Source organism: Kutzneria sp. NPDC052558 (assembly GCF_044547355.1).
Classification (GTDB): domain Bacteria; phylum Actinomycetota; class Actinomycetes; order Mycobacteriales; family Pseudonocardiaceae; genus Kutzneria.
This window is the reverse complement of the sequence record NZ_JBIUAG010000021.1, coordinates 1-57,671: the sequence shown is the minus strand read 5'-3', so window position 1 is coordinate 57,671 and position 57,671 is coordinate 1. Positions and strand designations below refer to the sequence as shown.

Below are 57,671 nucleotides of genomic sequence, written 5' to 3'. Positions count from 1 at the left end.
GCGGCCGAGCGCGAGGGGGAACGGCCGGGGCGGCTGGGCACCGAGCGGGCGCTCACCATGACCTGCCGGCTGCTGGCCCGGCACGGCTTCGAGCCGCTGCGGGACACCTCGACCACGGTCCGGCTGCGCGACTGCCCGTTCCACCCGCTGGCGGCGAAGTCCCGCGACTTGGTGTGCGGCATCAACCGGGCGTTCCTGGCGGGCGTGATCGACGGCCTTGAGGCCAGGACGGTGGAGGCGGTGCTCGCGCCGGGCGGCGAGGGGGCCTGCTGCGTCGAACTCCGGCCCCGTCACGAGGACCGATCGGGCGAGGGCTGACTTTTCTCCCACTCCAACCTATAACCGATAGGGGGACTTGCCGCAAGGCCCCCGGGCACCCGCACAATCAACTCCCGTAAGCCCACGAACTACGGGGGTATTTCCCATGCGTGTGTTGCTGTCGACCATCGGGTCGCGCGGTGACGTCCAACCGGTGGTGGCGCTGGCTTCGCGGCTGCGGGAAATCGGGCACGAGGCGCGGCTGTGCGCGCCGCCGGATTTCCGGGAATGGATCGAGGGGCTGGGCGTCGACTTCGTGCCGCTTGGCCCCGAGGTGCGGCCCGGGACCAGGCCGGACTCCGAGTTCCGCCGGCTCGGCGCCACCCCGGAAGGCCGCCAGCAGCTGATGGACGGCACGGTCGCCACCCAGTTCGAGACGCTGCTGCCGGCCGCCGACGGCTGCGACGTGGTGCTGGGCTGGTCGGCCCTGCAACTGGCCGCGCCGTCCGTGGCGGAAAAACTCGGCATTCGCCACGTCTACGCGGTATTCAGCCCCAATCAGCTCCCTTCCGGGCAGCACGCGCCGATCCCGCTGCCCGGGGTGGAACCGCGGCCGGGCGTCGACAATCACACGCTGTGGCAGCAGGAATCGCAGCGCTGGAACGAGCAGTGGCGGCCGGCGGTCAATTCCAACCGGGAATCGATCGGGCTGCCTCCGATCGAGGACGTGCTCAGCCACATGAACTCGCCGCGGCCGTGGCTGGCGGCGGACCCGGTGATCGGGCCGTGGCCGGAGCCGGGCGACGACGGCGTGGTGCAGACCGGCGCGTGGCTGACGCGGGACATCCGGCCGCTGCCGCCCGAACTGGCCCGGTTCCTGGACGCCGGCGAGCCGCCGGTGTTCTTCGGCTTCGGCAGCACCGGCACCGCGCCGGCCGAGGTCGCCGAGGTCATGCTGGCCTCGGCCCGCGCCCACGGCCGGCGGGCGGTGATCTCCAGCGGCTGGTCGGACCTGGAGCTGCCGGCCGGCGCCGAGGACGTGATCGTCATCGGCGAGGCCAACTTCCAGGCGCTGTTCCCGCGGGTGGCGGCGGCCGTGCACCACGGCGGCTCCGGCACCACCACGGTGACCTCGATCTCCGGCACGCCGCACGTGATCGTGCCGCACCGCTACGACCAGTTCTACTGGGCCCAGCGGATCGAGGAGCTCGGCATCGGCGCCGAGCACCGGAGCACCTCGCCGACCGTGGAGTCGCTGACCGCGGCGCTGGACCGCGTGCTGCGGCCCGAGGTGGCGGCCAGGGCGAAGGCGGTCGCCGCCGAAATGGCGCCCAACGGCGTGGAGATCGCCGCCGATCTGTTGGTCAACGGCGGCGCAGCTCCCGCTTGAGGATCTTGCCGGCCGCCGACAGCGGGAGCGCCTCGACGAACTCCACGGTGTGCGGGGCCTTGCGGGCGGCGACGAGCTGCCTGGCGCGATCGCGCAGCTCGTCGGCGGTCGGCCGGACACCGGCGACCGGCACCACCATGGCGTGTACACATTCGCCCAGGTCCCGGTCCGGCACGCCGACCACCGCGCACAACGCCACCGACGGGTGCGTGGCCAGGGCGGCCTCCACCTCGGCCGGGCACACCTTCTCGCCGCCGGACACGATCACGTCGGCGAGCCGGTCGATCGCATACAGGTAGCCGTCCTCGTCCATGAATCCGACATCACCGGTATGCAGCCAGCCGCCGCGTAGCGCCCGGGCCGTGTCCTCGGGGCGGTTCCAGTAGCCGAGCATCACGTTGTCGCCGCGGACCACGATCTCGCCGGTCTCGCCGCGTGGCGCCTCGACATCATGCTCGTCCACGACGAGCACCTCGACGTGCGGCGCGGCGCGGCCGGCGGATCCGCGCCGCCAGGGCACCAGGTGCGCGTCGGGGCCGAGCAGGGTGGCGGTCGACGCCAGCTCGGCCGTGCCGTAGAACTGCGTGAACTCGGTCCCGGGCAAGCGTTTCACCGCCCGGTCCAGCAGGGTGTCCGAGATCGGCGCCGCCCCGTAGGACAGGCGGTAGAGGCTCGACAGGTCGTAGTAGGCCGCCGCGGGCGAGTCCACGAGCAGTTGCAGCATCGCCGGCAGGACCAGTGTGTCCGTCACCCGGTGCCGCTCGATCGCCTCGGCCATGCCGGCCGGCGTGAACGCGGGCAGGAACACGTGCGTGCCGCCGAGGACGGTCCGGGACAGCCAGCCGCCGATGGCGGCGAGGTGGTGCATCGGCGCGGCGTGCAGAGACCGACCGCCGGGCATGGTGTTGGTCGCGGCCAGGACGCCCAGCCAGGACACCATGATGTTGTCGTGGCTGAGCATCACGCCCTTGGGCTCGGCGGTCGTGCCGTCGGTGTAGAAGATGCCGGCCAGCGCGTCGCCGCCGCGCCGGGCATCCGGCGCCGGCTCATGGTCGGCGATCAGACTGTCGACAGTGTTCACGCCCTCGATGACGGTTCGCAGCCGCGGGGCCTTCGGAGCCAACGCCTCGTCCACGTACAGCACCTGGGTCTGCGAGTCCCGCAGCGCGAACGCGATCTCGGCCGCCGACCACCGCGGGTCGATCGGCGCCAGCACCGCGTCCGCCCACGGCACTGCGAGCAGAAACTCGTGGTATATATCGGAATTCTGCGCCAGTAGCCCCACCCGGTCGCCGGGCCGCACCCCCAGCCCGATCAGCGCCGCCGCCAGCCGGGCCACCCGGTCGAGGCTCTCGGCCCAGGTCCGCACCCGCTCGCCGGAGATCGTCGCCGCCAGGTTCGGGGTCTGCTGCACGGCGTTGCGCGCGCACTGGGTGAGCTGCATGGCGTCGGGGCCTCCTCCCGGATGGACCCCCCATTCGTAGCCGATGGGGCGGATCCGGGGCGACGCCGACGTCCAAGGGTGCTACGTCTGAGTCACCTTTGACCTACAGCGGCAGCACCTCGACGTCCGATCCGGTCCACTGTGGAGGGACGACGGCCAGCACGTCGGCCATGGCCGCGCCCCACAGGTTGCCGGCGCGGTCGCGGCCGACCGGGACGAGGGCGTCGCCGGTGCGGACGGCCGGCACCAGACGGGTTTCTCGGGCGACGATGGTGGCGCGCAGGCGGCCGGTGAGCGGGGCGCGGGGGGAACGGCCGGCGAGGCGGTGCAGCAGCGGGGCCAGCAGGGTGTGGCCGGCGGCGAGAGCGGCGAAGGGGTTGCCGGGCAGACCGACGACGTGGCGGCCGTCGGGCAGCGCGGCCAGCAGTTGGGGATGTCCGGGCCGGCAGGCGACGCCATCGACGAGGATGTCGGCCTTGTGGCTGCCGAGGACCGGTCGCAGGTGGTCGGCGGGGCCGACCGAGGTGGAGCCGCACACCGCCACCACGTCGACGTCGTCGCGGGCCAGCGCCTCGGACAGGGCCCCGGCGCGGTCGTCGATGAACTGCGTGTCGACCAGTTCGCCGCCCGCGCCGGTGATCAGGCCGGGCAGTAGCGGGCCGATGGCGTCTCGGACCTGGCCCGGGATCGGCAGGCCGGCGCGCAGCAGTTCGTCGCCGCTCACGACCACGCGGACGCGGGGACGGCGGTGCACGCCGAGGGCGTCGTAGCCGACGCTGGCCGCGAGGCCGAGGACCGCCGGCGTGACGACCGTGCCCGCCGGCAGCACCCGTCGGCCTCGCGGCACGTCTTCGCCCCGGCGGCGGATGTGGGTCTTGGCGGCCAGCGTGCCGGAGAGCTCGGTCCCGTCTGCCGACGACATCTCGACCGGCAGAACTGCTTCCGTGCCAACGGGAACCGGTGCGCCGGTGGCGATCTCGTAGGCCTGGCCCGGCTCGATCGCCGCCACCGCGCCCGGCCCGGCCAGCCGCCGGCCGACGATCGTCCACGGGCCGTCGCCCCGGATCGCGTAGCCGTCCATCGCCGCCGTGTCGCACAGCGGCAGCGGCACCAGCGCCGGCAGGTGCTCCGCGATGGCGAGGCCCAGCGCCTCCCGCAGGGGGACCGTGATCGCTTCCAGCGGCTCGGCCGCGTCCCGCGCGACCTGCCTGGCTTCCGCCCAGCTCAGGGTCATGCTATACAACCTATCACATACTGTATACAATCAAGATGGTCGAAATGTGGTGAAGACCTCAGTGCGAACCCGGGACGGGCGGTTGACGAGCCGCCCCGATGAGTGAATCGCCGCGACCCACCAACCGACGACCTCGCACGTGAGTGGCTTGCTTCGCCGCTGAGGCCACGTGAGTGGCTCAGACGGCCCTCGAAGCCAAATGAGCCACTCACGTGGGGCGTGGCGGTGGGTGGGGGTGGCACGTGAGTGGCTCGGGTGGGCTCTGGAGCCAAGCAAGCCACTCACGTGCGGCGGTCGGTGGATGGGCGGGTGGAGACGGAATCGGACCAGATCGATCGGTCGGCGGGGATGGGCCGGGCGGTGCGATCGACGACTGCGGGCAGGTGAGACCGATGGTTGCCGAGGTGAGCGACTTCTACGGCCGGCGGTACCGGGTCGGCGAGAGCGACCGGGAGCTGCTGGGCCATTCCCGGAACTGGGTGCTGGCGGCGGCGTGCGTGGCGATGATGGTCGCGGGCGCCGGACAGTACGGGTTCGGGCTGATCATGGGCGGCGGGCAGTACTGGCTGCTGGCGATCTGGGTGGCCACGCAAGCGATTGCGGTGTTTCCGCTGGCGCTGCTGCGGGAGCGGCTGAACGTCCGGCCGACGGCGGCGATGGTGGCGGGCGCGGTGCTGACCGCCATCGGAGATCTCTTCGCCGGCCCCTGGTCGGCGGTGCTGGGCGGGCTGGGCGCGGCGATCGTCTACGGCACGAGCCTGGCCGTGGTGGCGAAGTGGTTCCCGGAGCGGCGAACCCAGCTTGGCCTGGTGAGCGGGTCGTTCGCGGCCGGCGCGGTGCTGTTCGCGACGCCGTTGCCGATCATCGCGGTGGTGGTGATCACCGCCTGCGGCTTGCTCCTCAAGGAGCCGCCGAAGAACTGGTGGCCGCAGCGCCCGGACCCGAGGACCTGGGCGCTGGACAAGAACGTGAACCTCAGCCTGCGGCACAGCCGCCCGGCGATCCGCCGGTACACACCGGGCGAACTGCTGCGCTGCCCGACGTACGCGGTGATGTACGTGCTGGGGGCCTGCGCGGCGGCGGCGTGGCTGTTCGACATCGCCTTCATGGCGGCCTTCGTGGCCAGCAACGGCTGGGGGTACGCCTTCGCGGCGGTGGCGGTCTGCCTGCTGACGTTGTCCAGCGGCGTGGCGCGCTGGGCCACGGGCTGGGCGGGGGAGCGCTTCGGCGTCGGCCGCGTGGTTCGCGCGGCGCTGGGGCTTGGCGCTTTCGGCCAGCTCCTGGTGATCGTCGCCGGGCAGCAGCAGACGCCGGTGCTGTTGGCATTGGCGGCGTTGCTGGTCGGCGTGGGCGCGGGCTGCTGCTACGCCCTGCTCCCGGCCCTGGTCGAGGTCCACTTCGGCGACCAGGCCGGCCTGCTCAACTTCGGCCTGGTCTACAGCGCGAAGGCCGTCGGGGGGATCGTCGGCATCGGCCTGGCGGCGTCCATCGTCGGTGGGTACGGCTACGCGGCCGGTTTCCTGCTGGCGGCCGGGCTCGGGATCGTGGCGGCGATCGCCAGCGGCCTGCTGCGCCAGCCGGGCGTGCCGCGACTGCTGGCACCGGCCTGATGGGTCGGGTCACGGCGCGGCGGCGAGTGGTCCGGATCGTGGACGGCCGGGTGACCGCCCGGCCGGACACGCTCGCCGCCGAGGAGCCCCTGGAGATCCGCGTCGGCGGCCAGCCGCTGTCGGTCACGATGCGCACCCCCGGCCACGATTTCGACCTGGCGGCCGGGTTCCTGGTGTCGGAGGGCGTGGTCGGCCGGGCCGGTGAGGTGAGCGCGATCCGGTACTGCGCCGGGGCCACTGTGGACGGTGGCAACACCTACAACGTGCTGGACGTCAGCCTGGCCCAAGGGGTTGCGCCGCCCGACCCGTCGGTGGAGCGCAACTTCTACACCACCTCGTCGTGCGGTTTGTGCGGCAAGGCGAGTCTGGAGGCCGTGCGGTCGACCAGCCGGTGGACCGTCGACGAGGACGATCTTCGGGTCGGCATCGACGCGATCACCACGATGCCGGACACGCTGCGCACCGCGCAGTCGGTGTTCGACCGCACGGGCGGCCTGCACGCGGCCGGGCTGTTCACCCGGGACGGCCGGCTGCTGTGCCTGCGCGAGGACGTCGGCCGGCACAACGCGGTGGACAAGGTGATCGGCTGGGCGCTGCGGGACGACCGGCTGCCGCTGGCCGGCACCGTGCTCATGGTCAGCGGCCGAGCATCCTTCGAGTTGGCGCAGAAGGCGGTCATGGCCGGCATTCCGGTGCTGGCGGCGGTGTCCGCGCCCTCGTCGCTGGCGGTGGAGCTGGCCGCCGAGACGGGACTGACCCTGATCGGTTTCCTGCGCGGCGCGTCCATGAACGTCTACGCCGGCGCCGAGCGGCTGGGTCTCTAGCTACGCTGGGCGGATGTTCAAGCCGGCTCAGCTGGAGAGCTTCCTGGCCGTCGCGCAGACGCTCAGCTTCACCCAGGCCGCCGACGAGCTCGGCGTCCGCCAGTCGACGATCAGCCAGCACGTGCGGCAGGTGGAGGCGATCGTCGGCAAGCAGATGTTCCTGCGGGACACCCACACCGTGGAGCTGACGCCGGAGGGCGAGGCCATGGTCGGCTTCGCCCGCACCATCGTGGACACCGGCCGGGAGGCGATCGGCTTCTTCGCCGGGCCGCAGCTGCACGGGCGGCTGCGGTTCGGCGCGTCGGAGGATTTCGTCGCCACCTACCTGACCGACGTGCTGCGGGACTTCCGGCGGCGGCACCCGGCCGTCGAGCTGGAACTGACCGTGGGACTGAGCGGCGAACTGCACCGGAAGTTGGAAGCTCGCCAACTGGATCTTGTTTTCGGCAAACGGCAACTGGGCGCGGTGCACGGCCAGCTGGTGTGGCGGGACCGGCTGGTCTGGGTCGGGGCCGAGCACACGAGGCTGGATCCGGCCGCGCCGGTGCCGCTGATCCTGTACCCGGAGCCGAGCGTCAGCCGCGCCCAGGCGTTGGAAACCCTTCAGTGGCACGGCCGGCAGTTCCGCATCGCCTGCACCAGCACCAGCCTGAGCGGGCTGCGGGCCGCCGTGCTGGCCGGGTTGGGCGTGACCGCTCACACCCGCGGCCTGATTCCCGGTGATCTGGTGGAACTCGGTCCGCAGCACGGGCTTCCGGCGCTGGGCGAGATCGAGTTCGTGCTGTCCCCGCCGCCCCGGCTGCGCACCGAACCCGCGAGGGCGCTGGGGGCCGCGATCGTCGCGGACGCCAACAGACTGCGCCGCACACGCTAGAATGGCCGCCCACGGTCGCATCGAGGGGAGTGCCCTCCACATGGGTAGGCGGTTCGGCGGAACCACCACAGTCGACCAGGTCCTGCGTGAACTTTGGCGTCGTGACTTCCTGCACCCGGACGTGCGCGTTGTGTGCCAACGGCTCTCTCGGGACCGCGGCCGCCCGCTGCACCTGATCCCGCTGCCGCTGCGCACCTCGATCAGCGGCGCCTGGCTGGGCATGCCGGACGCGGATTACATTGTCTACCAGTCGGTCGGGTCCAGTCCGCTGCACCAGATCCACGTGATCTGGCACGAGATCGGGCACATGCTATTGCCGCACCACGCCCGGACCTGCGACGTCGACCCGGCGACCCGGGACGTGCTGATGAAGGTGCTCAACGCGCTCGTGCCCAACCTCAGTCCGGCTGTGTTGAGCCGGATCCTGGGTCGTGGCGGATTCACCGACCAGCAGGAGATCGAGGCCGAGCTGTTCGCCGGCGCCGCGGTGCGCGCCCTCGGCGAGCCGGCCCCGGACTCGGGGCACCGCAACCTGACCGAGACCGAGGCGCAGATCGTCGACGCCCTGGTCCAAGAACTGCGCGTCTGACCGTGCTGACCTTCGCCCTCGTGGCGACGGTGGTCGTGGCCGCCGTCGCGCTGACCACGCGGCTGCGCATGCTGGTCCGCGTCACCGTGGACCGGCGGCCCGGTCACGTGCTGGCACTGGGCTTCGCCGCGTGGCTGCTGGCCGTGCCGTTGGAGATCGAGTCCATCGCGGTGGCCGTCGACCAGTGGGCGGGCTGGGCGTTGTCGTGGCCGCTGCTGCGGGTGATCGCCTGCGCCGGCGGCTTCTTCACCCAGACGTTCTACCGGCTGGCCACCACCGACCGCGCCGATCCGGCCGAGCGGGCCCGGATCACCCGGCTGGTGCGAGGTTCGGCGCTGTTCGGCGTGACGGCGCTGGCGGTCGGGGTGATCCTGTTCGCGACCATGCCGCAGGACGTGCTCTTCGCCAGCGGGCCCACCGGTCGGATGATCACACCGGGCCCGGTGCATCCGGTGGCGGCGCTGGCCAACCTGATCATCCTCTGCTATTTCGCATACACCATCGGGAGCATCACCTTCGCGTCGTGGCGCTGGGCGGCCAAGGCCGACCTGCCGTGGCTGCGGCGTGGCCTGCGCGTGCATACAGTCGGCTGTGTTTTCGGGATCGCATACTGTGTGCACGTCGCTGCCTACCAGTTGACCGAGGTGGCCGGCATCTTTCCGCCATGGAAGGAGCTGGAGGGCGACGGCGCGCTGGTCGCGATGTGCCTGTTGCCGGCGTTCGTCGGCGTGACCGCGCCGATGTGGGGGCCGCGGCTGGACGGGCTGGTCCGCGCGGTCCGGCACTACCGGCACCGGCGGGCGCTGTATCCGTTGTGGCTGCGGCTGAGCGGCTCCATCGTGCGGCTCGACCCGCCGCGGACCGAGTGGCACGACCGGCTGCGGCTGCGGCCGGGGCAGCAGCACGCGCTGGTCTACCGGCGGGTCATCGAGCTGTGGGACGGGCTGCTGGCCGAGCATCCGGCGATGGTGGGCGGCGGCGGGCTGGACGGCCCCGACCTGGCCCGGGACATCCACTGGTGGCTGGAGATCGCCCGCGCGGCCGAAGTTCGCCCGATCGACGACGTGTTGGCCGAGTATCAAGGACATCTGTGAGCGAGCTTGCGAGGGCACCTTTCAGCACAGTGGCGTTTGTGGTCGCAGAGTCGCCGAGCGTCAGCGAGGTGGCACTGTGAGCGATGAGCTTGCTGCCGCCGGCATTCGCGACCCTCGGCTGCGGGCGGGTTACCTGCGCTGCAAGCGATTGCTGGCCGAGCACGACAAGTCGTACTACCTGGCCGCGCTGCTGCTGCCGCCGGCGCGGCGGCCGTTCGTGCACGCCATCTACGGCTTCGCCCGGCACGCCGACGAGATGGTCGACGGGGGCGACACCGCGGGTTTCGAGCCGTGGCGGGACCGGATCCTGGCCGAGCTGAGGGCCGGCGACACCGACGACGAGTTCGGCCGGGCGCTGTTGCACACCGTGCGGACGTGGGACATTCCGTTGCGGTACATCGAGGATTTCCTGGCCGCCATGACCTCGGACCTGACCGTGACCTCGTACGAGACGTACGCCGATCTCGAGGTCTACATGCACGGCGCCGCCGGCACCATGGCGTTGCAGCTCGCCCCGGTGCTCGGCGCGCGTTCCGAGGAGGCGGTCGAGGCCATGCGGCTGATGGGCATCGCCTTCCAGCTCACCAACATCCTCCGCGACGTCGGTGACGACCTCCAGCGCGGCCGCGTCTACCTGCCCGGCGAGGACCTGCGGCGGTTCGGCGTGACCGAGATCGTTGCGGGGCAACGGTTCCGGGAGCTGATCAAGTACGAGATCGCCCGCACCCGGTCGCTCTACCGGCAGGCCCGGGCCGGCGTGCCGCTGCTGGACCCGGCCGGCCGGTCCACCGCGTTGGCCGGCATGCGGCTGTACGGCGGAATCCTCGACGCCATCGAGCGGTCCGGCTACGACGTGATCGCTCAGCGGGTCAGCGTGGGCGCCGGCCGGCAGCTGGCCATCGCCGTGCCGGCCTACCTGCGGTCACTACTCGCGCGATCCGCCTGACTCCTGGCCGGATTCGCGATCGGTGCGGCGCAGCTCCATCACCTGTTCCAGCAGCACTTTCGCCGCCTCGGCCAACTGGCCGCTGTCCTGCTCCAGCAGCATCGCCCGCAGCGCGAAGGCCAGCACACCCTTGTCCCGCCACTCCGCCAGCTGCATCAGGTCCCGGTGGATGCCGGCGACCTTCTCCGCCGCCTGCGGCGTGGTCGGGGTGAGGAAGTACACCGGGTCCAGGTCGAAGAACGCGGCCAGGCCCTGCACCACGTTCACCGTCGGATTGTCCCGCTCCCCGTTGCGCAGCAGGCCGAGGTAGGACCCGGTGACCTTCACGCCCAGTTCGCCCAACGCGGCGGCAACTTCGGTGTTGCGATACTCCGGTCCGTCGGGACCCTTCGGCCGCACGGCGTCGAACGCGGCGTTGAGCTTGTCCTGAAAGCTCAGCATCGGCGCCCCCCACTCCGCTCAACTGATGTCCACGCACCGGCGTCGACTGTCCCAAGAGTAGTTGACACACCTGGCGGTTTCCATAGACTGGTTTCACCGCGGTCAACTGGTGTTGGCACTGGGGACCGCACCAAGGGGGGTTTGGTTGAGTCGAATGGACGACGCGCCCGACGAGGGGCGGGCATGGTGTCCAGGGGAGAGGTCCGACTCGACCATCAGTGCGGTTCCCGCCCGGCCTCGGGGGAGGACCAGGCGGGAACCGCGCTGCCGCCGCCGTTCAGTCTGACGCGGGCGCCGCATTCCGTTGCGCGGCAAGGAACCGGTGCGGCTCGTCCACGGTGATGTGCAGGTGCCGGACGCCGTCGAGGCGGGGGGCGTCGACCGGGTCGATGTGCACCGCGATGTTGGCGTCGCCATAGGCGTAGAGGGCGGTGTCGCCGTCGATCTTGAGGCCGGAGCGCAGCACGTTGGGCTTGGTGGTGGCGGTGACGGAAGTGATGGCGGACAACGGAATCGTGAGCTCGCTGAAGGCGCTGTCCCGCAGCACCAGGGCGTCCGGGCCGAGCAGGTGCGGACGGGTGGTCAGGGAGGCGAGCAGGCCGAGCAGCCAGAGCAGGGCGTAGACGTGCAGGGCGAGCATGAGCCACGGCCAGAAGGTGCCGGGCAGCACGGCCGACAGCACGAACTCGACGACCAGACCCTCCACAATGGACATTGCTAGCAGGACGTAGACCAGTGGCCGGAAGGCGCGGCCGTAGCCGAAGGCGGACGGGTCGGCCGGCCGGCGGCGCAGCCAGGCGACCAGGCAGCCGATCATGGCGTGGCCTGCTTCCAGTAGGAGAACATCAGCCGCAGGCAGCGGGCCTGGGCCGGGGACATGTCGGCGCTGATGGCGGCCAGGAGGGCATCCGGGTCGGCGTGCACGTCCCGGACCTCGGGCGGCAGCATGGCGACCACGGCCGGCCCGAAGTCCCGGGCCCGTTCGGCCAGTTCGGTGACGGCGGGATCGTTGGGGGAGACGTCGACCAGCCGCTCGAAGTCGGCCTGCGCGGCCGCCATCCGCTGCTGGAGATCGGAGTCGGCGAGCACCGAGTGGTAGAGGTCGAGGCTGCCGGTGAGGGACTCCATCACCTCGGCAGCGAGGATTTCCCTTTCCCGGCCGGGAAAGTCGGTGAGGGAGTCGATCACGGCGTGCAGGGCCGGGGAGCGCAGGTCGCCTTCGGCGGCCAGCAGGTCGGCGATGGCGGTGCGCTGGGCGGCGATGCGCTCCTGCTGGGCGGCCAGGTCGCCGTCGATCTCGCGGAGTATCTCCACCAGGTCCCGGTTGCGGTCGTCCGAGAGCGCGTCGGCGACCTCCTCCAGGGCCAGCCCCAGCTCGGCCAGCCGGCGGGCCCGCAGCAGCAGGACCAGATCCCGCAGTTCGTAGCTGCGGTACCCGTTCTCCCGTCGGCGCGGCTCCGGCAGCAGGCCGATCCGGTGGTAGTGCCGCACCGTCCGGGTCGACACCCCGGCCAGTCCCGCGAGTTCCCCGATTCGCATGGGACCAGTAAAAACCTTGACGTCACGACAAGGTCAAGCCGTTCACCCGACGAGCAGCCCGACCCCCAGGCTGACCACGCCCGCGCCCAGGGCCAGCGCGCCCAGCCACACCAGCCAGATCAGCCGGTTCGGCTTGGTCACCTCGCCGCGGCCCATGGAGGAGAAGAAGAACCCCGCCGAGATCAGCGCCGCCGCCGCGGGCGCCCCGAGCCTCGCCACCCAGCCCCACAGCCCGTCCAACCCCGCCGCGTCCGCCAGCACCAGCGTCACCAGTCCCAGCGTGACCAGCACCCCGGCGTGCGCGTGCCCCGCCCGGGCGAACGCCTTCTGGAAGTCGGTCATCGGCACCGTGCCGCGGACGATCTGGGTCATGAACCACCCGCCGAACTCGATCCCGACGATCGTCAGCAGCACGATCGCCGCGATGTAGCGCGACGCCGCCGTGAGCTCCAAGGTGTGCATGCTCGCCTCCCCGTTTGAGAACGCCGTTATAAAACACCGTTTCGAACGGCGTGTCAAGGAAGCGAGGGGGGCGGGGGACGCACCTGAGTGGCTCATTTCGCCCCTGGAGCCACATGAGCCACTCAGGTGTGGTTGTGGGGCGGGGTGGGCCGCCGATGGTCAGAGCAGGTCCCGGGCCAGCCGTGCGGTTTCGGAGGGGGTGCGGCCGACGGCGATGCCGGCGGCCTCCAGGGCGGCCTTCTTCGCCTCGGCGGTGCCGGCGGAGCCGGAGACGATGGCGCCGGCGTGGCCCATGGTCTTGCCCTCGGGCGCGGTGAAGCCGGCGACGTAGCCGACGACGGGCTTGGTGACGTGGTCCTTGACATACGCGGCGGCGCGTTCCTCGGCGTCGCCGCCGATCTCGCCGATCATGACGATGAGCTCGGTCTCGGGATCGTTCTGGAACGCCTCGAGCGCGTCGATGTGGGTGGTGCCGACGATGGGGTCGCCGCCGATGCCGACGGCGGTGGAGCAGCCGAAGTCCCGGAGCTCGTGCATGAGCTGGTAGGTCAGCGTGCCGGACTTGGAGACCACGCCGACCCGGCCGGGCTTGGTGATGTCGGCGGGGATGATGCCGGCGTTGCACTTGCCGGGGCTGATCACGCCGGGGCAGTTGGGGCCGATGATCCGGGTGGCGCTGCCGACCGAGTGGGCCCAGAACGCGGCGGTGTCGTGCACGGGGATGCCCTCGGTGATCACGACGGCCAGCCCGATGCCGGCGTCGACGGCCTCGATCACGGCGTCGCGGGCGAAGACCGGCGGCACGAAGAGCACCGACACGTCGGCCCCGGTCTGGAACATCGCCTCGGCCACGGTGCCGAACACCGGCAGCGTGGCGCCGTCGAAGTCCACACGCTGCCCGGCCTTGCGGGCGTTCACGCCGCCGACGACGGTGGCGCCGGCCCGAAGCATGCGAGCGGTGTGCTTGCCGCCCTCGGAGCCGGTCATGCCCTGCACCACGACCCGGCTGTTCTCGTCGATGAAGATCGCCATGTCACGCTCCCCGCGCCGCGAGCCGCGCGGCGGTGCCGGCGGCGTCGTCCATCGTCTCCACCATGGTCACCAGCGGATGCCCGGCCTCGGTGAGCATCCGCCGCCCCTGCTTGACGTTGTTGCCGTCCAGCCGCACCACGAGCGGCTTGGTCGCCCGGGAACCCAGCATGGCCAACGCCTTCAGGATGCCGTCGGCCACCGCGTCGCACGCGGTGATGCCGCCGAACACGTTCACGAACACCGACTTCACGCCGGGATCGCCGAGCACGATCTCCAGGCCGTCGGCCATCACCTGGGCCGACGCGCCGCCGCCGATGTCCAGGAAGTTGGCCGGCCCGGCCCCGCCGGCCTGGGCCACGACGTCCAAAGTGGACATCACCAGCCCGGCGCCGTTGCCGATCACGCCGACATCGCCGGCCAGCTTGACGTAGTTGAGCCCCTTGGCCCGGGCGGCCTGCTCCAGCGGGTCGTCGGCGGTGGCCCCGAGCGGCCGGCCGCAGTGGCGGAAGGCGGCGCTGTCGTCCAGGGCCACCTTGCCGTCCAGCGCCACGATCTCGCCGGATTTGGTGCGCGCCAACGGGTTCACCTCGACCAGCGTGCAGTCCTCGCGGACGAACACGTCCCACAGCTTGACGATGACCTCGGCCGATGCGGACGGCAGCCCGGCCGCCTCGGCGATCTCGCCGGCCAGCGCCAGGTCCATGTCGCGGACCGGCCGCCGGGTCAGGGCCGCCGGCCGGGTCGCGGCCACCTCCTCGATGTCCATGCCGCCCTCGGCCGAGGCCATCGCGAGAAAGGTCCGGTTCGCGCGGTCGAGCAGGAACGAGAAGTAGTACTCGTCGGCGATGGCGGAGGCGGCGGTCACCAGCACCGCGTGCACGGTGTGCCCCTTGATATCCATGCCCAGAATGGCCTCGGCGGCGGCTCGGGCCTCGGCCGGCGTGCCGGCCGGCTTGACGCCGCCGACCTTGCCCCGGCCGCCGACCTTGACCTGTGCCTTCACCACGACCGGGCCGCCGATCGCCATCGCCGCCGCGAACGCGCCCGCGGGTGTGGTGGCGACCTCGCCGGGCGGCACGGGGACGCCGTGGCGGGCGAACAGGTCCCTGGCCTCGTGTTCGAACAGATCCAACGTGCGGCCCTCCTGTGAACCCTGCGCGGGCAGAGGCTCCTCGTCGGTGGGGGTGGATTTCCGTGGACCGGAATCGCCGCGGCTGTGCCCAGCGGAATGGGCGCTGTCGCCGGGCGTCGAGATCGCGAAATGTTCTCGCCTTGCTCTGGACACCGGGCCGGAACAGGCGTAAGCATATGCCTACTCCATATCGTATGCAATCTACAGTGCAGCGGAGCCGGCGAGGAGTTGACCAGCATGGTGGGAACAGAACCTGTGGCAGGGACCCGGCAGTCGAGCGGTCCGGCGGCGAACGGATCCGCGCCCGCGCCGGCGATGATCTCCGGCGGCCATCTGGTCGCCAAGGCGCTCAAGGCCGAGGGCATCGACACCATCTTCACCCTGTGCGGCGGGCACATCATCGACATCTACGACGGCTGCGTCGACGAGGGCATCGAGGTCATCGACGTGCGGCACGAGCAGGTCGCCGCGCACGCCGCCGACGGCTACGCCCGCGTCACCGGCAGGCCCGGCTGCGCGGTGGTCACCGCCGGCCCGGGCACGACCGACGCGGTCACCGGCGTGGCCAACGCCTTCCGCGCGGAGAGCCCGATGCTGCTGATCGGCGGCCAGGGCGCGCTGACCCAGCACAAGATGGGGTCACTGCAGGACCTGCCGCACGTCGACATGATGAACCCGATCACCAAGTTCGCGGCCACCGTGCCGGACACCGCCCGCGTCGCCGACATGGTGTCGATGGCGTTGCGGGAGGCGTTCAACGGCGCGCCCGGCCCGTCCTTCCTGGAGATCCCCCGGGACGTCCTGGACAACAAGGTGCCGGTGGACAAGGCGCGGGTGCCGCAGGCCGGCCATTACCGGGCCTCCACCCGGCAGGCCGGCGACCCCGAGGCCGTGGAGAAGCTGGCGGATCTGTTGGCGCACGCCAAAAAACCGGCGATCCTGCTGGGCAGCCAGGTCTGGACGACCCGCGCCACCGACGCGGCCGTGGAACTGGTGCGCACGCTGAACATTCCGGCCTACATGAACGGCGCCGGCCGCGGCACGCTGCCGCCCGGCGACCCGCACCACCTCCAGCTGTCCCGCCGCTACGCCTTCGACAACGCCGACGTGATCGTCATCGTCGGCACCCCCTTCGACTTCCGGATGGGGTACGGGCGAAGGCTCTCCGCCAAGGCCACGGTGGTGCAGATCGACCTGGACTACCGCACCGTCGGCAAGAACCGCGACATCGATCTGGGCATCGTCGGCGACGCCGGCCTGATCCTGGCCTCGGTCACCGCCGCCGCGTCCGGCCGCGTCGACAACGGGGCAACCGGCCGCAAGCCGTGGCTGGAGGAGCTGCACAAGGTCGAGGACCAGGCGCGGCAGAAGCGGTTGCCGCAGCTGCATTCCGACGCCAGCCCGATCCACCCGTACCGGCTGGTGCACGAGATCAACGAGTTCCTCACCGAGGACTCCATCTACATCGGCGACGGCGGCGACATCGTCACCTTCTCCGGCCAGGTGGTGCAGCCCAAGTCGCCCGGGCACTGGATGGACCCGGGCCCGCTGGGCACGCTCGGCGTCGGCATTCCCTTTGTCCTGGCCGCGAAGCACGCCCGCCCGGACAAGGAGGTCGTCGCCCTGTTCGGCGACGGCGCGTTCTCGCTGACCGGCTGGGACTTCGAGACCCTGGTCCGCTACAACCTGCCCTTCGTGGGCATCGTCGGCAACAACTCCTCCATGAACCAGATCCGCTACGGCCAGGCCCAGAAGTACGGCCTGGCAAGGGAACGCGTCGGCAACACGCTCGGCGACGTGCACTACGACCAGTTCGCCAAGATGCTCGGCGGCCACGGCGAGCAGGTGCGCGACCCGGCCGACATCGGCCCGGCGCTGCGGCGCGCCCGCGAGTCCGGCCTGCCGTCGCTGATCAACGTCTGGGTCGACCCGGACGCGTACGCCCCCGGAACCATGAACCAGACCATGTACAAGTAGCGGGAGGTCGTGATGGGCAAGGCACTGGAGGGCGTGCGCGTCCTCGACATGACCCACGTGCAGTCCGGTCCGTCGTCCACCCAGCTGCTGGCCTGGCTGGGCGCGGACGTGATCAAGCTGGAGACCCCCGGCCGCGGCGACATCACCCGCGGGCAGCTGCGGGACATCCCGGACGTGGACAGCCTCTACTTCACCATGCTCAACGGCAACAAGCGCAGCATCACGCTGAACATGAAGAGCGACGAGGGCCGGGAGATCTTCACCAAGCTGGTGTCCGATGTGGACGTCCTGGTGGAGAACTTCGGGCCCGGCGTGATCGACCGGTTCGGCTTCACCTGGGAGCGCCTCAGCGAGCTCAACCCGCGGCTGGTCTACGCCTCCATCAAGGGTTTCGGCCCCGGCCGCTACGCCGACTTCAAGGCCTACGAGGTGATCGCGCAGGCGATGGGCGGCTCGATGAGCACCACCGGCTTCGAGCAGGGCCCGCCCACCGCGACCGGCGCGCAGATCGGCGACTCCGGCACCGGCATCCACCTGGTGGCCGCGATCCTGGCCGCGCTGTACCAGCGCACCAACTCCGGCCGGGGGCAGCGGGTGCAGGTGGCCATGCAGGACGCGGTGCTCAACCTGTGCCGGGTCAAGCTGCGCGACCAGCAGCGGCTGGCCCACGGGCCGCTGGGGGAGTACCCGAACGAGACCTTCGGCGACGAGGTTCCCCGCTCCGGCAACGCTTCCGGCGGCGGGCAGCCGGGATGGGCGGTGCGCTGCGCGCCCGGCGGCCCCAACGACTACATCTACGTGATCATCCAGCCGCCGGGCTGGCGGCCGATCACCGAGCTGATCGGCAAGCCGGAGCTGGCCGACGACCCGCAGTGGGCGACGCCGGAGGCACGGCTGTCCAAGTTGGACAAGGTGTTCGCCATGGTCGAGGACTGGACCAGCGGACTGTCCAAATGGGACGTCATGGAGCAGCTCAACGCGGCCAACGTGCCGTGCGGTCCGATCCTGTCCACCCGGGAGCTGATCGAGGACGAGACCCTGGCCGAACTCGGCTCGGTGGTCCCGGTGCAGCATCCCGAGCGCGGCGAGTACAAGACCGTGGGCTGCCCGCTCAAGCTCTCCGACTCGCACGTGGAGATCACCCGCTCGCCGCTGCTGGGCGAGCACAACGCCGAGGTGCTCGGCGAACTGGGCTACGGCCCCGACCAGCTGGAGCGGCTGCGCGCCGCCGGCGTGATCTAGGGGAGCGGCATGAGCGACTACGACCGCGAGGCGGTGCAGCGGGTGCTGGCGCGGGTCGCGGCGGACGGCCGCGACTCGCTGACCGCGCCCGAGGGCAAGATCGTCTGCGACGCCTACGGCATCGGCACTCCCGGCGAGGGGCTGGCCACCTCGTCCGAGCAGGCCGTGGAGATCGCCGAGGGCCTGGGTTTCCCGGTGGTGCTGAAGATCGTGTCGCCGGACATCCTGCACAAGACCGAGGCCGGCGGCGTGCTGGTGGGATTGAAGGACGCCGGTCAGGTGGCCCACGGGCACCGCACCATCCTGGCCAACGCCAAGATCTACAACCCCGACGCCGCGATCGTCGGCATCCAGGTGCAGCAGATGCTGGCCGCCGGCCAGGAGGTCATCGTCGGGGCCACCACCGACCGGACCTTCGGCAAGATCGTCGCCTTCGGGCTGGGCGGCGTGCTGGTCGAGGTGCTCAAGGACGTCACTTTCCGGTTGGCCCCAACGGATCGCCAGCAGGCGCTGTCCATGGTCGACGGCATCGCCGCCGCCGAGATCCTGCGCGGCGTGCGCGGGGCCGAGCCGGCCGACCGGGACGCCATCGCCGACCTGATCATCCGGGTGTCCGACCTGGTGACCGACTTCCCGCAACTGTCCGAAGTGGACCTCAACCCGGTGCTGGCCACGCCGACCGGGGCGACCGCGGTGGACGTGCGGATACTGGTCGACCCGGACGCCGCCGCCGAGCCGGCCCGGTTCTCCCAGCAGGAGATCCTGGCCGCGATGAACCGCATCATGCGGCCGGCCGCGGTCGCGGTGATCGGGGCGTCGGCCGAGGACGGCAAGATCGGCAACTCGGTGATGAAGAACCTGGTCAACGGCGGCTACCGGGGCGAGATCTACCCGATCAACCCCAAGGCCGCGGAAATACTGGAGCGCAAGGCCTTCGCCACCATCGCCGACGTGCCCGGCGAGGTGGACGTGGCCGTGTTCGCCATCCCGGCCACGTTCGTGCCGCAGGCCCTGCGCGAGGTGGGCGAGAAGGGCGTGGCCGGCGCGATCCTGATCCCGTCCGGCTTCGGCGAGACCGGCAACCACGAGCTCCAGGACGAGATCGTGAGGATCGCTCGGGAGCACGATGTGCGCATCCTCGGGCCCAACATCTACGGCTACTACTACACACCCGAGCACCTGTCCGCGACCTTCTGCACGCCCTACGACGTCCAGGGCGGGGTGGCGCTGTCCTCGCAGAGCGGCGGCATCGGCATGGCCATCCTCGGGTTCAGCCGCTCGGCCCGGATGGGCGTGTCGGCCATCGTCGGCGTCGGCAACAAGGCCGACATCGACGAGGACGACCTGCTGACCTTCTTCGAGCACGACGACAACACCAAGCTGATCGCCATGCACCTGGAGGACCTCAAGGACGGCCGGTCCTTCGCCGAGACGGCCAAGCGGGTGTCCCGGACCAAGCCGGTGGTGGTGCTCAAGGCCGGCCGCACCGCCCAGGGCGCCAAGGCGGCCAGCTCCCACACCGGGGCGCTGGCCGGAGACGACAAGGTGTACGACGACATCCTGCGGCAGAGCGGCGTGGTGCGGGCCCCGGGCCTCAACGACATGCTGGAGTACGCCCGCGGCGTGCCGCTGCTGCCCACCCCCAGGGGCGAGAACGTCGTGATCATCACCGGCGCCGGCGGCTCGGGCGTGTTGCTGTCGGACGCCTGCGTGGACAACGGCCTCACGCTGATGTCCATTCCGGACGATCTGGACAAGGCGTTCCGGGAGCACATCCCGCCGTTCGGCGCGGCCGGCAACCCGGTCGACATCACCGGCGGCGAACCCCCGTCCACCTACCGCGACACCATCGCCCTCGGCCTGGCCGACGAGCGGGTGCACGCGCTGATCCTGGGCTACTGGCACACCATCGTCACGCCGCCCATGGTCTTCGCCGAGCTCGTCGTCGACGTGGTCGAGCAGTACCGGGAACACGGCATCCACAAGCCGGTCGTGGCGTCGCTGTCGGGCGACGTCGAGGTCGAGCAGGCGGCCGAGTTCCTGTACCGGCACGGCATCGTGGCCTACCCGTACACCACGGAGAAGCCGGTCGCCGTGCTCGGGGCCAAGTACCGCTGGGCCAGGGAGGCGGGACTCATGCAGGGCTGACAGATGACCGAACAGGAGGCATGATGCCGATCCGGACTTAGCCACCGCACGCAGCACGATCAGACGCCATCGGAGGACAACAGGGGATCTGGGGACTCGCAAAGACGCGAAAGAGGCTCTGATGACCACTAGTTCCACCACGAGTTACCGGGAGTTGACGGACGACAACGGCAGGGTCTACCGGATCGGCGAGAGCCCCCAGGACCTCATGGGGCGCTCCCGGGCCTGGATGGTCTGGTTACCCTGGATCGCGATGATCGCGGTGAGCGTCTACGAGTACGGCTGGGGCGCCGTGGTCAAGACGTTGCAGCAGAAGAACGGTTGGACGCTGACCGAGGTGTTCTGGTTGGCGACGGTGTGGGCGGTCTTCCAGGCCGCCATCGCGTTCCCCGCGGGACGGTTGCGGGAGCGCAATGTGGTGTCGGCCCGTTCGGCAATGTTGTTGGGCGCGGTGTTGTCGGGCGTCGGCTATTTCACCATCGCATACAGTGGCAGCCTGGGTCTGGCGTTCGCCGGCTACTCGGTCTGCGGCGGCATCGGCGCGGGCCTGGTGTACGCCACCTGCATCAACATGGTCGGCAAGTGGTACCCCGAGAAACGGGGCGCCCGCACCGGTTTTGTCAACGGCGGGTTCGCCTACGGCGCGGTGCCGTTCATCTACGTCTTCAGCGCGGTGCTGACCCCCAGCAGCACCACGCTGATCCTGTCCCTGATCGGCGTCTACATGCTGCTCGTGGTGGTGGCGTGTGGATTGCTGTTCCGGGACCCGCCGAAGAACTGGTGGCCCGAGCACATCGACCCGTTCGAGTGGGCCCGCAACACCAAGACCAACAAGAGCCTGGCCAAGAACCCGCCGGCGGTAAGGCAGTTCACGCCGGGTGAGGCCATCCGCAGCGGCATGCTGCCGCTGATGTGGCTGTCGTTGGTGATCATCGGCGGGGTGTCCCTGTTCGGCATCAACTTCCAGGTGCAGTTCGCCACGGCCAGCCACTTCGGGCCGTTCGTGGCGGCGTCCTCGGCCGGCGTCCTGTCCATTGTGAACGGAACCGGTCGGGCCCTGGTCGGCTGGCTGTCCGACCACATCGGACGCCGGCAGACGCTGACCCTGGTGCTGGTGATCGCCGGCATCGCCCAGTTCGGCCTGGTGTACTCGGGCAACACCGAGAACATCGTGCTGTTCATGGTGTTCGCGTTCCTGGTCGGCTTCGGCGGGGGCGCGTTCTACCCGCTGTTCGCCGCCCTGGTGCCGGACTACTTCGGCGAGAACCACAACGCCACCAACTACGGCCTGGTCTACAGCGCCAAGCTCGTGGGCGGGGTCGGCGGCGGCGGGCTCGGCGCCATGGTCGTGGCCGGCTGGGGTTACACCGGCGCGTACGTGCTCGCCGGCTGCATCGCCCTGCTGGCCGCCGTGCTCACACTGTTCCTGCACCAGCCGGGACGGCCGAAGTCCAAGACCACGGTGTCGGCCGCGGCCCCGGGCTTCGGCGCCCCAACCACCGCCTAACTGCTCGCCTGAGCTTGACGTTCCTTGTGGTAGGCCAGCCGGGTTCGTTCCGTGTGGACGGTCATGATCCGGCTGGCCTGCTCGGCGTCGCCGGCGGCGATGGCCTCGATGAGCTGTTCGTGCTCGCCCCAGGCGTCCTCGCCGCGGGGCTGGGCGATCGGGGTGTAGTACCAGCGCACCCGGCGGTCCACCATGCCGATCAGCTCGGACAGCACGGCGTTGCCGGCCAGCGTGGTGATGAACGAGTGCAGGTTGGCGTTGGCGGTGACCAGCCGGTCCACGTCGCGGTTGTTCAGCGCGTCGACGCCGTCGGCCTGGAGGTGCCACAGCCGGTCGACATCCGACGGGGTGGCGTGCTCGGCGGCCAGCTGGGCCGAGTAGGTCTCCAGCACGCCGCGCACGCTGAGCAGCTGGTCGGCCTCCTCCTCGGTCGGCGTGTGCACAAAGGCGCCCTGGGCCGGGCGCAGATCCACCCAGCCCTCGGTCTGAAGTCGTTGCAGCGCCTCGCGAACGGGCTGGCGACTGACCCCCAGGTACTCGGCCAGCTCGATCTCCACCAGGTGCTGTCCCGGCTGGAGCGTGCGGTTGACGATCAGCTCGATGAGCGCCTCGTAGACGGCCTGGCGCAGCGGCGCGGGGCGTTCCACCTTGCGGCCGGCCGCCTCGCCGAGCGTGCCGCGGCTCGCCCGGCGCCGGTTGACCGCTCCGCCGGGGAACGGTGTCGCGGGCTCGCTCACCTGGAGCCTCCTCGAACAGGGGATTGGTGCTTAAAGGTTACAGAATTTCGTATGCAAAAGACACTGCACGTGGGACGGGTCACCTCTTGTGCCCATAGTACCGCAAACCGTACACACACGGCAACCGATCTGCTACCGGACGTAACACTCGCGCGGGTCTACCGTCGAACGTCCCGACATCGCATACTGTATCCAATCTCCGCCGACACCTGAGGGTGAGCCATGAAAGTCGCTGTTCTCGGCGCCGGGGCCATCGGCGCCTATGTGGGAGCGGCCCTGCACAGGGCCGGTGTCGACGTCCATCTCATCGCGCGCGGCGCGCACCTGGCCGCCATGCGCCGCGACGGCGTGCGGGTGCTCAGCCCGCGGGGCGACTTCACCGCCGCGCCGCCGGTCACCGACGATCCCGGCGAGGTCGGTCCGGCCGACTTCGTCTTCCTCGGCCTCAAGGCCAACTCCTACGCCTCTTGCGGCCAGCTGCTGGCGCCGCTGCTCGGGCCGGACACCGCGGTCGTCGCCGCCCAGAACGGCATCCCGTGGTGGTACTTCCACGGTCTGGCCGGGCATCCGTTGGAGGGCCGGCGGATCGAGGCCGTCGACCCCGACGGCGCGGTCAGCGCGGTGCTCGACGTGCGCCGGGCTATCGGCTGCGTCGTCTACTGCTCCACCGAGATCGAGGAGCCGGGCGTCATCCGGCATCTGGAGGGCACGCGCTTCTCCATCGGCGAGCCCACCGGCGACATCTCCGACCGCTGCGTCGCGCTGTCCGAGGCGATGATCGCCGGCGGCCTCAAGTGCCCCGTCGAACCGCGGCTGCGCGACGACATCTGGATCAAGCTCATGGGCAACGTCGCCTTCAACCCGCTCAGCGCGCTGACCGGCGCCACCATGGCCGAGATCTGCGCGCACGACGACACCAGGGCGGTCGTCGCGGCGATGATGGCCGAGACCGTCGCCGTCGCCCGCGCCGCCGGGGCGACGCCGTCGGTGTCCATCGAGAAGCGCATCGACGGCGCGCGCCGGGTTGGCCATCACAAGACCTCCATGCTCCAGGACCTGGAGGCCGGCAAGGCCCTGGAGACCGACGCGATCATCGGCGCTGTGGTCGAATTGGCCGGCCTGACCGGCGTTTCCGCCCCCACCCTGCGCAACGTCTACGCCGCGGTCGACCTGCTCGCGCTGAATCGGGCCCGCCGCGGCGCCTGACGGTCCACTATGGACAGACGCGGTGCACGTGCAGGTGACCGCTCGCCCGGTGTTCACGCCAGGTGGCTCGGACAAGTCAACCGGCGGACGTAGCGCGCCCACCCCCGGTGCCTGGCACAATGCAATGGCCGGGTGGCTTTGTGGCAAGCATTCCTACTGCTGGGTCAAGCGGAACGCCCGTCCGGTGATGCATCATGGCTTGTGTCGGGCTCGTTACGATCCGTGCACACAGAGGGGCTGGTGACATGCCGGAGCCAGAAGTCAGCCTGCGATCCGAGTTGATCGACCTGACCGGTATGTCCCTCACCGCCCTGCGCACGTGCGCCGACCCGGCCCTGCGCCGCTCGGTGGCCAAACTGCTCGACGAGGCCGACGATCCCTGGATAGCCGCCCTGCGCCTGCAGAGCGCCCAAGGCAGCAGCGGTTGCTGATTCCCGTGGGCGGCGGTCGCTCGGCCACGCACCGGTTGTCCGGCAAGGATCTCGAGGCGTTCGCGCGTGGTGGCGGCAGCCGTGCCGCGGTGCTCGAACTGCGTTCCGCCAAGCGCAGCAAACTGCTGGTCACGCTGCGGACCCTGCTCGATTCGGCGCCGGCCGGGCCGCTGGGGTCCTTCGCCGAGGCGTGGGACCTGCTGGCCGCGGCCGAGCAGGCGGATTCCGCCGCGGTGGGTGAGGTTCTGGCGTTGCCGGCGGTCCACGCCTGGGCCGCGCAGGCGTTGCGCCACCTGCGCGGCTCGGTCGCCTCCGAAGCGCCGTTGTGGTTCGTGCTGGGCCATATGAATGCCGTGGCCGTGGCCGCCGCGGTGTCGGCCGGGTTGGAATTTCGCGCCAGAATTCCCGTTTTTGCGGGAGTGGCGGTGCTTCCGACGGTCGGCGCGGCCGTGGTGCCGACCGGCGAGCGGCACGCCGTCGCCGAGCTCGTTGCCGCGCAAGGCGAAGTCGTGGTGCGCCACGGCGGTGTCGAGGCGGCGCAGTGGCTGCCGATGCGCAGGATCCGGGTCGAACACGAGGGCCACGAACTTGCCGTGTGGTTGGACGACCTGTCGCCGTTTCGCGCGTTCGGCGGCCCGCAACCGGCCGAACCGTTGTCCGGCCAGGTGTTCCAGGACTGGACTTCCGCGCTGGAGCGCGCGTGGCGGCTGCTGGTGTCCCGGCATCCCGAACAGGCCGAGGGCCTGGCCGCCGGCCTGGCCGCCTTGGTGCCGGGGCGGCGTCGTGGCCGGTTCCGGGATTCCAGCGCCACCTCGGCCGACGCGTTCGGCTCGGTGGAGCTGGCGCTGCCCTCCGACGCGCCGCGACTGGCGGCGGTGCTCATCCACGAGTTCGCGCACAGCAAGCTGAACGGCCTGTTCGAACTGGTGACGCTGGATGTGGAGAACCGCGAGGAGATCTTCTACGCGCCGTGGCGGGACGACCCCCGTCCACTGCACGGGGTGCTGCACGGCGTCTACAGCTTCCTTGCCGTCACGGACTTCTGGCGCGCCGAGGGTGCGGACGACATGGCGCACTTCAGGTTCGCGCTGCACCGCCGGCAGACGATGGAAGCCATCGACACCATCGAACGCAGCGGGTTGCTCACCGAAGCGGGCGAGCGGTTCGTCGCCACCATGCGGCTGCACGTGCAGGAGTGGCAGCACTATCCGGTGCCGGAACGGCATCGCCGGGCGGCCGAACAGGTGGCTTGGGACCACCGGGCGACGTGGCGGCTGCGGCACCTGGCCCCCGATCCGGATCACGTGGCCGCGGTGGCCGCCGACTGGCAGGCGGGCCGGCGCTGGCGGGGTGATCCCGGGCCGGCGCCGGTGGTTCGCCCCGCCGCCGGCCTGACCGAACCGCGCGCGCGAACCCACCTGGCCGAGTGGGCGCTGCGTTCCCCGGAGACGTTCAAGGCGCTGACCGAGGAGACGGTGGCGGCCGAGGTGTCCGGGGCGACCGCCGCCGACCTGTGCCTGGTGTTGGGCGAGACCCGGCGCGCGGAAGCGCTGTACCTGGCCCAGATCGCGGCCGATCCGAACGGGTTCGCCGGCTGGATCGGCCTCGGTCTCGCGGTGGGAAGTCGTTGTCTGGCCGAGTTTCCCGAACTCGTGCGGGCGGTGGCGGCGGTGGCGGACGCCGCCCCGGGCGAGCTGGTGGCGTGGTTCGACCGGGGCTGACCCGGCGGTGGCGTCCGCCCGGCCGGACGAGCGTGCGGCCGGGCCATGGGGCCACTGCCGAATCCGTCGACGCGGCCGATCCGGACGGGTTCGCCGGCTGGATCGGCCTCGGTCTCGCGGCAGCCACGGTGACGCCCGTCGAGCTGCTGGCATGGTTCAGCCGAGGATGACCCGACGTGCCATGCGGTGGCGATGTGGTCGGGCGGCCGGTCAGATGATCGGCATCGGCTCGATGTCGCAGTCGGCGCGGTACCGGTTCTCGGCCTTCATCGTGGCTGGGTGCTGCGCGCCGAGCACTCCCCGGAACTGCTGCACCACGGCCTCGTGCTCGGGCCCGGCCTCGGCGTCCCGGTGCAGGGCGAACAGGTCGAGGACCCGGTTCAGCGCCACCGCGAGCGTGGACGGGTGGCGCTCACCCAACCGGGCCCGGGACCGCGCCAGGGTCTCGGTGTCCAGTTCCAGCGCCGCCGCGTGATCGCCGCTCGCGGCCAGGTCGCTGGCCAGGTTGGTCGCCGCAACCAAGGTGAACGGGTGGTCGGCGCCGAGCTTGTCGGTGAACCACCGCAGTGCGTCCTGGTCGAGCTGGCGGGCCTCCGCGACCTCGCCGGCCAGCCGCAGCGTGACCGCGAGGTTGGTGGCGCCGACCGAGGTGTAGGGATGCTGCTCGCCGAGGGTGTCGCGGTACCGCTCCCAGCTGCGGCGGCCCAGGTTGCGGGCCCGGCCGAGCTCGCCGTTCTGGCGGAGGTCCACCGAGAGGTTCATGGCCGAGGCCATGGAGTCCGGGTGCTCCTTGCCGAAGCGACGGCGGAAGCCCTCGAACGCCTCGTTGGCCAGGTGCAGCGCGCCCTCGTGATCACCGGCCTTGCGGCGGGCCACGGCGAGGTTGCGCACCGCGCTCAGGGTCTGCGGGTGGTCGTTGCCCAGCAGGTGCCGGTGCTGCTCGACCGTCTGCTCCTGGTGGGTGGACGCCTTCACGTAGTCGCCGGCCTCGCGGTCGTCCATCGTCAGGGCGTCCAACGACTGGAGGGTGAACCGGTCGTCGGCGCCGAACTCGCGCTGCCGGCCCTGCCATGCCCGTTCGTCGAGTTCCCGGGCCTTGGCGAACTCGCCGGTCAGGCGCAGGCTCATGGCCAGGTTGTGCGCGATGAACAGGGTGTTCGGATCGTCGTCGCCGAACACCCGGCGGGACCGGACGTAGCTGTCCTCGTTGAGCTTGCGCGCGCCGGCGAAGTCGCCGACCGCGCGCAGGTCGGAGGAGACCAGGCCGGCCAGCATCAGCGATTCCTCGTGGTCGTCGCCCACGGTCTCGCGCAGCAGGGCCAGGGTGTTCTCGTCCAACGCCTTGGCCCGCGCGTACTCGCCCATGTTGCGCAGCGCCACGCCGGCTCGGCGGGCCGCGGACAGGGTGTCCAGATGGGCCGCGCCGAACTTCTCGTCCCAGACCTGGCGGGCTTCCTCGGCGACCTCGTAGGAGCCCTGGTAGTCACCCCAGGCGTTGAGGAACACCGCCTGGTTGACCACCAGCCGGCGGACCTCGGTGTCGTCGCAGTCCACCGCCTTGGACACCCGCACGTGCGGTTGCAGGCTGCTGTACACCGGCCAGTGCTGCGGTGCGCCGGGCAGCTTGGGGTCGGTCTTGAGCAGCAGCAGGTGGGCGATGTGACGCATGCGGGCCTGTTCGGCCGGGCTCATCTGGTCCTGCACCACGGCCTGCACGATGCGGTGCAGCTGGATGGTGTCGTTGCGGTGGTCGACGCGGGCCAGGCTGTAGCGCTTGATCTCCCGGATGGCCCGGCCCAGCGACACCGGCTTCTGGAGCGCGTCGGCCAGTTCCGCCGGCACCGTCGAGTCACGCAGGTCGGTGAAGATGCCGCGGCTGATCGGCTCCGGCGCGAAGCAGGAGCACAGCTGCACCAGCTGAAGGGCCTGCGGGCTGTCGCGGCGCAGGCGGTCAAGCGACACGTTCCACGCGGCGGCGACGGTCACCGGGTAGTCGATGGGGGCGTTGTCCTGCAACAGGTCCAGGCGCTGCCGCTCGAACAGCTCCAGGTACTCCGGCACCGACATGCCGGTCTCCGCGCACCACGCGCCGGCCTGCTCGATGGCCAGCGGCAGGTCGCCGAGCACGTCGGCCAGCTGCGCGGACTCGTCCTCGGTCAGCTCCGGGCAGCGGCGCTGGAGCAGCTCGATGCTCTCCGGCCGGTCGAAGATGTCCACCTCGACCGCGCGGGCCACGCTGGACCAGCGCGGGTTGCGGGAGGTGACGATGACGTGACCGCTGCCCTGCGGGAGGAACTGGCGCAGATCCTCGGGCTGGTCGGCGTTGTCGAACACGAGCAGCCACCTCATGTCGGCGGTCGGGTTGCGCAGCTCCTCCAGCACCGCCGGCACCGCCACCAGCGGGCTCGGATCGGCGGTGACCAACTGCATCTTCTGGGCCAGCTCGACGAACGAGGACTGGATCAGGGCCGGGTCGTCGGAGGGAACCCACCACACCAGGTCGTAGTCGCCGATGTGGCGGTAGACGTACTCCACCGCGACCAGGGTCTTGCCGACGCCGCCCATGCCGTGCAGCGCCTCCGGCAGCACCGCCATCGGCGAGGACGCGTCCAGCCGCTCGGCCAGCCGGCGCAGCAGGTCCTCGCGGCCGGTGAAGTTGGCGTTGCGCAACGGCACGTTGCCCCAGATGGGCGGGAAATCGCCCGGTCGCCGACGCTGTCGGGGGCTCTGCACGTCGACGGACACTTCGTCTCCTCCCGGGCGGGGCGTGGCGGTGCCTCCGGCCGGCCACGCCGCCGGGACGTCCGGCTCGTCCACCGCGGGCCGCGAGTGGGTCGAGACGGCGGCGGCGCCGGCCGTGGAGTTACTGTACGAACTACTCAATGGGGTTCCTTCTAGTTCAACGATACGGCTCGGATAGGGTTCAGGCGCCTCATCCGCACCAGGTGTCCCGAGCTGTCTCGCTGAATCCCGGGCCTGTTCCAGTTCGGCCCGCAATGCCTTGCCCCGTCTGGAGTACTCGCCGCCCAGCGCGGCCATCACGGCCTGTTCGACCGAGGCGAACCGGCGCGACCCGTCGTCGGCCACGTCGGGATGCGCGGCGGTGTCCGGCGAGCGCAGCGCGTCGCGCAGCCCGCGCATCGCCGCCACGGTCGGCGCCAGCCGGTCCGCGACCATCCGCAGCACCCGCATGGTGTCCTGGCGGAACCCGGCCGCCAGCAGTTCCTGCCTTACCCCGTCTCGGAATTCGTAGGCCACGGCCTCCGGATCGGTCACCGCCCCGGTGCCGACCCGGCGCAGCAGGCCGGACAGGAAAACCTCGGCCAGGTGGGAAATCCGCGATCCGGGCAGCATCTCCCGCTGCACCAGCATCATCGTCGGCACGTTGAGCGGCGCGGCGGCCAGCAGCACGGCCAGCCGGAACGCGGTGCGCGAGGACGCGGCCCGGAACCGCCGCACCCGGTGCTCGGGCGCGGGTTCGCCCGGCGGCTCGGCCTCGGCCGGCGGCTCGTCCAGCCGCGGCGGGCGGGTCACGGTCGGCAGCACGGTCAGCGCGACCGGCGCCGGGGCGGGGTCGGCCACCAGCCGCGCCCATCGGCCCAGTGACCGTTCGTCCAGCTCCAGCAAGGGAATGGGCACGATCCCGGGCGGCGCGTCCAGGTCGCCGAACCGGCACCGCAGCCGGGTGTTGGCCGCGCGCGGCGCGGCGGCCCGCAGCGTGGCGGCCATCGGGTCCAGGCTCGACCAGTGCCACAACGACTGCGGCAGCACGTTGATCACCGCGACCGGGCCGCACCGGCCCCAGCGGGCCAGCCAGCGCTGGGCCATCGACTCCTGCCAGGCGGCCCCGATGCCGTCGGTCAGCACGATGATCAGCCGTCGTCCGGTCGGGTCAAGCAGTCGCGACGGCGACAGCGCCACATGATCGTTCTCGGTGCGCAGCGACAGGGGCTTGACCTGGTCAGTGTCCAAATGGAACAGTCGTACTGTTGAGAATGCGCCCTGGCGTTCCAACAGCGTGCGGAACTCGGCGGCGGTGCGCCGCCAGATCACCATGGACTCCGAGCTGTCCACCACCAGCACTGCCTCAAGTGGACGGTCGAGGGCCGGCCGCATGATCGGCGTCATGCCGTCCAGGCCGGCCGACCTTTCCGCGGTGGCGTCCTCGTCCAGCTCCTGCCGCACGCGCGCGGGAACGGTGCGCTTGAAGGGGCGCAACGCCCTGGCGATCTTCCGCCCACTGTGCAGCCCCGGCATCGCGGGCCATTCAACCATCGGCGCGGGCGGTGCGGCGGGCGGGGTGGCGTGACCCTTGGGGGTCCTACGGCGATTCCCGTCCTGGCCGGTCGGCCGGATGTCGGGCCAGGCCGGGACGGGCGCGCGGGCCGGCGGTTCCGGCCGGCGGGCGGATCTGGGCGGTTCGTCGCGCTCGACCGGCGACCGGCGCGTTTCCCCAGTGCTGGCAGGGGTTTCAGCGGCGGTAGGGGGGTCCTGCTCGCGGGCCAGGTGCGCGGCGAGGAAAAACGCGTCCGCCACCTCGAACGGGTACAGCTCGGCGGTGCCGACCGGATCCGCGCGCCCGTCAGCAGTGCCACTGCCTCGCGGTGGCACCGGGAGAGCGCGGGACGGTCCGGTCATTCTGCTTCCGTCAGCCGTTGCCAGACACTGTCGATAAGACCATCCCACAACTCGTCGTAGCTGTATTCCTCCGAAGTGACGAGATGCACCGCATTCAGCAACTGGTCCGCGGCCAGCCCGTCCACACGGCGACTGCGTGCGACGAACTCCTGGATGAGTTCCCTCGAACGGGCGGATTCCTTGCCCCGAAAGTGAGCGTGCACCATCGCGGCCAGCTGATCGACGTCCGGGTCCTCGATGTGCATGCGCAGGCAGCGGCGCAGGAAGGCCGGCGGGAACTCGCGCTCGTCGTTGCTGGTGATCACGATCATCGGGAACGCGTGGCAGCGCACCCGGCCGCGGCGGATCACCGCGGTGCGGTCCGGATCGGCGGTGTGCACCTCGATCTCCGGCGCCACCTTGGCCAGCCGACTCAGCTCCTTGATCGTGTACTCGCCGTCCTCGAACACGCCGAGCAGGTCGTTGGGCAGGTCGATGTCGCTCTTGTCGATCTCGTCGATCAACAGCACCCGCGGCCGCTCGTAGGGCAGCAGCGCGGTGCCCAGCGGGCCGAGCGTGAGGAAGTCCCCGACCTCGCGCTCGGTCGACGGGGCCCGGCGGGCGTTGGCCGCCTCGACCCGGCCGATCGCGTCGTAGTCGTACAGGCCGGAGTTCAGCGTGCTGCGGCTGGTGATCGTCCAGCGCAGCACCCGCCCCAGCTTCAGCTCGCGGGCGATCCGGTAGGCCAGCGCCGACTTCCCGGTGCCGGGCCGGCCGGTCACCAGCAGCGGCCGGCGCAGCAGCAGCGACAGGTTCACGGAGTCGACCTCGCGCCGCGACGCGCTCGGCTGAGCCGGGCTGACCGAACCGAGCCGCCGGTGGTTCTCGGCGTCGTCCTCGGGCGGCGGAGGCAGCACCGGCCCGCCGTCGAAGGCCCGCCACGGGGGCGGATCCGGTATCGCCGGACCCTGTCCCTGGTCCGGCAGCGGCCAGCCGGTGCCCTGATAGACCTGCCTGGTCATGTCGTCACCTCCGGGCGCGGGGCCGCCGGTCGGTCGTACAGTTCGATGATTCGCTCCGGGTCGTCCCAGAGCAGGCTCACGTGCGCGCCGCAGTGCTCGTCGCGGCCGGTCCGCTGGGCCAGGTTGCGCAGCTTGCGGGTGGTGGCCCGCAGACCGTGCGGGCCGGCCGCGACCTGTTCGTCCGCGCCGGCCACGAATTCCTCCAGCGCCTTGGGATCACGGCACCACAGCACCACCGGCACGCCCTCGCGCAGCGCCACCGTGAGCGCGTCGCGGCCGGGGACGGCGGCCTCGTCGAGACAGTGGTCCAGCACCACCACACAGGTCTCTGGCTGGTCGGCCAGCGTCGCCACCAGCTCCGACAGGTAGTTGTCCGACTCCTGGCGGCACCACAGCGCGGGCGCGCCCGCGGACATCGAACGCCAGCGGAGCAACCAGTTGCGGTGCCACGACTGTTTGCGCATCCGGTCCAGGCTGCGCAGCACCACCTCGAACTGCACGCCGAGGTAGCGGTCCACGCCGTCGTCGTACTCGGCCAGCCACCGGTCCACCGGCAGGTGCATCAGCTCCCGGGGCAGCAGGAACTCCAGCTGGATGGGTTCGGGCCGCAGGTGCCAGGCGTCCTCGGCCCGTTCGACCAGATCGGCCACGTGCCGTTCGATCTCGGCCAGCGTGCCGGCCCGGTCCTCGCCGCGCTCGGGCTGCCAGTCGCCGACGGAATGCCAGTGCGAGAGCACGTACCGGTCGGCCTCGTACCGGTCGCGCTCGATCTGCATCACCAGGTACAGGCTGCCGGGATTGTCGCGTGCGGTGGCGATGGCCGGCTTGGCCGCGCGCAGCTCGGCCATCGGCGTGGCCAGGTCCATCCGTTCGGCCTCGTGGTTGATCCACTCGCGGATCCGGTCGGCCAGCGTCTCGTCGGTCAACGCCGCCAGCCGCTCCAGGAACACCAGCACGTGCGGGACGCCGTCGGCACGAGCGTTGTGCTGCTCCAACAACACCAGCACGTCGTACACCGTGCGGTAGCCGGGCGGCAGGGCGTGCGCGGCCGGGCCCAGCACCTCGCGGTAGAGCTCGTCCAGCGGCGGCAGCGACGCCCCCTCCAGCAGCGAGACGAGCTGGCTGCGCTCGGCCGCCGGCAGCAGGTCCAGCGGGCTCATGGTGTCCACGAGCGCGGCCACGCGGATCACTTCCAGGGAGTCCGGATCCAGCTCCCGGATGGCCTCCACGAGCGCCGGCAAACCGCCGGGGTGACGCTCGCACGTCATCACGATGCTGAAGACGTGCAGGCGCGCGACCGGGTTCTCGGCCGGGTCGAATCCCGGGCCCAGCTTGCGGCGCAACAGATCCAGCAGCAGGTCCCGGCCGTCCTTGTGGCGCAGGAAGTACACCTCCTGGAGCGCGTCGACGAGCTGCCCCAGCGAGACGCGGCCGCCCTGGCCCTGGTCGTACACGGTCGCGTCCTCAGCCCAGGGGCCGATCGGGGCCGGGCCGCTCCAGCAGCGCCGCCACCGTGGCGTCCAGGGCGCGCACCGCCGGGCCGTCCCCCTCCAGCTCGTGCACCGTGCCCAGCAGGTCCTCGATGCCGTAGTCGTAGCGCACGCAGGTGTTGACCAGGCTGAACACGTGCAGGCGGGCCTGCGGGTAGTAGGCCACCGCATTGGCGATCTCGGGCCGCAGGTTGTCCAGCAGCAGGCGGCGACCGGCCTCGCTGGCCATGAACGGGACCGCCAGCAGCGCTTCGACCAGCGCCGTCAGACCGACCTGCGGCTTGCGCGGGCGACGTCGGTCGGCGACCAGGACCTGTCTCACCGGGTCCTCCGGCTCGGGCTCGACGGTGCACGGCGGCACGGACTCAGCCAGCATCGGCGCTGTCGATGTCATCGTTAATGCCCCGCCGTGGCTGTCACCCGGAAGTCGTATCCAGGCGCCGGCGGCGGTTTCCTTGATCCGGAAGTCGATGCGCCGGTAGGTGTGCGGCTGTGCCGCCGGGTCGTGCCGGACGACGCTGAGGTAGAGGTCATCGGAGACGATCACCACCAGGTCGCCCGCGGCCAGCTCAAGGGCGCGCTTGGCCGCCGGGGCGTCGAGCAGCCGGAAGCCGAAGTTCAGCGCGTCGCCGGTGATGCCGTGCTCGTCGCGGTGGATCTCGCCGGCGTGCAGGGCCAGCCGCAGGCGGGCCCGGGAGGGCGCGTCGGTGCCGCGGTTGTGCCGGCCCAGCGCGTCGACCAGCCGTTCGGGCAGCCGGGCGACCAGCCGGCTCTTGGACACCACGGGCGGCACCAGGACCATCACGCCGTCGCCCAGGTCGTTGACGTCGCAGTCGTCCCATGGGATCTCGGAGGCGGTGAAGGCACTGGTCAGCGCCGAGTAGACGACGTGGCGGACGGACAGGTGGTGGTTGTCGGTCCGCGTCGGGTCGCCGAAGCGCTCGACGTCGACGAGCACCATCGACACGTAGTGGGCGTCGAGGTGGGTCTCCATTGATCCACCTTGCCGCCCGCCGGCCCGCCGCTCTGTGTCATCTGAAACAGAGGACGGTGGCTTGCCCTGAATCGTGATAGGCGAATATCGTAGACTGCATACAGTCTTCGAGGAGGGTGGGCCATGGGCCGGAGGAAGCGGGAACCCTATGTCCGACTCACCCGGCCACTGGTCCGGGACGCCGGCGTGCTGCGGCCGGCGAGCTGGGACGAGGCGCTGGACCGGGCGGCCGAGGGCTTCCGGCGCAACGTCGCCGCCGGCGGGCCGGACGCGTTCGGCATGTTCTCCTGCGCCCGGGCCACCAACGAGATGAACTACGTGGCCCAGAAGTTCGCCCGCGCGGTGATCGGCACCAACAACGTCGACTCCTGCAACCGCACCTGCCACGCCCCCAGCGTCGCCGGACTGGCCAAGGTGTTCGGCAGCGGCGGCGGCACGTCCTCCTACCAGGAGATCGAGGACGCCGACCTGATCGTGCTGTGGGGCTCCAACGCCCGCGAGGCGCACCCCATCTTCTTCCAGCACGTGCTCAAGGCCGTGCACAAGGGCGCCCGACTGTATGTCGTCGACCCGCGACTGACCAGCACCGCCAAGTGGGCCCACAAGTGGTTGCGGCTCAACGTGGGCACCGACATCCCGCTGGCCAACGCCATCGCCCGCGAGATCATCCACTCCGGGCTGGTCAACCGGTCGTTCGTCGAGCGCGGCACCGAGGGGTTCGCCGAGTACGCCGCCTCGGTCGAGCAGTGGACGCTGCCGGTGGCGGAGCTGGAGACCGGCGTGCCGGCCGAGCTGATCCGGGAGCTCGCCCACGCGTACGCGCGAGCCGACCGGGGCCAGCTCTCGTGGACACTGGGCATCACCGAGCACCACAACGGCACCGACAACGTGCTGTCGCTGATCAACCTGTCATTGCTGACCGGGCAGGTCGGCCGGTATGGGGCCGGCCTGAATCCGTTGCGGGGCCAGAACAACGTGCAGGGCGGCGGGGACATGGGGGCGATCCCGGACCGGCTGCCCGGCTTCCAGGACGTGCAGGACGCCGACGTGCGGGCCGCGTTCGACGCCGCCTGGGGCTCCCAGATCCCGCCCTACAAGGGCTGGAACCTGACCCAGATGCTGGCGGCGATGGAACGCGGCGACATGACCACCGTGTACGTCATCGGCGAGAATCCGGTGCAGTCCGAGGCGGACTGCGAGCACACGGTCAAGCGTATGTCCAATTTGGACCATGTGGTGGTGCAGGACATCTTCCTCACCAAGACCGCGCAGCTGGCCCACGTGGTGCTGCCGGCGTCGGCCGCGTGGTGCGAGACCGACGGCACCTTCACCAACAGCGAGCGCCGGGTGCAGCGGGTGCGCAAGGCCGTGTCCGCGCCCGACGGCGCCCGCGACGACATCGAACTGCTCTGCGAGCTGGCGAAGCGGCTGGGTCACGACTGGCACTACGACAGCGCGGAGCAGGTATGGGACGAGATGCGCGCGCTGTCCCCCATGCACCGGGGGATGAGCTACGCGCGGCTGGCCGACCTCGGGGGCATCCAGTGGCCCTGTCCCAGCGAGGACAGCCTGGAGCCCACCTATCTGCACGCCCGGCTGTGGGAGACCGACCCGGTGAAACGGGGCCGGCCGGCGCCGTTCTCGGTGCTGCGGCACAGCCCGCCGGTGGACGAGCTGACCGCGGAGTTCCCGCTGCGGCTGACCACCGGGCGGCGCCTGGACTCCTACAACACCGGCGTGCAGTCGGCCGGGTTCCCGTCCCCGCTGCGTCGCGGCGAGACCCTGGACCTGTGCCCTCAGGACGCTCTGGACCTCGGCGTCGTCGAGGACGAGCTGGTCCAGATCTCGTCGCGGCGCGGCGCCATCGTCGCCCCGGTGCGCATCGACGAGGGGCTGCGGCCGGGCCTGGCCTTCATGACCTTCCACTTCCCGGACGAGGTGGACGTCAACCAGATCACCATCGAGGCCACCGATCCGGTCGCCGGCACCGCCGAGTACAAGGCGGCCGCGATCCGCGTGGACAAGCTCGATTCGAGTCAGATGGCGAGCCGCTGATGGACCTGCGTTTTCTGGACGCCGAACCGTCCACAGTGGAGAAGAACGCGATCGACGCGGCGCTGGCCGGCACCGATCTCGGACGGGACCAGCTGTTGCCGGCCCTGCATGCGGCCAACGACGCCGTCGGGTGGATCAGCGAGGGCGCGTTGAACCACATCTGCCGACGGCTGTCGGTGCCGCCGGCGGAGGCCTATGGCGTGGCCACGTTCTACTCCCTGTTCTCCCTGGAGGAGCGGCCACGCCAGGTGGTGCACGTCTGTGTGGACCTGGCCTGCAAGGTCAACGGCGCCGAGGCGCTGGCCGCCGCGCAGACCGAGCACGTCGTTCGCAGCCCGTGCCTGGGGGTCTGCGAACGCGCGCCGGCGGCGCTGGCCGTCGGGGCCGGCGGGGGAGCCGAGTACCTGATGCCGGAGCTTCCGTTGCCACAGCGGGGAGATCCCTCGCTGCGGCTGCTGCGCCGGGTCGGCGTGGTGGATCCGCGCAGCCTCGACGACTACCGCGCCGCCGGCGGCTATACCGCGCTGCGCAACGCTTTGCGGCTCGGGCCACAGGGCGTGATCCGCGAGGTCACCGACGCGCGGCTGATGGGTCGCGGCGGCGCGGCCTTCCCGACCGGGCGCAAGTGGGCCGCCACCGCTGGGCAGCCGGCGCGGCCGCATTTCCTGGTGTGCAACGCCGACGAGAGCGAACCCGGCACGTTCAAGGATCGCGTGCTGATGGAGGGCGACCCGTTCGCGGTGATCGAGGCGATGACCGTCGCCGCGTACGCGACCGGCTGCACCCGCGGCTACCTCTACATCCGCGGGGAGTACCCGCTGGCCTTCTCCTTGCTGGGCAACGCCATCGCCGTCGCCCGGGAGCGGGGTCTCCTCGGCGACGGCATCATGGGGCAGCCGGGTTTCGACTTCGACATCGAGATCCGGCGCGGGGCCGGGGCGTACATCTGCGGCGAGGAGACCGCGATCTTCAACTCCATCGAGGGCTTTCGCGGCGAACCCCGCAGCAAGCCGCCGTTCCCGGTGGAGCAGGGCCTGTTCGGCCGGCCGACCGTGGTCAACAACGTGGAGACGCTGGCCAACGTGCTGCTCATCATGACCGAGGGCGGCGAGGCGTTCGGCCGGATCGGCACCGCCGGTTCCACCGGCTCCAAGCTGTTCTGCGTCTCCGGCACCGTGCCCAAGCCCGGTGTATACGAAGTGCCGTTCGGCGCCACCCTGCGGGAACTGCTCGACCTGGCCGGCGGCGTCGAGGATCTGCGGGCGGTGCTGCTCGGCGGCGCCGCCGGCGGCTTCCTGCGGCCCGACGAGATCGACCTGCCGTTGACCATGGAGGACGCCCGCGCCGCCGGCGCCACCCTCGGCTCCGGGGTCGTGCTTGTCCTGGACGGCACCGTCGACGTCGGCGGATTCCTGTTGCGCATAGCCGAGTTCTTCCGGGACGAGTCGTGCGGGCAGTGCGTGCCGTGCCGGATCGGCACCGTGCGCCAGGAAGAGGCGCTGCACCGCCTCGTCGGCCGCAGCGGCGACGCCCAGGACCTCGTGCTGCTGCGGGACGTCGGCCAGGTGATGCGGGACTCCTCCATCTGCGGCCTCGGGCAGACCGCATGGAACGCCATCGAATCCGCCATCGACCGTCTTGGGGTGAAGCTGTGACTGCCGTCGACATCGGACTGCCTCGCCGGCTCGTCGAGTTCACTTTGGACGGTGAACCGGTGGCCGTGCCCGAGGGCTCCACCATTCTCAGCGCCTGCAAGGACATGCCGACCCTGTGCTACGGCGACACCCTGGAGCCGGCCAACGCCTGCCGGGTGTGCATGGTCGAGGTCGAGGGCTCCCGCACCCTGGTTCCCTCCTGTTCCCGCAAGGTCGAGCCCGGCATGGTCGTGCGCACCGACACCGAGCGCACCCGGCACAGCCGGCGTCTGGTGCTCGAACTGCTCGGCTCCGCCACCGACCTGTCCACCACCCCGAACGTCGCCGGCTGGATGGCCGAGGTCGGGGCCGACCCGTCCCGCTTCGGCCCCGACGCCGCCACCGTCGCCCAACCGGCCACTGTGGACAATGAGCTCTACGTCCGCGACTACGCCAAGTGCATCCTCTGTTACAAGTGTGTCGACGCCTGCGGCGACCAGTGGCAGAACACCTTCGCCATCGCCGTCGCCGGCCGGGGCTTCGACTCCCGCATCTCCACCGAGTTCTCCGCCCCGCTGCCCGACAGCGCGTGCGTCTACTGCGGCAACTGCATCGAGGTCTGCCCCACCGGCGCCCTCAGCTTCCGCCGCGAGTTCGACAAGCGCGCCGAGGGCACCTGGGACGAGTCGGCCCAGACCGAAACCACAACCGTATGTACGTTTTGCGGAGTGGGCTGCAACCTGACCCTGCATGTCCAGGACAACGAGATCGTCAAGGTCACCTCACCCCATGACAGCACGGTCACGCACGGCAACCTCTGCGTCAAGGGCCGCTTCGGCTGGCAGCACGTGCAGCGCACGTGACCGATCGTGGCCGCAGAACACGATTCAGTGAAGTCGCACAGAAGTCGCAGAATTCACGGGTGCACCCTACAAGTCTCTTGTAGGGTGCACTGTGCACGTTACGCTTGTGGGCCCCTCGTCGGCCCTGGTCGACCTCTCCGCCGTTTCACTCTCCGAGCTTCGTACCAGCGCGGATCCCGAGTTGAAGCGGTCAGAAGCGCGCATAGTGCACGAGGCTGGAAGTCCCTGGCTCGAGGTGCTCAAGACCCAGAGTGCCGGCGGCGGTAGCGGCTGCTGACGGCCCGGGATGTACACCACACACGTGCTCACCGATGCCGAGCTGGCATCGATCGCCCGTGGACGTGGCGGCACGGCGGCGGTGCGCAAGCTCCGTGCCGGCTACCACAGCAAGGTGCTGGTCAGCCTGCGGGCGTTGCTCGATCTCGCCCCGGCCGGCCTGGCCCTCGATGAGGCCTGGGACACACTGGTCGACGCCGAACAGGCCGATCCAGGGGCCGTCGCCGAGGTGCTCGACCGGCCCGAGGTGCAGGGCTGGGCGACCGACACCCTGCGACGCGTGGCCACCACAAAGGACCGCGAGCAATTGCTCCCCTTCGCCGGCCAGGCCCAGGCGGTCGCCGCCGCCGCCGCGATCGCCGCGGGGATCGATTGCAAGCTCGCCATACCGGCGATCGCCGGCATGATTGCCTTGCCTGGGCTGGGGACTGTCACACTGACCTCGGATGATCACGCCGAGTTGGCGGTGATATCGCGGCGTGTGTTCGTGCGTACGGTGGACGGGACCGTCCAATTGCCGGAAACCCTGACCAAGGATGGCCCGGGATGGCAGGCACAGCAGCGAGTTCGTTGTGAGCACGCGGGCAAGGTGCTGGACGTCGCTCTGGACGACAGCCAGCCCTACCGGTTCGGTGGCGTGCGGCCGCCGCGACGGCTGACTCCCGACCAGGTCGAGGGCTGGCGGCAACGCCTGGACCGGGCTTGGCGGTTGTTGGCGACCAATCATCCCGACACCGCGGACGAGCTGGCGGTGGGCATGTCCGCACTGGTGCCGAGGGCGGCGGCGAACCGGTTCCGGCTGGCCAGCGCATCGACCGCGGATGCCTTCGGCACCATGGAAATCGGGGCGGTCGAGGACGCGGCGACGGTGGCGTCGATGCTGATCCACGAGTTCTCGCACAGCAAGCTCAACGGTGTGCTGACCCTGGTGGCGCTGGACGTCGAGGACCGGCACGAGACGTACTACGCACCGTGGCGGGATGACCCGCGACCCTTGCACGGATTGCTGCACGGCGCGTATTCGTTTCTGGCCGTCACCGACTTCTGGCGGCGTGAGCGGCACAGCGACCCCGTGCGGAATCTGGAGTTCGCCGTGCGGCGGGGGCAGGTCGTGCCCGCGCTCGAGGCCATCGCCGGCAGTGGCCTGCTCACGGCCAGGGGTGAGTTCTTCGTCCGTGAGATGACGTCGGTGGCCGATGGCTGGGCGGACGGCGTGGTGGCGCCGCCGGTCCAGCGGCTCGCCGACCGAGTGCTGGCCGATCACCGTGCCACCTGGCGGATTCGGCACCTTCGCCCGTCGGACGGTCAGGTGCGGCAGGCAGTGGCGTTGCGGCGAGCCGAAAAGCCGTGGTCCGGGGGCCATCAGGCCGAGCTCGTGCCGACCCTGGATCCGATGGTGGAACCACGGGCCCGGACCCATCTCACGCAGTGGTCGCTGGCCGAACCGACGACCTTCGCCGCGCTCACCGACGAGACGGTGGCCGATGAGGTGCCGGGGGCCACGCCGGCCGACCTGGCGCTGGTCAACGGGGCCGGCGATCGGGCTCGGATGCTCTACGTGCAGCAGATCAGGACCGACCCGCACGACCATGCCGGGTGGATCGGCCTCGGACTGGCCACCGGCCGCCGCAGCCTGCTGGAGTTCCCCGAGCTCGTGCGCGCGACACACCTGGCCGAGCCGGGTGACCCTGAGACGTTGGCCGCCTGGTTCGACAACGACCTCAGATGATCGTGATCGGTTCGATGTCGCAGTCGGCCCGCAGACGGTTCTCGGCGTTCCCCGTGGCGGGATGAGCGGGGCCGAGGCTGTTGCGGAACCGGTCCAGCAACGGCGTGCGCTCGGCCTCCGCCTCATCGTCCCGGCGTAGCGACGCCAGGTCGAGCGCGTGGTTCAGTGCCACTGCCAGGGTCGACGGGTGGCGGTCGCCGAGCGTTCGCCGGGATCGCGCGTGCGTGTCGGCGTCCAGTTCCAGCGCCGCCTGGTGATCTCCCGCCGCGGCCAGGTCGCTGGCCAGGTTCGTCGCGGCGACCAAGGTGAACGGGTGGTCGACGCCAAGGGCGGCCCGAAAGTGCCTGAGTGCCAACCGATCCAGCCGCTCCGCCTCCTCGACCACGCCCATGAGCCGGACCGACACGGCCAGGTTGGTCGCGGCGGCGGACGTGAACGGATGCTGCTCGCCCAGTGTGCCGCGGTAGCGGTCCAGGCTGCGTTCGCCGAGCGTGCGGGCGACCGGCAGGTCGTCGGCGTGCCTGCGGTCGATGGAGACGTTCATCGCCGCGGCCATCGTCTCCGGGTGATCGTCGCCGAGCCGCTTGCGAAACCCGCGCAGCGCCTCGGTGGACAGCTCCAACGCGCCGACGTGATCGCCGGCCTTGCGTCGGGCGACGGCGAGGTTGGCGATCGCGGTGAGCGTCTGGGGATGCTCGCCGGTGAGCAGAAGGCGATGCGCGGCAACGACGTTCTCGCCCAGCCGGCAGGCCTCGGCGTGGTTGCCCAGCAGCCGCTCGTCCAGCGCGATGGCGTCCAGGGACATCAGCGTGAACCGGTCGTCGTCGCCGAACATCGTCCGGCGGCCGTCCCACACCTGCTCGTCCATGATCCTCGCCTGCGCGAAGTCGCCGGTCAACCGTAGGCCGATCGCGAGATTGTGCTGGGCGTACAGCGTGTTCTCGTCGTTCGGGCCGAGCGTGCGGGCACTGCGTTCCAGAGTGTCCTCGTTGAGCCGCCGCGCACCGTGGAAGTCGCCGATGGCCCTGAGATCGGAGGAGACCAGCCCGGCCAGGATGAGCGTCTCCTCGTGGTCGTCGCCGACGGTTTCCCTGAGCAGGGACAGGGTTCGCTCGTCCATGTGGCGAGCCTGCTGGAAGCGGCCGAGGTTGCGCAGCGCGGTCCCGACCCGGCGGGCCGCGGACAGTGTGTCGAGATCCCGCTCGCCGAATCGCTCGTGCCAGACCCGCCGGGCCTCTTCCGCCGTCTCGTACGAGGCCTGGTAATCGCCCCAGGCGTTGAGGAACACCGCCTGGTTGACCACCAGCCGCCGAACATCCGTGTCGTCGCAGTCGATCGCGCGGGCCGCCCGCACGTGTGGCTGCAGACTGCTGTAGACCGGCCAGTGCTTCGGCACCCCGGGTAGACGTGGATCGGTCTTCAGCAGCAGCAGGTGGGCGATGTGACGCATCCTCGCTTGTTCGGTCGGGGTCATCTGGTCCTGCACCACGGCCCGCACGATGCGGTGCAGCTGGACGGTGTCGTTGTGGTAGTCGACGCGGGCGAGGCTGTAGCGCTTGACCTCGCGGATGGCGCGGCCGAGTTCTATGGGGCGGCGGAGGGGTTCGGCGAGTTCGGGGGGGACGGCGGCGTCGCCGAGGTCGCTGAAGATGCCGCGGCGGATGGGTTCGGGGGCGAAGCAGGAGCAGAGCTGGACGAACAGCAGGGCCTGGGGGGAGTCCTGGCGGAGGCGGTCCAGGGAGACGTTCCAGGCGGCGGCGACGGTGACGGGGTAGTCGATGGGGGCGTGCGCCCGCAGCAGTTCAGCGCGCTGGCGTTCGAACAGCTCCAGGTACTCGGGCACGGGCATGCCGGTGGCGGCGCACCAGGCGCCGGCCTGTTCGAGGGCCAGGGGGAGGTCGCCGAGGACCTCGGCGAGCTGGCCGGCCTCGTCGTGGGTGAGCTCGGGGCAGCGGCGCTGGAGCAGCTCGACGCTCTCGGTCCGTTCGAAGACGTCGACCTCCAGGGCGCGGGCCAGGTTGGCCCACTCCGGGTTGCGGGAGGTGACGATCACGTGGCCCGGGCCCTGCGGCAGGAAGCCGCGCAGGTCCTCGGGCCGGTCGGCGTTGTCGAACACCACCAGCCAGCGGGAGTCCAGGCTGGGGTTGCGCAGCTCGGCCAGCACGGCGGGCACGGCGACCTGGGGACTGGGATCGGCGGTGGCCAGCCCCATCCGGTCGGCCAGCTCGACGAACGAGGACTGGATCAGCGCGGGATCCTCCGACGGTATCCACCACACCAGGTCGTAGTCGTCGAGGTGGCGGTAGACGTACTCGACGGCGATGAGGGTCTTGCCGACGCCGCCCATGCCGTGCAGGGCCTCGGGCAGCACGGCGGTCGGCGCGGACGAGTCCAGCTGCGCGGACAGCCGGCGCAGCAGCTCCTCCCGGCCGGTGAAGTTAGCGTTGCGCAGCGGCACGTTGCCCCAGATCGGGGGGAAGTCGCCGGGGCGTCGGCGGGGCCGTGGCAGGTGCGGCGGCGTCGCGCCGGGGTGCGCGGCCGTCGCCAGGTCGTTGTGCCCGTCGTCCACGATGGCGCCTTTCGGGTCGTGGACAGGCCGCTCGCGGGGTTCGCCGTTCGCCGGGCTGCTCGTCTGGGGAAACGCGCCCAGCGCGGCACGCAAGGCCTTGCCCCGTCTGGAGTAGTCGCCGCCCAATGCCGTCATCACTGCCTGTTCGACGGTAGCGAATCGGCGGGCCGAAGGACTCCGCAGATCGGGGTGCGGCGCGGTGTCCGGAGAGCGCAGCGCCTCGCGCAGCCCCCGCACGGCGGCGACCCGGGGGCCGAGCCGGTCGGCGACCAGCCGGACCACCAGGGCGGTGTCCCGCCGGGAGCCGGCGGCCAGCAGCTCCTGCCGCACACCGGGCTTGAAGTCGTAGCCGACGGTGCCGACGTCGGTGATCTCGTCGTCGATCCGGGTCAGCAGGCCGGACAGGAACACCTCGGCCAGGTGCGCGCCGCGGGCGTCGGGCAGCATGAAGCGCTGCACGAGGGTCATCACCGGCAGGTTCAGCGGGGCGGCGGCCAGCAGCCGGGCAAGCCGGAACGCGGTGGTGGACGCGGCCGCCCGGAACCGCAGAACCCGGTGCAGCGCATCCTGATCGTCGTCGTCGACGGGCTCGTCGGCCGACTCGGCGGCGGTCGGCCCGGTGCTCACGAGCAGGGCCGGCAGCCGCACCGAGTTCGCGCCGGGCTCGGCGACCAGCCGCGCCCACGGGCCGAGGGTCCGCTCGTCGAGTTCCAGCACCGGCACGGGAATCCGGGCGCCGTCGGGCACCAGATCGCAGCGCAGCCGGCTGTTGGCGACCCGCCGGGCCGCCGCGTGCAGGCGAACCGGCGTCGGCCGGATCCGGCTCCAGTGCCACAGCGACCGGGGCAGCACGTGCAGCACCGCCACCGGACCGCAACGGCCCCAACGGCCCAGCCATTGTTGTACGAGGCCGTCGCGCCAGGCCGCGCCGATGCCGTCGGTGAGCAGCAGCACCAGCCGCCGACCGGTGGGATCCAGTAGTTCGGCCGGACTCCGCCGCGCGCCGGAGGCGGCCTCGCCGCGCAGCCACAGGCTGCCGGTCCGGTCGGTGTCCAGTTGCAGGCCCCGCACCGTGGAGAACGCGGCCTGCCGCTCCAGCAGCACCCGCAGTTCGGTCGCGGTGCGACGCCACAGCACCATCGACTCGCCGGCGTCGACGACGAGCACGACCTCCATCGCCCGATCCTGAGCATGCCTCAGGTAGGGCAGCCAGCGCCGTTGCACGGCGGCGTTGTTGGCGGTCTCCTCCTCGTCGAGTTCGGTCAGCGTGGCCGACAGCTCGGTCCGCTTGAACGGGCGCAGGGCGCGGGAGATCGACCGCTGCCCGGTGAGTCCGAAACCGTTGTGCCAGTCCGGTTCGCCGGCCACGTCGTGCCCGGCGCCGTCGGCGGTGGGCTCCACAACGGCGTCGAGCCGGGGCGGCGGTGAGCTGAGCTGGCCGGCGGCGCTGTCCGAGGATTCGCTGGCACTGCTGGCATCGGTGGCTTCCGGAGGCGGCGGCGGACTCTCCGGTGGTGGGGCGGCGTGGTCGGACGGGCTCGGCATGGCGGTGTCGGACAGGTGCGTCGCCAGGTAGATCGCGTCGGCGATCTCGTCCGCGCGGAGGCGGCGGGTGGGCAAGCGCTCCCCGGTTGTGGCGGGATTGTCCGGCCCAGTGGTCATTCGGCTTCCGTCAGGCGCTGCCACACCGAGTCGACCAGGCTGTCCCACAGCTCGTCTTCTGTGTACGCCCCCGAGGTCACCAGGTACACCGCGTTGAGCAGCTGGTCGGTGGCCAGGCCGCCGAGCCGCCGGCTGCGTTCGAAGAACGACCGCACGAGCTCCCACGACAGGCTGTTCTGGTCGCCGTGGAAGTGCGCGAGCACGGTCGAGGCCAGCTGTTCCACGGTCGGGTCCTCGATGCGCAGACGCAGGCAGCGGCGCAGGAACGCCGGCGGGAACTCGCGTTCCCCGTTGCTGGTGATCACGATCATCGGGAAGGCCCGGCAGCGGACCCGGCCGTGCCGCACCACGGCGACGCCGCCGTCGGCGGTGCGGACCTCGATCTCCGGCTGCACCTTGTCCAGCCGCATCAGCTCGGCGATGTCGTACTCGCCGTCCTCGAACACGCTGAGCAGGTCGTTGGGCAGGTCGATGTCGCTCTTGTCGATCTCGTCGATCAACAGCACCCGCGGCCGCTCGTAGGGCAGCAGGGCGGTGCCCAGCGGGCGCAGCGTCAGGTAGTCGCCGATGCCGCCGGTGGCGCCGTCGTTGATGCTGGCCGCCTCGACCCGGCCGATGGCGTCGTAGTCGTACAGGCCGTGCTTGAGGGTGGACCGCGAGGTGATCGTCCACCGCAACACCTTGCCCAGCCGCAGTTCCCGCGCGATCCGGTAGGCCAGCGCCGACTTCCCGGTGCCGGGCCGGCCGGTGACCAGCAGCGGCCGGCGCAGCAGCAACGCCGAGTTGACGAGGTTGATCTCCTGCGACGAACCGCCCTCGGGCGTGGTGACGATCATGGCCCCGAGGCGGCGGGTGTTCTCGGCGTCGTCCTCCGGCGGGGGAGGCTGAATCGGGCCGCCGTCGAACGCGCGCCACGGCGGCGGTGGCGGCAGCAGGTCGTCGGCGCTGAGATCCGGCCGCGGCATGCCTGTGCCACGGTACGGCCGGTGCCCGCCGCCGGAGGTCACCGCCCGACCTCGCGCCGGGGCGCACCCGGTTCGCCCAGGTCGATCAGCCGTTCGGGGTCGTCCCACAGCAGGCTCACATGCGCTCCCACTTGATCCACGGTGTCCACACGATGGGCTTTACCACGCATGGTCCGAACGCTCTCCCTGATCTGATGGAGTCCGGCCCGCGCGACCAGTTCGGCGGCGGCGGTCGCGAACGCCGCGCCGGCGTCGGGATCGCGACACCACAGCACGATCGGCACGCCCTCGCGCAGCGCCACGGTCAGCGCGTCGGGCCCGAGTTCCGCGCTCGGCTCGATGCGGTGATCCAGCAACACCACCGCGATGTCGCCACGGTCGGCCAGCACCGCCTGCAACTCGTCGAGGTGGTCCTGCCGGTCCTGGTGGCACACATAGCCGGCGCCGGTGTGGTCGCGCACCGCCCGCCAGCGGGAGCGCCATTGCCGCTGCCACGACCGTTTTCGCATGCGTTCAAGACTGCGAACGGACACCTGGTAATGCGTGCCCAGCCGGCGCACGATGCCACCCTCGGCCGACAGCACCCAGCGGTCCAGGGGCAGGTGCACGAGTTCGCGGGGCAGGATGAACTCCAGCGCGATCGGATCCGTGGACATCGCCCAATCCGCCTCGGCGTCGTCGATCAGCTCGGCCACGTGCCGCTCGATGTCGGTGAGGCCGCCGGTGCGGTCCTCGCCGCGCTCCGGCCGCCACTGCCGGTCGCCGGCCTGCCGCCAGTGCGACAGCACGTACCGGTTCTCGTCCACGAGGTCGCGTTCCAGTTGCAGCAACAGGTACAACCGGTCCGCGCCGGTCGCGACCGGCGGCGCCGGCAGGCCGCGCAGGGAACGCATCTGGTCGGTCAGGCCCATTCGCTCCGCCTGCCGGTCGGCCCACCACCGCAGCCGGGCCGCCAGCCCGTTGCCCACCCGGGCGGCCAGCTGCTCCACGAACACCAGGGCCGGTGGCAGGCCGTCGGCGCGGGAGTTCTGGTCCTCCAACCAGAACCAGACGTCGACCAGTCGCTCCAGGCCCGGGTCCGGGTGCGGCGCGGCCGGGCCGAGCACCCGTTGGCACAGCTCGGTCAGCTGCGGCAGCTCGATCCCGTGCAGCATCTCGAACAGCTGTTCGCGGTCGAAGTCGGCGACGAGGTCGAGCGGGCTCATGTCCTCGATCAGCCGGCAGGCCTGCGCCACGGCCAGCGAGCCGGGTTCCAGGTCCCGCAACGCCTCGGCCAGCGCGGTCAGACCGCCGCGGCGGTCGTGGCAGGTGCGCGCGATGCTGAACAGGTGGGCCCGGGTCTCGGGGTACTCGTTGACGTGGAAGCCGTTGCCCAGCTTGTCCCGCAACAGCTCCAGCACGAGCCGGCGCTCGTGGACCGACCGCAGCGACGAGACCTCCTGCAACGCGTCCACGAGAAGCCGAAGGGTCGGGTTACGGTGATCGTGCCGGTGATCGCTCACGCTGGTCCCTCAGGTCCGGATCCGAAGGAGGCGTCAGTGTGGCAGCTGGGAGAGCGGTTCGGCTACGGTGCCGCCGCGGTGTTTCGCCGGAATGGAGTCACCGGCCGGCCGGCGGACCACGGTCGGTAGCCCATGCTGGCGTTGGTCATCGTCCGTCCAGGTGGATGGCCTGTTTGCCTTGCCGGTGGCCGGTTTCGTGGCCAGTCCGGCCGACTGGACGGCAGTCGGCCGGACCGGCCGGGCATCAGGTGGCGGGAACGAGGTTTCGGCTGCCGCGCCGCCAGGCGACGACCAGGAACGCGACCAGGCCGAGGAACGGCAGCGAGCAGACGATCCAGCTCAGCGTGAGCGGCGGTCCGGGCTGTTCCAGGACCTGGAGATCGCTCAAGGTTCCCTCACCGTGGCCCTGGGGGCCGTCGATGGCGAAGGTGAGCTTCCAGGTGCCCTGGGTCTGGAGGGCGAAGACGTCCAGGCCCCAGACGTCCCGCTTGCGGGGATGACGGGCCAGCGGGATCGGGTAGGTGTGCGAACCCGACGGGCCGGTGCGGACGTAGGCGCCGGTCTTGCCCTCGATGCCGCCGTCGGGCGCGAAGGTGAAGTCCAGGGACTGCATGGCCCGCAGCGGCCAGGTGGAGAAACCGACGGTGAGACCGTAGGGGCCGACCTGGACTCGTTCGGTGTGCACGACATTGACCGGCTCGTAGGCCATCGCCGGCGAGGCGGTGGCCAGGGTGAGCAGCAGGGCCGCCAGCACGGCGGACAGGCGCTTGATCATGCCGGCACCTTCTCCCCGACGCGCACCATGGCGCCGAAACGTGAACCGAGATAGGCGCCGAGCCAACCGAACAGGCCGCCGGCGATGGTCGTGGCGATCAGCAGCAGCGGAGTCGCATGTGGACCGTAGTGCAGCCAATCACGTTGCAGGACAAAGGTGAGGCCGAGGATGAGGCCGGCGGTCGCGCCCGCGAGCAGGGGGCCGCGCCGCAGCAGCAGCTCGATGGCGACCGCGGCGAGCAGGGCGGCCATCGGGATGCCGGCGGGGATCAGCGACGGCTCGCCGCCCATGCCGTCCCGCATCGGCAGTCCGACCGAGTCGGCGTAGACCGCGGTGGCCCACGGCGTGAACACCCACAGAATCCCTTGCATGACAAGCAAAGCGGCGGCCGTGGCCAGTGCGGCGCCGGGACGGCCGATGGCGACCCGGGTGACCACGAGCAGCAGCACGACAACCAGGGCGGTGGTGGCGACGATTGTGTCGAACGGCAGGTTCAGGCCCTGGAAGGCGTTGGCGGTGATGGGAAAGTACGTCATCAGCACCGGAACGCTGATGGCCATGGCGATCCGGCCCCACAGCTGGTCCCGCGCGGCGGCGGCGATGATCACCGCGCCGATCATGGTGATGGAGATGGTGGTGAACAGCGCCACGTGCGGCGGCGAGTTCAGCACGGCGTCGAAGCCGTACACGGTGTGCCACCACAGATCGGTGAGGCCGTACAACAGGAACGCGGCGGCCCCGAGCCCGGTCACGAGGTAGCCGAGCGGCGCGGTGAATGCCCCGCCGAACACCCGGATCGGGATGCCGCCGTCGCGCGGGTCGGGTGTCTCGCCGCGGCGCTGCGCGGCCGTCACGGCGAGCACCACGACCAGTGCGGCGATGCCGGCGATGGCGCTGCCCGAGTAGATGAACAGGTGCGGCAGCGTGAAGAACGTGTCCGGCCCCACGTCGATGTGCCACTGCACGTCCCACGAGGTGCCGATCAGCGATATCCCCGTGCCCAGCAACACGAATCCGGCCCCTGTCGGCCTCATTCCCTGCCCCCTCATCCGGTCACCGTCACCGGTGACACGTGTTCGTCCACTCCGGACTGATCCCGCACGGTGGTGACGATCTCCCACTGGCCCGGCATCATCAGCGGCAGCCCGGTGACCCTGAACTTGCCGGTGTCCGTGGCCACGGCCGGAATCTGGCCGGTGGCGTAGCCGGTGGTCGGCATGACGGCCTGCACGCTCACGGTCGCGCCGGCCGACGGCGTCACGTCCAGCTCCGCGGTCCCGGTGTCCACCAACCGGGCCGTGACGTCGTGTTTTCCTTGCTTGGCAGCGGGCGCAGCGTCGACGTGCACCGTCAACGGGATGGTCTCGACCCGGTAGTTCCGCTCCACCTGAATCCAGGCCTGGTAGTCGCCCGGCAGCGGAAACGTGTACGTGAAGGCGACATCCGGGCCGTAGGCGGCGACGGTCTCGTCCGGCGCGCTGTCCCCGTTCACCGGCATCAGGCCGCCCATCGACCCGGCGGCCATGGCCATGCCGGTCATGTCGCCGCCCATCGAGTGCGCGTGCACCCACACCGGCGCGGCCTGCGCGCCGCCGGGGCCGAGCGGGCCGACAGCGAGCAGATGCCCGAGCATTCCCAGCCACGGCTGGAGATCCGCCGTGGTGCCGACGTGGGCGACGATCGTTCCCGGCTGACCGGCGACGAACTCCGGCGCGGTCACGTGCACATCAGCTGGAGAATCCTGTTTAGTGCCAACGGAATCACCACTGGCGTCGATCCCGACCGTGGAGCGGACGAGCTGCACGCCGCCGCCGGTCCGGGCGATCTCCGCCGCCACGGCGTAGTGGCCGGCGACCGGCATCGTCAGCGGGAACTGGAAAACGCCCGGGGTCACGCGGATCGGGTGCAGGTGCCACAGCTGTCCGGACGGCCCGATCACGATCAGGTGCATCAACGCGCTGTCGTGCACCATGAGGTCGTCCACCGGGCGGCCGGTCGCGCCGTCGGTCAACGCCAGCGTGAAGGTCGAGGCCTGGTGCGTGGCAACGGAAGTCGGCGACAGCGACAGGTTGGCCGGCTGACGGGAGTAGTCACCGGTCAGCGGCTGGGCCAGCCGATACGGCTCGGTGGTGTTGATCCCGTCGGCATCCACCTGCGTCCCGGGCTGCGGCGGCAACGGCAGCGACGTCGACAGCACGGCCCCGGTGATCGCCACCGCCACCCCGGCGATCGCGCCGCCGGCCGGGATCATCGCCCACCATGCCCGCCGGGACCGGGTGGCCACCGCCAAAGTCGCCGCCAGACCCACCCCGGTCACGAGAAAACCCAGGTATACGGCCTGTTCCGGCGGGCTGACCGGCTGCGCCGACACCACGAACGGGATGCGCGCCACCCGCTGCCCGTCGTCGATGGCCAGCTCCCACCGCCCGGCCGCGTCCACCCGCAGGTCGCCGCCGTAGGAGCCGGGCCGGGAGCCGAGGGCGACGGCGGCGCCCTCGGCCGAACCCGGGCCGGTGATCGACAACCGCAGCGTTCCCGCCGGCGAGCCGGCATGGGTGAGCACGTCCACGTGCAGCGGGCCGGGCACGCCGGTGACCCGGCGCAGCGTCACGGTCAGCTCGCGGTCGCCGAGCGTCTGGGCCACGTGCACGTCGCCGCCGCCGGACGCGGTGTCCGCGTGCGCCGGCGCGACGAGCAGCAGCCCGATCAGGAGGGCGAGAACGGTGGCTTTCATCGTGATCGACGCTAGGACCGGCAAACGCCCCCGGTAACCACGGCCGCGAGGGATGATTGTCCCCCGTGGGAGGGACTCGGCGTCGGGGTCGGGTGTCGCATGATCGGTGCCGGATCGACCGGGAGGGGCAATGCGGTTCACCGTGCGTGGCACACTCACGCGCCAGTCGTTGCTGGTCGCGGGCCTGTGCGTGATCGCGGACGTGGGCTACGTGTGCTACGCGGACTGCTTCCCGACCACCGTCATGCAGGCGGTCACGCTGTTCGCGATCATCGGCGCCGACCTGTGGCTGGCCGGCCCGGCCCGGCTGTCCGGCTACGTCGCCGTGGCCCACGGCCTGATCCGGATCCTGACCGTGCTGGCGATCGCGCCGTCCGCCGGCGGCAACACCGCCGGCCTGATGATCGCCGGCTACCGGGCCGGCGCGTGGCTGCGCGGCTGGCCGGCCTGGCTCACCATGATCGCCACCACGGCGTGTGTCGGACTGACCCGCTACCTGGCCAACGGCTTGCACAACTGGCCGATCATCCTGCTGATGATGGTGGAGTTCGGGCTGCTGCCCTGGCTGGTCGGCCGCTACACCACCACGCGGCGGGCCTACCTGGCCGAGCTGGAGCAGCGGGCCGAGCAGGAACGCCGGGACGCCAAGGAAGCGGTGGCCAAGGCCGTGTCCGAGGAGCGCGGGGCCATCGCCCGCGACCTGCACGACGTGATCGCCCACCACGTCAGCGCGATCAACGTGCACGCCGGCGCGGCCCGGCTGATCATGGCCGGCGACCAGCACAACGCCAAGCTCGGCGAGTCCGTGACGGCGGTGGAGAGCTCGGCCCGCTCGGCCATGGTCGAACTCCGGCACCTGCTCGACCTGCTGCACGGGGATCGGGCCGACGGGGCCCGGCAGCCCGGCCTGGACAACATCGACGAGCTGTTCGACGGTGTGCGCACGGCCGGCCTGCACGCCTCGCTGTCCATCACCGGCCGGCCCCGTGACCTGCCGGAATCGCTGGACATCGCGTTGTACCGGATCGCTCAGGAGATGCTCACCAACGCCCTGCGGCACGGCGACGGCACCTCGGTCGCGATGGACCTCGACTACGGCGAGTCGTCACTGGCCCTGACCGCCAGCAACCCGATGCCGCCGGGCGCCCGTCCGTCCGACGGCCCGCACCGCGGTCGCGGCCTGGCCGGCATCGCCAACCGCGCCACCATGTTCAAGGGCGTCGCCAGCAGCGGCCCGGCCGCCGACGGCAGCTGGCGTACTTCGGTGGTGTTTCCCCTATGACGCTGGATGTGCTGCTGGCCGACGACCACGCCATGTTCCGCTCCGGGATGCGGGCGATTCTCGGGACCCAGCCCGAGTTCCGCTGCGTGGCCGAGGTCGGCGACGGCAGCGCGGCCGTCGCCGAGACGCAGCGGCTGCGGCCGGACGTGGCCCTGCTGGACGTGCGGATGCCGAAGATGGACGGCCTGGCCGCCACCGAGGCGATCCTGGCCGCGCCCGGCAACCGCACCAAGGTCATCGTGCTCACCACCTACGACCACGACGAGTACGTGTACCGGGCGTTGCGGGCCGGGGCCAGCGGCTTCCTGCTCAAGAGCCTGCCGCCGGAGGAGCTGATCACCGCCGTGCGGGTGGCCGCCCGCGGCGACGCGCTGATCGACCCGTCGGTGACGCACCGGCTGATCGGCCGCTTCGCCACCGCCGTCGCGCCGCCGCCCGAGCCGCCGGAGCTGGCTCAGCTCACGCCCCGGGAACGCGAGGTCCTGCTGCTGGTGGCCAAGGCCCACAGCAACGCCGAGATCGCCGTGCAGCTGCATGTCGGCGACGAGACCGTGAAGACGCACGTGTCGCGGATCCTGGCCAAGCTCGGGTTGCGGGACCGGGTGCACGCCGTCGTCTACGCGCATCTAAATGGACTTGTGCCGGGCCAATAGCCTGGATGGATGCGACCTGAATCCGGCCAGGTGTTGCACTTCTCCGAGGATCCGACGATCACCGTCTTCGAGCCGCACGTGGCGGCCACGTCCAAGTACGCCGAGGCCTACGTCTGGGCGGTTGACGCCTCCCGCGCGCCCGACTACTGGTTTCCGCGCAAGTGCCCGCGGGCCATGGCCTGGACCGTGGAGTCCACCACGGAGGAGGACCGCTCGTGGCTCGGCGGCGAGCGTGTGCACGCGATTGAATACAGTGCGCTGGAGTGGATGCGGACTGTCGAGCTTTTTGCCTACCGTCTGCCGGCTGACGATTTCGAGCCGTTCGGCGACTACCACCACTGCCACGTGTCCACCCGGACCGTCCGCCCGCTCGGGCCGGCCGAGCGCGTCGGAGATCTGTTCGCCCTGCACGAGGAAGCCGGCATCCAGCTGCGGGTGCTGCCCAACCTGTGGCCGTTCTGGGACCGGGTGATCGCCACCACGCTGGGGTTCAGCGGCATCCGGCTGGCCAACGCGTGCCCACCCGGGCAAGCGCCGGAGGTTATCCAGTCAGAAACCGGATGCATCCGGTCGACATGATCGGTCGCCGAGCCCACCATCGCTAGCACCCGGACAGTCCGGGGCGGGTGAGGTGAGGAGGCGTTCGATGCGCCGCGTGGTGTTCCTGGTTCAGCCGCAGGTGTACCTGCTGGACCTGGCCGGCCCGGCCGAGGTGTTCCACACCGCGCGTGACTTCGGCCTGCCCTACGAACTGTCCTATGTGGGCGACGAGCCCGAGGTGGTCACCGCCGAGCTGCTGCCGGTGCGCCTGGCCACGACGTGGCCCACCTTGTCCCCCAACGACATTGTCATCGTGCCGGGCAAGCAGTGCGCCACTTTGGAGGATGTCGCGCCCAGCGAGCGGGCCCTGGCCGTGCTGCGCTCGCACCACCGGCAGGGCGGCATGGTGATCAGCGTCTGCGCCGCCGCCGAGACCCTCGGCCGGGCCGGGCTGCTCGACGGCCGGCGCTGCGCGACCCACCACCAGCTCCAGGACGAGCTGGCCGCGCGCTACCCGGCGGCCGAGGTCGTACGGGATGTTCTGTATACAGTGGACGGAAATCTGGCCACGTCGGCCGGCATCACCAGCGGCATCGACCTGTGCCTGCACCTGATCGCCACCTGGCACGGGCCGACCATGGCCGGCCGCATCGCCAGGGCGCTGGTCGTCTACGCCCGGCGCAACGGCAGCGACGAGCAGGTCAGCGCCCTGCTGCGGCACCGCAGCCACCTGTCCGACCTGGTCCACCGGCTGCAGGACGTGATCGACGAGCGCTACACCGAGCCGCTGCGGCTGGCCGAGCTCAGCCGCAAGTTCGGCTGTAGCGAGCGCACCATCACCCGCCGCTTCCGGGACGCCACCGGCCTCACGCCCCTGCGCTACCAGCAGGCCCTGCGGCTGGAGCGGGCCGAGCACCTCATCGCCAGCGGCACCACCGTCGAAGGCGCCGCCCGGGCCGTCGGCTTCTCCGACTCCCGCACCCTGCGGGCCCTGCGCGCCGCCGCTCGTACGGCCTCCGTCTAACTTCTCAACCCAGATTACACTGGGGGCGTGGACGACCAGGTCAGCTACAGCACCGAGAACTGCTCCATCGCTCGCACCCTCCAGTTGGTGGGCGAGCGCTGGACGCTGCTGATCCTGCGCGAGGCGTTCTACGGCAACCGCCGGTTCGAGCAGTTCCAGGCCCGCACCGGCGTCGCCCGCAACCTCCTCGCCACCCGCCTGGCCACGCTCGTCGAACACGGCATCCTCGACCGCCAGAGCTACCAGGAGCCCGGCCAGCGGGCCCGGCAGGAGTACCGCCTCACCGCCAAGGGCAAGGAGCTGTACCCCATCCTCGTCGCCCTGCTCGACTGGGGCGACCGCCACGTCGCCGACCCCGCGGGCCCCGCCGTGCTCCTGCACCACCGCGACTGCGGTGCCCCCGTCCACACCGACCTCCGCTGCGACGCCGGTCACGAGCACCTCGCCGCCCGCGACATCAGCCCCACCCCCGGCCCCGGCGCCCGGCAACTCGCCTGATCTCGCCCCTGCGAGCGCGACTCGCCGGGGGCGGGGGATTTGGCTCTCGCTCCTGGGGGGACCGTATGTCTATATTCATCGGACGTCTGGTCCACTGGAGGTCCGATGCGGTTCGCCATCGTTGTCGCCGCACACCTGGTAGCCGCGGCTACGGCCGTGGGTGTGAATGGGCATACCTCGGATGTTCTGCATGTTTCGCCCGATGGGTGGGGTGGCTTATGCCTCAGCCAGCTGCCCTGTTCGCTGACCACGGCCCGGGACAAGGCCCGGCACGAGGGCGGCGACGTGGTGGTCGAACTGGGTGGCGGCACCTACCGGCTGACCACACCGTTCACCCTGGGGCCAGAGGATTCTGGCAGACCGGGGCACAGCGTCGTCTACCGGGCCGCCCCGGGGCAGCATCCGGTGCTCAGCGGCGGCGCCAGGGTCACGGGCTTCACCAAGGTGGACCCGGCCAAGAACATCTACCGGGCCAAGGTGCCCAAGGGCGCCGAAAGCCGGGACCTGTTCGTCGACGGCACGAGGGCGCAGCGGGCCCGCGGCGCGGTCAACCCGGCGGGCTTCTCCACCACGGCAACGGGATTCACCACGGCCGACGGCTCGTACGCCGGCTGGACCAACCAGAGCCAGGTGGAGATCGTCAACGACAGCGGCTGGAAGCAGATGCGCTGCCCGCTGGCGTCCATCAGCCGCACCGCGGCGGGCGGCTCGGACCTCACGGTCGACCCGGCCTGCTGGAACAACAACCACAGCAGCGTGCCCAACCCGGGATTTCCCTTCAACGGCGCGGGACTGCCGGCGCTGAACGGCATCAGCTGGATCGAGAACGCCTACCAGCTGCTCGGCACGCCCGGCCAGTTCTACCTCGACGGCGCGGCCGGCTACCTCTACTACGTGCCGCGGCCCGGTGAGAACCTGGCCAAGGCCGACGTCGAACTGCCTACCGCGCAACAGCTTCTGGACGTCAGCGGCACGCCGGGTCACCTGGCGCCGCTCAACGACACCGACTGGCGGGCCGTCTACACCGGCAGCTGGGGCTACCAGAACGGTCGCCCGACCGGCGACCTCGCCGGGGACGTGCACTACACCAGCACCGACGGCGACTCCTTCAGCTACACCTTCACCGGCACCGGCATCCAGGTGCTGTCCGAGACCAACTCCGACGAGGGCAGCGCCGACGTCTACGTGGACGGCGTGAAGACGCAGACCGTCGACGCCGGCTCGCCGGAACGCCTGGCGCAGCAGGCGATCGTCAGCGTCACCGGCCTGCCCAAGGGCCAGCACACGGTCAAGCTGGTCAAGACCGGCGGCGCCTACATGCTGGTCGACGGGGTCACGGTGATTCCCGACGTCGTGAACCCCGTGCACGACATCACCTTCTCCGGCATCACGTTCGCCTACACCACCTGGAACGCGCCCACCGCCGAGGGCTACGTCGACAACCAGGCCGGCGTGCTGTGGGATCCGACCACCCGGGCGCCGATCCGCATCCCCGCCGCCGTGCAGGTGCACCGAGGCCAGCGGATCACCTTCTCGGACGACACGGTGCGCGACGTCGGCACCAGCGGCATCGCCCTGGCCGACCAGACCCAGGACTCCACCGTCTACCGCAGCGCCGTCACCGACACCTCGGGCATCGGCGTCAGCGTCGGCGAGGTCGACGACTACTACCAGACCCAGCCCGCGCTCCAGACCAGCGGAAACTCCGTGTCCGACAACACGATCCAGCACGTCGGCCAGGAATTCGCCGACGCCGTGGGCGTTCTCGTCGGGCACAGCCGCAACACCACGCTGTCGCACAACGACATCGGCTACACGCCATACTCCGGCATCTCCATCGGCTGGGGTTGGGGCTGGGCCTCCAGCTGTGCACTGCAAGCCAAGCAAGGACTTTCGCAGCCGTGCGCCCACGGCACCACCTACACCGGCGGCAACCACGTCGTCGGCAACCACGTGCACAGCGTCATGGGCGAGCTCAACGACGGCGGACCCATCTACACCCTCGGCGGCCAGGCCGCGCAGTCCGAGTTCACCGGCAACGTGCTCGGCGAGTGTGTCAACGGCTGCAACGCCATCTACCACGACGAGGGCAGTTCCCTCTGGTACACCCACGACAACGTGGTCAAGTCCATCGGCGGCTCGCTGTGGCTGAACCTGTGGACGCCGACCATCCACGACGACAGGATCGTGGACAACTACACCGACACCGGCAACTACAACAACAGCGGCACCGACATCACCCTGCAACCGTCCACGGTGGTCCCTGACGGCAACTGGCCGCCCGCCGCCCAGGCCGTCATCGACGCCGCCGGGCCCGACACGCCCAAGCCGAGCCTGGTCGACGACGACGATCTGCGCGTCGCTTACCACGGCAGCTGGTCCTTCCAGGGCGGCCGCTCCTACGGCGACCTGAACGGCGGCGTTCACTACAGCCAGCAGAACGGCGCCTCGGCGACGATCACCTTCAACGGCACGGGGATCAGCTTCCTCACCGAGACCAACTCGGACGAGGGCCAGATCGGCGTCACCCTCGACGGCGTGGCCCAGCCGGCCGTCAGCGCCAACACCGCGCAGCGCGGCGTGCAGCAGAAGGTGTTCACGGCCAAGGGATTGAAGCCCGGCCCGCACACCCTGACGGTCAGCAAGCTCGACGGCACCTACTTCCTCGTCGACGGCTTCCAGCTGATCGGCTGACCGAGCAGGCCCGAGAGATGTCATGAAGGGGCCCTTCCTGACGTTCAACAGTACTTTGTTAGGGAGGAAGGTTTCGTTGGCATAGCACGCAGGCCCCGGCCCAGCAGCGCAGGATGTCCTGGATGAGCAGGGCGGTCTGGCGCAGTGTCAGGCCGGGGCTACGCTTTTTGACATGGCACGGCGGTGTTCTATGAGGAACAGCAACGCGGCGGTGACCAGCGTGGTGTGACGGTGCCATCCCGGCCAGGTACGGCC

Annotated in this window: 45 protein-coding genes (1 of these 45 running past the window's edge); 26 read left to right on the top strand and 19 right to left on the bottom strand. The window is 70.9% G+C overall.

What is annotated here, in order from left to right:
- Positions 1–318: the end of a helix-turn-helix transcriptional regulator gene (locus tag ACIG5F_RS31770; protein WP_396523599.1), read on the top strand. Its footprint begins 378 nt before the window's first position; 318 of the gene's 696 nt are visible here — the last part of the coding sequence; the start codon falls outside the window, past its left edge; its stop codon occupies positions 316–318.
- 106 nt (positions 319–424) lie between these two features.
- Positions 425–1,648, top strand: coding sequence for a glycosyltransferase (locus ACIG5F_RS31765; RefSeq protein WP_396523598.1), 1,224 nt, complete (start codon positions 425–427; stop codon positions 1,646–1,648).
- On the opposite strand, the gene ACIG5F_RS31760 is transcribed toward ACIG5F_RS31765, so the two are convergent.
- Both ACIG5F_RS31760 and ACIG5F_RS31755 read right to left on the bottom strand, forming a co-directional pair.
- Positions 1,623–3,092: an AMP-binding protein gene (locus tag ACIG5F_RS31760; RefSeq protein WP_396523597.1), complete on the bottom strand. Its 1,470-nt coding sequence runs from the start codon at positions 3,090–3,092 to the stop codon at positions 1,623–1,625. The genes ACIG5F_RS31765 and ACIG5F_RS31760 overlap by 26 nt on opposite strands.
- Before the next feature lie 103 nt (positions 3,093–3,195).
- Positions 3,196–4,326, bottom strand: coding sequence for a molybdopterin molybdotransferase MoeA (locus ACIG5F_RS31755; protein WP_396523596.1), 1,131 nt, complete (start codon positions 4,324–4,326; stop codon positions 3,196–3,198).
- A 392-nt stretch (positions 4,327–4,718) separates the two neighbouring features.
- Here ACIG5F_RS31755 and ACIG5F_RS31750 point away from each other — a divergent pair, with 392 nt between their 5' ends.
- From ACIG5F_RS31750 to ACIG5F_RS31725, 6 genes are all read left to right on the top strand, one after another.
- The gene (locus ACIG5F_RS31750; RefSeq protein ID WP_396523595.1) at positions 4,719–5,936 is read left to right on the top strand and encodes an MFS transporter; all 1,218 of its coding nucleotides are present in this window, start codon (positions 4,719–4,721) and stop codon (positions 5,934–5,936) included.
- Positions 5,936–6,760: a formate dehydrogenase accessory sulfurtransferase FdhD gene (fdhD, locus tag ACIG5F_RS31745; protein ID WP_396523594.1), complete on the top strand. Its 825-nt coding sequence runs from the start codon at positions 5,936–5,938 to the stop codon at positions 6,758–6,760. Before ACIG5F_RS31750 ends, fdhD begins: the two co-directional genes overlap by 1 nt.
- 13 nt (positions 6,761–6,773) lie before the next feature.
- Positions 6,774–7,634, top strand: a complete 861-nt coding sequence (locus ACIG5F_RS31740) for a LysR substrate-binding domain-containing protein (RefSeq protein ID WP_396523593.1) — start codon at positions 6,774–6,776, stop codon at positions 7,632–7,634.
- Between the two features lie 40 nt (positions 7,635–7,674).
- Positions 7,675–8,223 carry a hypothetical protein gene (locus ACIG5F_RS31735; protein ID WP_396523592.1) on the top strand — a complete coding sequence of 183 codons (549 nt, stop codon included), beginning with the start codon at positions 7,675–7,677 and terminating at the stop codon, positions 8,221–8,223.
- Between the two features lie 2 nt (positions 8,224–8,225).
- Positions 8,226–9,317: an MAB_1171c family putative transporter gene (locus ACIG5F_RS31730; RefSeq protein ID WP_396523591.1), complete on the top strand. Its 1,092-nt coding sequence runs from the start codon at positions 8,226–8,228 to the stop codon at positions 9,315–9,317.
- A gap of 76 nt (positions 9,318–9,393) precedes the next feature.
- On the top strand, positions 9,394–10,263 hold the full coding sequence (locus ACIG5F_RS31725; protein ID WP_396523590.1) for a phytoene/squalene synthase family protein: 870 nt from the start codon (positions 9,394–9,396) through the stop codon (positions 10,261–10,263).
- On the opposite strand, the gene ACIG5F_RS31720 is transcribed toward ACIG5F_RS31725, so the two are convergent.
- From ACIG5F_RS31720 to sucC, 6 genes are all read right to left on the bottom strand, one after another.
- Positions 10,243–10,704, bottom strand: a complete 462-nt coding sequence (locus ACIG5F_RS31720; RefSeq protein WP_396523589.1) for a hypothetical protein — start codon at positions 10,702–10,704, stop codon at positions 10,243–10,245. The genes ACIG5F_RS31725 and ACIG5F_RS31720 overlap by 21 nt on opposite strands.
- A 277-nt stretch (positions 10,705–10,981) precedes the next feature.
- Positions 10,982–11,521: a hypothetical protein gene (locus ACIG5F_RS31715; RefSeq protein ID WP_396523588.1), complete on the bottom strand. Its 540-nt coding sequence runs from the start codon at positions 11,519–11,521 to the stop codon at positions 10,982–10,984.
- Positions 11,518–12,243 carry a MerR family transcriptional regulator gene (locus tag ACIG5F_RS31710; protein WP_396523587.1) on the bottom strand — a complete coding sequence of 242 codons (726 nt, stop codon included), beginning with the start codon at positions 12,241–12,243 and terminating at the stop codon, positions 11,518–11,520. The genes ACIG5F_RS31715 and ACIG5F_RS31710 overlap by 4 nt, the downstream gene beginning before the upstream one ends.
- Before the next feature lie 42 nt (positions 12,244–12,285).
- Positions 12,286–12,705, bottom strand: coding sequence for a hypothetical protein (locus tag ACIG5F_RS31705; RefSeq protein ID WP_396523586.1), 420 nt, complete (start codon positions 12,703–12,705; stop codon positions 12,286–12,288).
- Between the two features lie 159 nt (positions 12,706–12,864).
- Positions 12,865–13,737, bottom strand: coding sequence for a succinate--CoA ligase subunit alpha (gene sucD, locus ACIG5F_RS31700; RefSeq protein WP_396523585.1), 873 nt, complete (start codon positions 13,735–13,737; stop codon positions 12,865–12,867).
- 1 nt (position 13,738) lies between these two features.
- The gene (sucC, locus tag ACIG5F_RS31695; RefSeq protein ID WP_396523584.1) at positions 13,739–14,869 is read right to left on the bottom strand and encodes an ADP-forming succinate--CoA ligase subunit beta; all 1,131 of its coding nucleotides are present in this window, start codon (positions 14,867–14,869) and stop codon (positions 13,739–13,741) included.
- A 237-nt stretch (positions 14,870–15,106) separates the two neighbouring features.
- Between sucC and ACIG5F_RS31690 the strand changes: the two genes are divergently transcribed.
- The 4 genes from ACIG5F_RS31690 to ACIG5F_RS31675 all read left to right on the top strand — a co-directional run bounded on the left by ACIG5F_RS31690 (position 15,107) and on the right by ACIG5F_RS31675 (position 21,743).
- Positions 15,107–16,846: a thiamine pyrophosphate-binding protein gene (locus ACIG5F_RS31690; RefSeq protein WP_396523583.1), complete on the top strand. Its 1,740-nt coding sequence runs from the start codon at positions 15,107–15,109 to the stop codon at positions 16,844–16,846.
- A gap of 12 nt (positions 16,847–16,858) precedes the next feature.
- Entirely contained in the window at positions 16,859–18,088 is a 1,230-nt protein-coding gene (gene frc / locus ACIG5F_RS31685) for a formyl-CoA transferase (RefSeq protein WP_396523582.1), read from the top strand.
- A gap of 9 nt (positions 18,089–18,097) precedes the next feature.
- On the top strand, positions 18,098–20,236 hold the full coding sequence (locus tag ACIG5F_RS31680; RefSeq protein ID WP_396523581.1) for an acetate--CoA ligase family protein: 2,139 nt from the start codon (positions 18,098–18,100) through the stop codon (positions 20,234–20,236).
- Between the two features lie 121 nt (positions 20,237–20,357).
- Positions 20,358–21,743 (top strand): OFA family MFS transporter, encoded by a 1,386-nt coding sequence (locus tag ACIG5F_RS31675; RefSeq protein WP_396523580.1) that lies wholly within the window; start codon positions 20,358–20,360, stop codon positions 21,741–21,743.
- Here ACIG5F_RS31675 and ACIG5F_RS31670 read toward each other — a convergent pair.
- The gene (locus tag ACIG5F_RS31670; RefSeq protein WP_396523579.1) at positions 21,740–22,480 is read right to left on the bottom strand and encodes a GntR family transcriptional regulator; all 741 of its coding nucleotides are present in this window, start codon (positions 22,478–22,480) and stop codon (positions 21,740–21,742) included. The two genes, ACIG5F_RS31675 and ACIG5F_RS31670, sit on opposite strands and share 4 nt — an antisense overlap.
- A gap of 222 nt (positions 22,481–22,702) precedes the next feature.
- On the opposite strand from ACIG5F_RS31670, the gene ACIG5F_RS31665 reads away from it, so the two are divergent.
- From ACIG5F_RS31665 to ACIG5F_RS31650, 4 genes are all read left to right on the top strand, one after another.
- On the top strand, positions 22,703–23,686 hold the full coding sequence (locus ACIG5F_RS31665; protein ID WP_396523578.1) for a 2-dehydropantoate 2-reductase: 984 nt from the start codon (positions 22,703–22,705) through the stop codon (positions 23,684–23,686).
- A 245-nt stretch (positions 23,687–23,931) separates the two neighbouring features.
- Positions 23,932–24,117 carry a hypothetical protein gene (locus ACIG5F_RS31660; RefSeq protein ID WP_396523577.1) on the top strand — a complete coding sequence of 62 codons (186 nt, stop codon included), beginning with the start codon at positions 23,932–23,934 and terminating at the stop codon, positions 24,115–24,117.
- Positions 24,111–25,838: an HEXXH motif domain-containing protein gene (locus ACIG5F_RS31655; protein ID WP_396523576.1), complete on the top strand. Its 1,728-nt coding sequence runs from the start codon at positions 24,111–24,113 to the stop codon at positions 25,836–25,838. Before ACIG5F_RS31660 ends, ACIG5F_RS31655 begins: the two co-directional genes overlap by 7 nt.
- Positions 25,820–26,008 carry a hypothetical protein gene (locus tag ACIG5F_RS31650; protein WP_396523575.1) on the top strand — a complete coding sequence of 63 codons (189 nt, stop codon included), beginning with the start codon at positions 25,820–25,822 and terminating at the stop codon, positions 26,006–26,008. Before ACIG5F_RS31655 ends, ACIG5F_RS31650 begins: the two co-directional genes overlap by 19 nt.
- A gap of 40 nt (positions 26,009–26,048) precedes the next feature.
- On the opposite strand, the gene fxsT (ACIG5F_RS31645) is transcribed toward ACIG5F_RS31650, so the two are convergent.
- From fxsT (ACIG5F_RS31645) to ACIG5F_RS31630, 4 genes are read right to left on the bottom strand one after another with little or no spacing between them, the layout of a single operon-like run.
- Complete coding sequence (gene fxsT, locus ACIG5F_RS31645; protein WP_396523574.1) at positions 26,049–30,476, bottom strand: FxSxx-COOH system tetratricopeptide repeat protein; 4,428 nt, start codon at positions 30,474–30,476, stop codon at positions 26,049–26,051.
- On the bottom strand, positions 30,473–31,477 hold the full coding sequence (locus ACIG5F_RS31640) for an AAA family ATPase (protein WP_396523573.1): 1,005 nt from the start codon (positions 31,475–31,477) through the stop codon (positions 30,473–30,475). The genes fxsT (ACIG5F_RS31645) and ACIG5F_RS31640 overlap by 4 nt, the downstream gene beginning before the upstream one ends.
- Positions 31,474–32,931 carry a hypothetical protein gene (locus ACIG5F_RS31635; RefSeq protein ID WP_396523572.1) on the bottom strand — a complete coding sequence of 486 codons (1,458 nt, stop codon included), beginning with the start codon at positions 32,929–32,931 and terminating at the stop codon, positions 31,474–31,476. Before ACIG5F_RS31635 ends, ACIG5F_RS31640 begins: the two co-directional genes overlap by 4 nt.
- Positions 32,932–32,941: 10 nt before the next feature.
- Positions 32,942–33,961, bottom strand: a complete 1,020-nt coding sequence (locus ACIG5F_RS31630) for a hypothetical protein (RefSeq protein ID WP_396523571.1) — start codon at positions 33,959–33,961, stop codon at positions 32,942–32,944.
- Positions 33,962–34,084: 123 nt separating this feature from the next.
- Between ACIG5F_RS31630 and ACIG5F_RS31625 the strand changes: the two genes are divergently transcribed.
- The 4 genes from ACIG5F_RS31625 to ACIG5F_RS31610 all read left to right on the top strand — a co-directional run bounded on the left by ACIG5F_RS31625 (position 34,085) and on the right by ACIG5F_RS31610 (position 40,518).
- Positions 34,085–36,016, top strand: coding sequence for a molybdopterin oxidoreductase family protein (locus ACIG5F_RS31625; protein ID WP_396523570.1), 1,932 nt, complete (start codon positions 34,085–34,087; stop codon positions 36,014–36,016).
- The gene (locus ACIG5F_RS31620; RefSeq protein ID WP_396523569.1) at positions 36,016–37,671 is read left to right on the top strand and encodes an NADH-ubiquinone oxidoreductase-F iron-sulfur binding region domain-containing protein; all 1,656 of its coding nucleotides are present in this window, start codon (positions 36,016–36,018) and stop codon (positions 37,669–37,671) included. The genes ACIG5F_RS31625 and ACIG5F_RS31620 overlap by 1 nt, the downstream gene beginning before the upstream one ends.
- A complete protein-coding gene (locus tag ACIG5F_RS31615; protein ID WP_396523568.1) occupies positions 37,668–38,513 on the top strand; it encodes a 2Fe-2S iron-sulfur cluster-binding protein in 846 nt (281 codons plus the stop codon). Before ACIG5F_RS31620 ends, ACIG5F_RS31615 begins: the two co-directional genes overlap by 4 nt.
- 301 nt (positions 38,514–38,814) lie before the next feature.
- Positions 38,815–40,518, top strand: a complete 1,704-nt coding sequence (locus tag ACIG5F_RS31610) for an HEXXH motif domain-containing protein (RefSeq protein ID WP_396523567.1) — start codon at positions 38,815–38,817, stop codon at positions 40,516–40,518.
- Here the strand turns inward: ACIG5F_RS31610 and fxsT (ACIG5F_RS31605) are convergent.
- The 6 genes from fxsT (ACIG5F_RS31605) to ACIG5F_RS31580 all read right to left on the bottom strand — a co-directional run bounded on the left by fxsT (ACIG5F_RS31605) (position 40,511) and on the right by ACIG5F_RS31580 (position 50,725).
- Positions 40,511–44,749, bottom strand: a complete 4,239-nt coding sequence (fxsT, locus tag ACIG5F_RS31605; RefSeq protein ID WP_396523566.1) for an FxSxx-COOH system tetratricopeptide repeat protein — start codon at positions 44,747–44,749, stop codon at positions 40,511–40,513. The two genes, ACIG5F_RS31610 and fxsT (ACIG5F_RS31605), sit on opposite strands and share 8 nt — an antisense overlap.
- Positions 44,746–45,714 (bottom strand): AAA family ATPase, encoded by a 969-nt coding sequence (locus ACIG5F_RS31600; protein WP_396523565.1) that lies wholly within the window; start codon positions 45,712–45,714, stop codon positions 44,746–44,748. The genes fxsT (ACIG5F_RS31605) and ACIG5F_RS31600 overlap by 4 nt, the downstream gene beginning before the upstream one ends.
- 38 nt (positions 45,715–45,752) lie before the next feature.
- Positions 45,753–47,168 (bottom strand): hypothetical protein, encoded by a 1,416-nt coding sequence (locus ACIG5F_RS31595; protein ID WP_396523564.1) that lies wholly within the window; start codon positions 47,166–47,168, stop codon positions 45,753–45,755.
- Positions 47,169–47,460: 292 nt separating this feature from the next.
- Positions 47,461–47,991, bottom strand: a complete 531-nt coding sequence (locus tag ACIG5F_RS31590; RefSeq protein ID WP_396523563.1) for a hypothetical protein — start codon at positions 47,989–47,991, stop codon at positions 47,461–47,463.
- Complete coding sequence (locus ACIG5F_RS31585) at positions 47,988–49,025, bottom strand: hypothetical protein (RefSeq protein WP_396523562.1); 1,038 nt, start codon at positions 49,023–49,025, stop codon at positions 47,988–47,990. Before ACIG5F_RS31585 ends, ACIG5F_RS31590 begins: the two co-directional genes overlap by 4 nt.
- Positions 49,026–49,036: 11 nt before the next feature.
- Positions 49,037–50,725: a hypothetical protein gene (locus tag ACIG5F_RS31580; protein ID WP_396523561.1), complete on the bottom strand. Its 1,689-nt coding sequence runs from the start codon at positions 50,723–50,725 to the stop codon at positions 49,037–49,039.
- Positions 50,726–50,855: 130 nt separating this feature from the next.
- Here ACIG5F_RS31580 and ACIG5F_RS31575 point away from each other — a divergent pair, with 130 nt between their 5' ends.
- The 6 genes from ACIG5F_RS31575 (at position 50,856) to ACIG5F_RS31550 (ending at position 57,416) form a co-directional block, all read left to right on the top strand.
- Entirely contained in the window at positions 50,856–52,007 is a 1,152-nt protein-coding gene (locus ACIG5F_RS31575) for a sensor histidine kinase (RefSeq protein ID WP_396523560.1), read from the top strand.
- A complete protein-coding gene (locus ACIG5F_RS31570) occupies positions 52,004–52,660 on the top strand; it encodes a response regulator (protein WP_396523559.1) in 657 nt (218 codons plus the stop codon). The genes ACIG5F_RS31575 and ACIG5F_RS31570 overlap by 4 nt, the downstream gene beginning before the upstream one ends.
- A gap of 9 nt (positions 52,661–52,669) precedes the next feature.
- Positions 52,670–53,239, top strand: a complete 570-nt coding sequence (locus ACIG5F_RS31565; protein WP_396523558.1) for a DUF6886 family protein — start codon at positions 52,670–52,672, stop codon at positions 53,237–53,239.
- 67 nt (positions 53,240–53,306) lie between these two features.
- On the top strand, positions 53,307–54,224 hold the full coding sequence (locus ACIG5F_RS31560; protein WP_396523557.1) for a GlxA family transcriptional regulator: 918 nt from the start codon (positions 53,307–53,309) through the stop codon (positions 54,222–54,224).
- Between the two features lie 27 nt (positions 54,225–54,251).
- Positions 54,252–54,722, top strand: coding sequence for a winged helix-turn-helix transcriptional regulator (locus tag ACIG5F_RS31555; RefSeq protein WP_396523556.1), 471 nt, complete (start codon positions 54,252–54,254; stop codon positions 54,720–54,722).
- A 285-nt stretch (positions 54,723–55,007) separates the two neighbouring features.
- Positions 55,008–57,416 carry a right-handed parallel beta-helix repeat-containing protein gene (locus tag ACIG5F_RS31550; protein WP_396523555.1) on the top strand — a complete coding sequence of 803 codons (2,409 nt, stop codon included), beginning with the start codon at positions 55,008–55,010 and terminating at the stop codon, positions 57,414–57,416.
- Positions 57,417–57,671 lie beyond the last annotated feature (255 nt).

Excerpts from the sequence above, each read along its gene's own strand:
- ACIG5F_RS31705 (WP_396523586.1), bottom strand. The coding sequence starts at position 12,705 with ATGCACACCTTGGAGCTCACGGCGGCGTCGCGCTACATCGCGGCGATC.
- ACIG5F_RS31660 (WP_396523577.1), top strand. The coding sequence starts at position 23,932 with ATGCCGGAGCCAGAAGTCAGCCTGCGATCCGAGTTGATCGACCTGACC.
- ACIG5F_RS31620 (WP_396523569.1), top strand. The coding sequence starts at position 36,016 with ATGGACCTGCGTTTTCTGGACGCCGAACCGTCCACAGTGGAGAAGAAC.
- ACIG5F_RS31665 (WP_396523578.1), top strand. The coding sequence starts at position 22,703 with ATGAAAGTCGCTGTTCTCGGCGCCGGGGCCATCGGCGCCTATGTGGGA.
- ACIG5F_RS31580 (WP_396523561.1), bottom strand. The coding sequence starts at position 50,725 with ATGAAAGCCACCGTTCTCGCCCTCCTGATCGGGCTGCTGCTCGTCGCG.
- ACIG5F_RS31720 (WP_396523589.1), bottom strand. The coding sequence starts at position 10,704 with ATGCTGAGCTTTCAGGACAAGCTCAACGCCGCGTTCGACGCCGTGCGG.
- fxsT (WP_396523574.1), bottom strand. The coding sequence starts at position 30,476 with ATGACCGGACCGTCCCGCGCTCTCCCGGTGCCACCGCGAGGCAGTGGC.
- ACIG5F_RS31585 (WP_396523562.1), bottom strand. The coding sequence starts at position 49,025 with ATGAGGCCGACAGGGGCCGGATTCGTGTTGCTGGGCACGGGGATATCG.
- ACIG5F_RS31680 (WP_396523581.1), top strand. The coding sequence starts at position 18,098 with ATGAGCGACTACGACCGCGAGGCGGTGCAGCGGGTGCTGGCGCGGGTC.
- ACIG5F_RS31760 (WP_396523597.1), bottom strand. The coding sequence starts at position 3,092 with ATGCAGCTCACCCAGTGCGCGCGCAACGCCGTGCAGCAGACCCCGAAC.
- ACIG5F_RS31625 (WP_396523570.1), top strand. The coding sequence starts at position 34,085 with ATGGGCCGGAGGAAGCGGGAACCCTATGTCCGACTCACCCGGCCACTG.
- ACIG5F_RS31740 (WP_396523593.1), top strand. The coding sequence starts at position 6,774 with ATGTTCAAGCCGGCTCAGCTGGAGAGCTTCCTGGCCGTCGCGCAGACG.
- ACIG5F_RS31765 (WP_396523598.1), top strand. The coding sequence starts at position 425 with ATGCGTGTGTTGCTGTCGACCATCGGGTCGCGCGGTGACGTCCAACCG.
- fxsT (WP_396523566.1), bottom strand. The coding sequence starts at position 44,749 with ATGACCACTGGGCCGGACAATCCCGCCACAACCGGGGAGCGCTTGCCC.
- ACIG5F_RS31575 (WP_396523560.1), top strand. The coding sequence starts at position 50,856 with ATGCGGTTCACCGTGCGTGGCACACTCACGCGCCAGTCGTTGCTGGTC.
- ACIG5F_RS31735 (WP_396523592.1), top strand. The coding sequence starts at position 7,675 with ATGGGTAGGCGGTTCGGCGGAACCACCACAGTCGACCAGGTCCTGCGT.
- ACIG5F_RS31715 (WP_396523588.1), bottom strand. The coding sequence starts at position 11,521 with ATGATCGGCTGCCTGGTCGCCTGGCTGCGCCGCCGGCCGGCCGACCCG.
- ACIG5F_RS31675 (WP_396523580.1), top strand. The coding sequence starts at position 20,358 with ATGACCACTAGTTCCACCACGAGTTACCGGGAGTTGACGGACGACAAC.
- ACIG5F_RS31750 (WP_396523595.1), top strand. The coding sequence starts at position 4,719 with ATGGTTGCCGAGGTGAGCGACTTCTACGGCCGGCGGTACCGGGTCGGC.
- ACIG5F_RS31630 (WP_396523571.1), bottom strand. The coding sequence starts at position 33,961 with ATGGAGACCCACCTCGACGCCCACTACGTGTCGATGGTGCTCGTCGAC.
- ACIG5F_RS31690 (WP_396523583.1), top strand. The coding sequence starts at position 15,107 with ATGGTGGGAACAGAACCTGTGGCAGGGACCCGGCAGTCGAGCGGTCCG.
- ACIG5F_RS31755 (WP_396523596.1), bottom strand. The coding sequence starts at position 4,326 with ATGACCCTGAGCTGGGCGGAAGCCAGGCAGGTCGCGCGGGACGCGGCC.
- ACIG5F_RS31560 (WP_396523557.1), top strand. The coding sequence starts at position 53,307 with ATGCGCCGCGTGGTGTTCCTGGTTCAGCCGCAGGTGTACCTGCTGGAC.
- frc (WP_396523582.1), top strand. The coding sequence starts at position 16,859 with ATGGGCAAGGCACTGGAGGGCGTGCGCGTCCTCGACATGACCCACGTG.
- ACIG5F_RS31710 (WP_396523587.1), bottom strand. The coding sequence starts at position 12,243 with ATGCGAATCGGGGAACTCGCGGGACTGGCCGGGGTGTCGACCCGGACG.
- ACIG5F_RS31570 (WP_396523559.1), top strand. The coding sequence starts at position 52,004 with ATGACGCTGGATGTGCTGCTGGCCGACGACCACGCCATGTTCCGCTCC.
- fdhD (WP_396523594.1), top strand. The coding sequence starts at position 5,936 with ATGGGTCGGGTCACGGCGCGGCGGCGAGTGGTCCGGATCGTGGACGGC.
- ACIG5F_RS31640 (WP_396523573.1), bottom strand. The coding sequence starts at position 31,477 with ATGACCAGGCAGGTCTATCAGGGCACCGGCTGGCCGCTGCCGGACCAG.
- sucD (WP_396523585.1), bottom strand. The coding sequence starts at position 13,737 with ATGGCGATCTTCATCGACGAGAACAGCCGGGTCGTGGTGCAGGGCATG.
- ACIG5F_RS31590 (WP_396523563.1), bottom strand. The coding sequence starts at position 47,991 with ATGATCAAGCGCCTGTCCGCCGTGCTGGCGGCCCTGCTGCTCACCCTG.
- ACIG5F_RS31565 (WP_396523558.1), top strand. The coding sequence starts at position 52,670 with ATGCGACCTGAATCCGGCCAGGTGTTGCACTTCTCCGAGGATCCGACG.
- ACIG5F_RS31600 (WP_396523565.1), bottom strand. The coding sequence starts at position 45,714 with ATGCCGCGGCCGGATCTCAGCGCCGACGACCTGCTGCCGCCACCGCCG.